Consider the following 47198-nt stretch of genomic DNA (forward strand, 5'->3'; position numbering starts at 1 on the left):
AATGAAAGATAACTGCTTACTCTCCGGGATTATGCTAAATTTGTTAACAAAACCTGGTGAGTTGTGCAACAGGCACAATACATATAAGTCATGTGGGGTTTAGGTGATTAGCGAAGGGTGGTGGTTTCATTTTGTCCGCCCATTGCTTTTAAATCGACACTTTCTTATTAATTTAGCCTATTGAAAAGCAATGAGCTAAGTGAGGTTTTTGAGAGGTCGGACTATTTCAATCCCCACACGCCTCATATGCGGTCCGTTAACAAACGTAAAAACCACAGATGAAACTTGAAGCAATTATATTTATATCCCCCTTATTGATTAATTTTATTTTGCTTTTTGCGAGAAAAAAGAAATGGACAAGAACCAAAGCTAAATGGTTGTTTGTAATCGTTCTGTTTGTAATTGGATTAGTTGCGTTTCAAAATCCTAATTATTTTGATTTTAGAATTCCAAGAATAGTAAGTTGGTCAATCATGACACCATTAATATTTAGCATTCTTGACTTCCTGATAATGCGATTGAGTTATAGCATTCAAAATAGAGATTTATATTTATGGGTACGAGGTTCTGAGGACATTGATAACTCTAGATTTAGTGGTGGAAATCATGTAAGAGGTAGTGATAGAGTTTTATCTTTAATTCTTTTGTTTTCTGTAATATTATTGCCGTTTGTTGGCATGTTGATTTTTAAATAAAATCCTGCTTACACCGACCGCGCTCGCGCCGGGATGCAATCGGTGGGCAATTCGATAGAACTGAAAAAGGCAGCTTTCAGCCGTTGGCTGAGATACGGATTACAGCAGGCAGAAATCTGCACCAGCGACGTTCTGTGAAAAGGAGGAGAATAAGAAACAGAGAATAAGGAATAAGGAATAAAAAAGTATCGGAAGCTGAATAAATTGAGCCAATATTTCCTGATTTCTTATTCCTTATTCCATGTTGCGTATTAAAATCGTTCCGATTCCCTGCTCGCGCCTCCCGATAGCCATCGGGAGGCAATCGGTGGGCAATTCGATAGAATTGAAGAGCCAGCTTTCAGCCGTTGGCTGTGATGCGGATTACAGCAGGCAGGAATCCACACCAGCGACGTTCTGTGAAAAATAGGAGAATAAGAAACAGAGAATAAGGAATAACGAATAAAAAAGTATCGGAAGCTGACTAAATTGAGCCAATATTTCCTGATTTCTTATTCCTTATTCCATGTTGCGTATTAAAATCGTTCCGATTCTCTTCAATCCGGATAAGACCATCATGATTCCGGGGAATCACCAACAGAAATGAAAGTTAAGATGGATACTTCTATCCGAGATTTGTTTTTTATGCAGAATATCCAATGTAGAATTCCCAATATTCAATTTTCCGGATTTTGTTGGATATTTTACATTCAAAATTGAGAATTGGATATTTTTTAAACTTGACTTTCAGAAAAAAAAGAAGCATATAAAAGGTCGTTATTTCCGGGGAAGCACTCTAAACCACACGTTTCGAATTTCAGAAGTTGTCATCCAGGTACTGATTCCCAATGGTCGGGAAAGCGATACTTCGGGGCGGATGCCCAGTTCGTGGCCGGGATAGAAAAAGTCGACAAGCGTTTCACCGTTAATTTGGGCCACAATGGTTGAATCGTTCACCTGCAGGTTGATCTTGTACCAAACGTTGGGTTCAAATTTTTGCAGCACTTTGGTTTCATTGTCCGAAGCATCGGCGCCATCCACCGTACTCAGCCCCACAACCGGTCCTCCCCAGCCGCCAACAATCAGCGAACAAAACTGCTCGTTAACCGGAAATGTCAATCCGCAAAAGAAATCGTTCCCCAAAGTTTTCCGGGCCTCCAGTTCAACTTCGTAATTTACCACCGGGAATTCATTTAACCAGTTGATTCCACTGCAACCGTCCCCCATATTGATCACGATCTTTCCCTCAGAAACTTTTACTGGTCCCTGAGTGCCGAAGTTTGTTACCTCCCACCCTTCGAGTGTTTTACCATCGAACAGGGCAGTGCTTCCTTCCGGAATTTCCTGTGGATAATCTTTGGATGCTTCTTTGGGATCGGCCTTCTTACCCGATGAGCAAGCGACCAGGAACAAGCTGAAAAGTACGGGAATCAGATATATTTTCATGGTACTGTCAGAAATGATTTCCCAACAAAATTAACCAATATATCTATACCCCAACTGCTCAATCGTTTCCTTTACTTTGTCCATTTTGTAGCCGGACCCAAAAATCTTCACGGTGTTGTGGCTGTTATCCGCCATCACCGATTTAATTCCCCGGATGGATTCCAGGTTTCTTTTTACGCTGGCTTCGCAATGCGAGCAGGTCATTCCTTCCACGTTAATGGTTACGCCTTCCATTGCTTTCATGCCTTGCTTTTTTCTGAATTTCTGGTAGAAATAACCGCCGATTATCGAGCCTGTCAAAAGAACAGCCGAAGCCAGCTCGAGCCAGTGTGGTAACATGGAATGCTCGCTGCCATCGCCGTGAATGTGCATTACTTTGCTTAAAATCAGGTCGGCCGGAATCAACCAGTTGGTTAGCAATCCGAATACAATGGCACCCCCGATAATCGTTCCCAGGTAAACCGCCAGCGATCGTTTGCCCATTGTTTTGCCAAGCACCGTCATGGTAGCCACATTGGTAGCAGGTCCGGCCATCAGGAAAACCAGGGCAGCACCCGGCGAAACACCTTTCATCAGCAACACCGCGGCGACCGGGATGGAGCCGGTAGCACAAATATAAATGGGCACCGAAGCAGCCAGAATCACTAATATTTCAACGATTCCCCACCCTTGGAAACGCGTAAAGAAATCGTCGGGCAACAACACCGAAATCAGTGCAGCCAGCATAAAACCGATCACCAGCCATTTGGCAATATCCTGCAGCAATTCAACAAAAGCATAATCGGCAGCCCGCACCAGCGACGGACGATGATCCTCTTCTTTTTCGTCGTGACAACCGCACGAGGCATCGTTACAGCTTTCTGCGCCACTTACCGCCTTCGTATCTATTTTGAAGGAAGCAAAAGGCGACGCTGCCACCTGTGGCTTTGGTTTTTCCTTTACAAAAACATTGGTAAGCACACCGCCCACCACACCGGTTACAAAGGCCACCAAAGGCCTTAAAATTGCAAACGGCCAGCCCAGCATGGAGTAGGTGGCAAAGATGGAATCGACCCCGGTTTGAGGCGTCGAAATCAGGAATGAATTAGTAGCCCCTTTCGAAGCTCCGTCTTTGTAAAACGATATTCCGGTGGGGATTACACCACACGAACACAGCGGCATCGGAATCCCCAGCAGGGAAGCATTCAAAGCCGATTTGAAATTTCGTTTCCCCAGGTATTTATCGATGTGTTTCTGCGGAAAATAAACCTTTAACAAACCGGCAAAGATCAAGCCCAGCAATAACCAGGGAGCCATTTCCAGCACCAGAAACCACAATTCAGTAAAATAGTTTGCAATGTATTCCATCATAACACTTATTAAAACAACGCAGAAGTTACGTTGTTTGGCACAGCACAAAATAACGGAGAATGCCAGTCCTGAATGTTATAGAATTATTGGAATTTTTATCAGTTTTTTGGTTCTGATGCACTTTCGGATTGAGTATACCTTACGAATTGCCTTCCTCCCTCTCCACATAAATTTGGGTGGCCTCCACCCGCGTAACCACTACTTTTTCTCCGCGGTCGATAAAACCGGTTTCGGCAACCGCATCATAAACCTCGGCATCGATCAAAACTTTTCCTCCCGGGCGAAGCACTGTTTGTGCCGTTCCGCTTTTTCCAGTCAATGCCAGCATGGCCGGTTCGATACTGATGTAGCCTTCGTTGGCATGCTGAACCGTGTTTAACGCGAAGTTTTTAAACATCCCTTTCTCGGCTGTAAACATTTTCCTGCCGAGATAAAGCGAAATGATAAATCCGCCAAATACACCCAGAACAACAGTTGTGATGGCTACTCCTACCCTGCGCATTTCCACGCCTTCAAAATCAAAATGAATATTGTCGATCAAACTCAATACAAGTCCGGCAAACATCAGCAAAACTCCCAGAGCCCCGGCCACGCCAAAGCCGGGCAAGGCAAAAATCTCGATCGCGACCAGGATCACTCCCACTATAAACACAGCAATTTCCCAGTGGGCAGCCAGCCCTTCGAGGTAAAGCGGCGCAAAGTACACGATTGCTGCCAGCACCGCAATCCCCAGCGGAAATCCGATACCCGGCGTTTGCATTTCGAAATAAATCCCCCCGATAATCGCCATGATCAGCAATCCAGAAACCATTGGGTGAACCAGGAAACCAATAATCCTCTCGAGCCACGAGGGTTCATATTCCACCAGTGTATAATCTTCCACTCCCTCCTGGTGCAATACTTCATCAACGCTCTCGGCAATGCCTTCGCAATAACCATTTTCCATGGCTTCCATCGGGGTAAAGGTCAGCACATTTCCGGTATCCGATATTCCTTCGATAAAGATCCGTTCATCCACCATGGCTTCTGCAATTTTGGGATCGCGAAACCACTTAATAATCGTATCGTTACCGGCCGTTATCACGGTGTCTTTCCCATGAGCTTCTGCGGTGGAGCGCATGGTAGAGCGCATGTAGCTTTGGTATTTGTCGGGCATGGCAGCCCCGGTTTGATTCACCACCGTTGCAGCGCCAATGCTTCCGCCCGGCCGCATGTAAATCCGGTCGCAGGCAATGGAGATAAGTGCACCTGCCGATGCTGCATTGTTGTCGATAAACACATACACCGGAATTTTGCTCTGCAATATCATCGTACGAATGGAATCAGCATCCACCACTGTTCCTCCGTAAGTATTCATGTGAATTAAAAAAATGTCGGCTTTTAGCGAATCGGCCGCTTCAAATGCCTGTGCCACCTGCCGACGTGTTCCCGGTGAAATATCCTGTTTGATGTTCAGTTTATACACCAGTTTTTTCTGGGTTTCCTGTGCAAACACCACAATCGACAGCAAGAGAAGAAGTAAAAGCCCGTATCGTTTCATCATTGTATTAATATTTTGGTCGTTGGATCATTCACTGACTTTCAAACAGATACACCGCAAAAGTTGAACAGCTTATCATCCTTTTTACGAAGTTAGAAATTATCATCGATTCAGAAGCGATGAACTCTTGAATAAAATAGAAAACAAGCCAATAAACAGTCCCCTGAGTCTTTTCTCCGGAAGCCCAATTCCCGGAGTATTGGATTGATCAGTAAGTGAGAATGTTAAATCCTTCGGGTATCAATATGTGTACTTGACCGAAATTGTTAAATTTGCGACCTAATCATTCAAAAGAAAATGGAATTATCTGCATTAACAGCAATTTCCCCGGTTGACGGGAGGTACAGAGATAAAGTGGAAGGGTTAAACAAATATTTCAGTGAGTTTGCCTTGATAAAATACCGCTTATTAACCGAAATCGAATATTTCATCGCTCTTTGTGAAATACCGCTTCCGCAACTGGCAGATATTCCTGCCGGTAAGCTGGACCAGCTGCGTGAATTACACAAAAACTTTTCGCTGGAAGATGCACAGCGCATTAAATCGATTGAAAGCGTTACCAACCACGATGTTAAGGCAGTTGAATATTTTATTAAAGAAGAATTCGACAAGCTGAACCTGGGTAAATACAAAGAGTTTATCCATTTTGCACTTACCTCGCAGGATGCCAACAACACAGCACTTCCCAAATCCATTCAGGATGCACTGGAAGAAGAATACTACCCGCTTTTACAGGAGTTGATTGAGAAACTGCTGACCATGGCAAACGATTGGAAAGACATTCCCATGCTGGCTAAAACCCACGGGCAACCGGCATCGCCAACTAAAGTCGGAAAAGAATTCAAGGTTTTTATTGAGCGGATCATGGTGCAACTGGTACACCTGAAATCGATTGCCATTGATGCAAAATTTGGAGGTGCCACCGGTAATTTCAATGCACATTATGTGGCTTATCCCGACATTAACTGGGAAGACTTTGCCAACAGCTTTTTGAAAGAAAAACTGGGTTTACACCGTTCGCAATACACCACCCAGATTTCGCATTACGATAACCACAGCGCTATTTTCGACGCACTGAAGCGCATTAACAATATTATCCTCGATCTGGACCGTGACATTTGGTCGTATGTTTCGATGAACTACTTCAAGCAAAAAATCAAAAAAGGAGAAGTGGGTTCGTCAACCATGCCGCACAAGGTAAACCCGATCGATTTTGAAAACTCGGAAGGTAACATTGGCATTGCCAACGCAGGCTTTGAGCAACTGGCGCAAAAACTTCCGGTTTCACGCTTGCAGCGCGACCTTACCGATTCTACCGTTACGCGTTTTATCGGCGTTCCGTTTGGGCACACCATTATTGCCATTAAATCAACCTTAAAAGGCTTGAACAAATTGCTGCTGAACGAAGCGGCTATTCAAAAAGACCTGGAAGACAACTGGGCAGTGGTAGCTGAAGCCATTCAAACCATTCTGCGCCGCGAGTTTTTCCCCAATCCGTATGAAGCGCTGAAAGACCTGACGCGCAAAAACGAAGTGATCAACAAAGAAGCCATTCACAATTTTATTGACACACTGAACGTTAGTGATTCAGTTAAAGAGGAATTAAAAGCGATAACACCGCAGAACTATACGGGTATTTTTTAATCCCGGCAATCAAGATAAGAGAACAGGAGCGGTGAGAACTTTTTCGCTGCTCTGTTTTTTAAAACAATAATTAGAAGATCTCATTTTTGTAGCTGCAACTTCTGGCTTTATCATATGAAAGAATTCTTTAAACTCATGAAACGATTTGTGCCACCGTATAAGTGGAACGTCGTTATGAATATCATCTACAATATTTTAGGCGCTGTTTTCGGAGCCTTCTCTTTTGCCATGCTTATTCCGGCTTTGAAGATTCTTTTCAGAACAGAAGAAATCGTCACCGAAAAAACAGAGCTGACCCTGTCGATGGATTCAATCACCGACAATTTTAATTTCTATATGAGCCGGTTAATTGCAGAGCAAGGCGAACAGCGGGCCTTGGTATTAATCGGCATTATTCTGATTGTTGCTACTTTGCTAAAAGTAGGATTCACCTACCTGGCCGATTTTGTATTAATTGCGCTACGCAACGGCGTTGTTTACGATATACGTTCACTGATCTATAAGAAAATCATTGGCCTTCCGCTGGGTTATTTCTCGGATGAACGGAAAGGCGATATTATGGCGCGCATCACCAGCGATGTACAGGAGGTCGAAAACTCGATTGCCAATTCACTGGGGATGATGATTAAAAACCCAATCCTGATCATCGTTTTTTTAAGCGTTATGATTTACATGAGCTGGTCGCTCACTTTGTTTGTATTTATTATGTTGCCCGTAACCGGGATAATCATCGGGCGAATCGGACGTAGTCTGAAAAAAGTATCCACCAAAGGACAGGACAAACTGGGCGAAATTCTTTCCATTATTGAAGAAGACCTGTCGGGATTACGCATCATCAAATCGTTTAATGCCGAAGATAAGGCCATCGGACGGTTTCAGACTGAAAACGGGAATTACCGCTCAATTATGAATCGCCTGATGTGGCGCCGCAACCTGGCACATCCAGCCAGCGAATTTTTAGGAACCATTGTAATTGTTGTGGTTCTGTGGTATGGTGGTAGTATTATTCTGGGAGAAGGAAAGTCATCGCTTTCTGCCGCTGAATTTATTGGCTACCTCGTATTTTTCTACGGAATTATCAACCCGGCCAAAGCATTTTCAACCGCCCTTTACAGTGTTGAAAAAGGATTGGCCTCAATGCACCGGATCGATCACGTTTTAGCCGCTGAAGTAACCATTAAAGACAAGCCCGGGGCGCAGGATATTAAATCGTTTAATAATAAAATCGCTTATAAGAACGTAAGTTTCTCGTACGACAAGGCAGAGGTACTTTCGAATGTTTCGCTGGAAATTGAAAAAGGAAAAACCGTTGCCCTCGTGGGTTCTTCCGGCAGTGGAAAAACCACCATGGTTGATCTTCTTCCGCGTTTTTGGGATATAACGGAAGGTACCATTGAAATTGACGGAATTGACATCCGCGACCTGAAACTGAAATCGTTGCGCAACCTGATCGGAAACGTAAACCAGGAACCCATTTTATTCAACGATACCATCTTTAATAACATTGCTTTTGGAGTAGAGAACGCCACCAAAGAAGAAGTGGAAAAAGCTGCCAGAATTGCCAATGCCCACGATTTTATCATGGCTTCCGAAAATGGGTACGACACCCGTATCGGTGACCGTGGCGACAAGCTGTCGGGCGGCCAAAAGCAACGTTTATCCATTGCCCGTGCCATTTTGCGTAATCCTCCGATTTTAATCCTGGATGAAGCAACTTCAGCACTCGATACCGAATCGGAAAAACTGGTACAGGAAGCGCTGGAAAACCTGATGAAGAACCGAACTTCACTGGTGATAGCACACCGGCTTTCAACCATTAAAAATGCCAATATGATTTGTGTATTGCACGAAGGGAAAATAGTGGAACAGGGAACACACGAAGAACTACTGAAGCTGGACGGCCGCTACACCCGTTTGCACAAAATGCAGATGTTTTAAAAGCAGCTACGAGCCGTAAGCTGTGAGCTGCGAGCTATTGTCAAACTGAGAAATTGCAATATTGTTAAATTGTAAGACTCCTCGTATTCCTTTGTTTTCACAAAAAACTGAAAACTGTGACTGCTTACTGCGGCTAACACTTCATTTTTCAAGTAAAAAGCCTTAATGCGCTTACAAGTTCATCTGCGGGGAAGAGCGTTTGTTTTTACCAGCCGGTGGCCAGCACGTCAACCAAATGAATGGTTTTGATGGGAAGATTCTGTTTACGAATGTAGGCGTCCATGTTCATTAAACAGGAAGCCTCGGTAGAAACAATGTACTCGGCCCCGGTTTTTAGAGCATTCTCGACCTTTTGCTCGGTCATCGCCGAAGAAATATGATGAAATTTGGCTGCAAACGTTCCCCCAAAACCACAACAGGTTTCCAGGTTTTCCATTTCAACCAAGTCCAAACCCTTTACTTTTTCCAGAAGTTGGCGCGGCTCCGATCTAATACCATATTCCCTTAATCCCGCACACGAATCGTGAAAAGTAACTTTATGATTAAAAACGGCACCAACTTCCGAAATCTGCAAATGATTGATCATAAAATCAGAAAATTCAAAGATTCGTTTTTTTAATGCCTTTGATTTCTCCAAGTTAACTTCGTCTTCGGCAAAAAGTTTATGATAATAATTGCGGACAAATCCGGTACACGAAGCAGAAGGAGCCACCACAATTTCGGCTTCATCAAAATCCTGGATAAATTTTCGCGCCACTGTGCGGGCTTCATTCCAGTAACCACTATTAAAAGCAGGCTGCCCGCAACAGGTTTGTTCCGGACTATATTTTACTTCACATCCTGCTTTTTCAAGCACTTTTACAAAGCTCCACGCAGTATCAGGATAAAACTGATCGATAAAACACGGAATAAAGACATCGACACGCATACTGGCTATTTTGGCATGAAATTACACTAAAGAATGAAGAACAGAAAAGAGTTTCATTGAAATACTTAAAACAAAAAAAGCGAGGCTTTTCAACCTCGCTTTTGCACGGGAGGAGAGACTCGAACTCCCGACACCTGGTTTTGGAGACCAGTGCTCTACCAACTGAGCTACACCCGTATGTTTTATTAAAGAACAACGCTTTTATTTAGCGTCTGCAAATATAATCATTCATTCCAAATTACCTAAGCTGCCCGGAGAAAATATCTGCTGAAATTGATACAATTTCGAACCCTTTTCTCTGTCATGAACCGCCCTCAGGTAAAAAGTTATTAACAGTATGTCAAATAAAAAATCCACCAGTTATTCCGGTGGATTTTTCTGCGGAGAGAGAGGGATTCGAACCCCCGGTACCTCTCGGTACAACGGTTTTCAAGACCGCCGCAATCGACCACTCTGCCATCTCTCCGGATGCGGTGCAAAAGTAGATTAATTTTTTAAACCGCAAAAAGTTTTTCGTCAAATTTTTCAGGAAGTGCTGAAAAAAAAAGGGTTTTAGGGTTTGGTTTTTTAAAACTAATTTCTGAATTTAGCTAAGCTTTAGTTAAAGCACTCTGAAAGTATTGATTTTACTGATGTTTGGACGTACCGATATCAATATCTCAGAAAAAACTAAGATTTAAATTAGAATTAACTACAATAACTAAGTACTTTAATTTCAATCACTTAATTAATTATTTTAAATTTTGCCTTATGAATAAAGCACAATTAATTGACGCAATGGCCGAAAAAGCAGGCCTTAGCAAAGCCGACGCAAAAAAAGCATTAGACGCTTTTATTGATGCAACAACTGACGCTCTTAAAGGCGGTGACAGAGTTGCTCTCGTTGGATTTGGCTCATTATCTATCTCTGAACGTGGTGCCAGAACAGGTAGAAACCCACAAACTGGTAAAGAAATTACAATTCCTGCTAAAAAGGTAGTTAAATTCAAAGCTGGTGCTGAATTAGCTGACGCAGTGTCATAACATACACTACAGGCAAAGAAACTTGAAGGGAGGCATTTTGCTTCCCTTTTTTATTGTTCCTTTGCAGCACAATTAATTTTAAAGCAAATCCAGTTTCACATAAGAAACCATTTGCTGACTGTTCACGAGCTTCGTTTTTCATTCATCAACCTATAATTATGTAATGAAAAAATTTGATGTTCGTTTGTGACACAAGAAAACCAAAGATGGACAAAAAACTACTTGAATACTTATCCGGATATATTACCCCTCAACGACTGGAACTCTACAATAAAGTACTGGCTACCCGAACCAGGTACCTTACCGTTGTGCTGGAAGACATTTTTCAGGCACAGAATGCCAGCGCTGTTTTGCGTACCTGCGACTGTTTTGGCGTACAGGATGTACACATTATTGAGAACCGGAATGAGTTTAAAGTAAACCGCGAGATTGCCATGGGCTCCTCGAAATGGCTGACAATGAAAAAATACAATGGCGCTGAAAACGGAAACCTGGAAGTGATCCGAAAACTAAAAGCTGAAAACTACCGGATTGTTGCCACCACGCCGCATTTAAACGATCAGGAACTACCTGATTTCGATCTATCCAAAGGGAAAACTGCCCTGGTGTTTGGATCAGAGCTACCGGGTATTACCGACAGCATTATCAACGAAGCCGATGAGTTTCTGAAAATCCCCATGTATGGTTTTACCGAAAGTTTCAATATTTCGGTTTCAGCAGCTATTATACTTCATCATCTCACCCTTAAAATGCGTCAGGATAATAATATTGACTGGCGTTTGAGCGAGCAGGAAAGCGATGAGATAAAGCTGGAATGGATCCGGAAAGGCATTAAACGGCCCGACCTGCTCGAAAAAAGATTTCTGAAAGGCAATATTTCGTAGGATAAGGAAAATGGGAAAAGGAAAAAGTTAGAAGGTTGCAAACAAAAGTATTAACGGCAAAAAATATTACAACCGCATTAAACGACCTGATAAATATGCCTGACGCCTATCTGGCGCGTTTTGATTTTTCCCAGTTTACTGACTGCCGTCCTTTGAGGTAACGCATTACACCGCGAATCCCGGCATAGTTGATCATTACAAAATAGTAAGGTGCAAAAAATAGTTTTACCCGCATTCTCTTGTTCTCAAAATACCACCCCAGCAAAGCAATAGTGTAGCATACCAACTGAACCCAAAACACAAGAGCATAGAAATTGGCAGGGCTCCAGTTGTCCTGTTTTATCACCAACAACAGATTTACCCAGGGCAGTACAAACAAAGCAAGAGGCGTAATCGTCCAGCGTAAAACCTTGTGCGAAAAATATTGCCACGAAAGAATGCCATATTTGAACGGATTCATCAGCCCTTTTAAACGAAAAATAGTCTGCACTCCGCCTGCTGCAATCCGTATTTTTCGTTTTAACTCTTCGTGCACATTTAACGAAGCCGTTTCTTCAGCAAAAGCATTGGGTGCGTAGGCAATCTTATATCCCTTCATGGCAATACGCAGCGAAATAATAAAATCGTCGAGCAAGGTATCGGTTTCCACTTCTTCAAAAAGCCTGGTCCGAATGGCAAACAACTCGCCAACTGCCCCCACTGCCGAGTTCAGTTCCGAATCGTTTTGTTTGATCCACGATTCCAATTTCCAGTATAGCCCCTCTCCTGCTCCGGCGGCGGTTTCCGAATCATTTTCGATGATCCTTTTCTCGCCGGCCACACATCCCACATTTTCGTCGCTAAACCGCTTTACTATTTCCCGGATCGAATTCTCGCCAAGCAAGGTATTTGTATCCGAAAAAATAACAAGCGGTGCTTTTACGAATTTCATTCCCCGGTTCATGGCGTGCATTTTCCCGCGTCTTTCAGGCAGATGATAGACTTCCAGCTCGGGATACGCCTTCAGCAAATCAGGTGTTCCGTCGTCCGAACCATCTGTTACCCATACATATTGTATTTTCTCTTTGGGATAATCAAGTGCAAATGAATTCTCTATTTTCTGCCGGATATAATCCTTTTCGTTGTAGGCAGTTACGAACAAACACACCTCGGGTTCAAAAGAATCCTTGTACCGACTTTTTTTATGCGGGGAAATTATATGCTTAATTTTTACCAGCAACCACAACACCAAACCATAACCCAGGTATGTATAAAACAGAATGAATAACAGTCCCCAGAACAAAATGGTCAGCATCATTTAATGTATTGTTTATAAAAATCAATGAGTTTACTGGCAGCAGCTAAGTTATCAAATTTTTCGTGTATAAAGCCGATGGCATTTCGTCCGATGCTATCAAACAGGTCCTTGTCTTCAACCAGTTTCGACACAGCTTCTACAAATTGCTCAGCTGTTTCTGCAATCATAATGTGCTTGTCTTTTTCCACTTCAATACCTTCGGCTCCAATTGGCGTAGAAACAATGCTTTTTCCGAGCGCCATCCCTTCGATGATTTTCACCCGCATACCGGATCCGGAAAAAAGCGGCACTACCATAATCGCCTTTGAATTCATGAATTCATACGCATCGGCAATTTCACCTAAAAACTGAACGTTAGGCTGATCAAATTTCTTTGCCATCCAGGCCGGTGCATTTCTTCCGGCCACATAAAACTTTAGATCCGGGTATTTTTTGTGGATAGCCGGCCAACACTCCTGTACAAACCAAAGCAATCCTTCCTGGTTGGGGCCCCACTCCATCGATCCGATATGAAAAAGCGAGGGATACTCGAGGTTACGCGCATTGGGAAACAACACCGAACTATCAATCCCGGTTTGCGAAACCATCGAAGGTTTGCGGTTGCCCATTCCGTAAAGGATGGATTCGTCGCGTTGTGTAATCGGCACCAACACATCGTAGTTGTTTAACAGGCGGGCCTCAAACTTACGGATTCTGATAGCCAGGTTTCTCAGGTAAAATTTCTTGAGGCCCTGACTTATCTCGGCCGACCTGGCCCAAATCTCGTGTTCGATATTGTGTGCCCGGTAAACGATCAATGCTTTCGAAAATTCGCGGATCAAAGAAATATACGGACACACGTATAAACCTTCCAACTGGATAATGTCGAATTCCTTTTCAGTAAGCAGCCGTATTAATTCGGTTGAGAAATTGTCAGCAATAAAGCGGCTTGCATTGTAAGGTTGCTGCGAAAAAAGGAGGTTCACAACCGCTTTGATGGCACTGATTCTTGCCGGAACATCTACCAGCCTGAATTCAGCCAGGTTTTTAATGCTTTCCGGAATCTCGTCCAGCGTAATGTGGTGTTTTACCGTATTCATCGATAAAACAGTCACATCGTGACCAAGCAGGGAAAAACCCTTTGTCAGATTCATACAGGCGATGGCACCACCGTCCTTGGTAGGATAAGGCACTTTATTGGTTACCTGTAATATTCTCATGGCACTACTCTTTCTTTTCTTTTTTTGAAATTAGCTTCGACAAGCCCAGCTTGCTAAACAACTTCGTATAAGTTTCGCTTGACATAATCGAAGAATCGGTAACCGCTTTGTAGGTCAGCCAAACTCCGAGCGGTAAAAAGATAAACGACGAAAACCACATTCCGCCAAACATCGACCACACATCTTCCCGCGCCGATTTCTCGCCGGTCATGGAGATGATATAATAGAGGATGAACATAAGAATTGAAACGATTACCGGCATTCCCAATCCTCCTTTCCGGATAATCGCCCCCAGTGGTGCACCGATAAAAAAGAAGATCAATACAGCTACTGACAGCGTAAATTTCCGATGCCGTTCCATTTTATACTTGTTCAGCCACTTTTTCCGGCTGTACAGCTGGCTTTCGTACATGTTAATATTTTGCGTTACACTCCGCGCATTTTGCAGCGCAATACCCGCAATTTCGGCCTGCACCCATTTATCTCGGCCGGTGAAGAAAGTATCAAAATCGAAAATGGAGTCTGCCACCGGCACATCGGCTTCTATCTTTAGCGAGTCGTGCCGTTGCACCAGGTTGTGCATTTTCCGGGCAATGGTAGCATTCAGGTTGATTTGTACCATGTATTTGCTCAACTGCGAATAGTATTCGTCAGAAAGCGTGTCTTCCATCGCCTGAAGCTCTGTAATCGACAACATGCTATACTTGTTTCGGAAAAGATCTTCGTCTTTGCGGTTAAAATCAAAACCACGCACTTTAACCCGGATGATCTGCTCATCAAACGAATCGCGCCGGAAGCCGTTATTGTCGCTCCCCTTGGTACTTTGCGATTTGTCTTCGGCATAGTTTACTCCGTGAAACAAGTTCAACACCATATACTGTTTGTCTTCGGTGATCCGTAACATTCCCGAGTCGGCCACAGTAACACTTTCGTTTACTTTTCCTGAGGTATGATCGTAAATCAGCAAATCGTACAACATTTTGGTTTTGCTGTCTTTTCGGCCCACTTTAATGCTGTAGCCATCCATTTCGTTGGTAAATACTCCCGACTGCAACACCAACTCCGGGCGCTGCTGTTTTACACTGTACATGAGGGTTTGAAACCGAAGATTTGTTTTGGGAATGATGTTGTTTGAGAAATAAAAAGCAGAAAATGTTACCAGCACTGCGATAACCATTAAAGGTTTCATGATGCGAAAAAGCGAAATTCCCGCCGACTTCATGGCCACCAGTTCGTAGTTCTCACCCAACGAACCAAAGGTCATTATCGATGCCAGAAGCATGGCCAGCGGAAAGGCCAGTGGCAACAGGGCAAAACCGGCGTAGAACATCATCTCGCCCAAAACGTCGAATTCAAGTCCTTTTCCTACCAGGTCGTCAACGTATTTCCAAAGAAACTGCATCAATAAAACGAACAGCACGATGAAAAAGGTCATAATAAAAGGACCAACGAAAGACTTTATAATGTATAAATGTAAGCGCTTCATTAATTTGATTTCTGCACAAGAAACGTGTACAAAGCTAAGTTATTTTAGCATTTGGGAAAGGGAAAAGAGTTAAGATTCCTTACGATTTCCTAAAAAATAAGAAACGGAAACAGCCGGACAAATCAGGAACCAACCAAATGTTTGAGATCTGAAACCTGGGTCTCCCACAAATTCTTTGTTTCTTCCTCTTCGCCCTCTTCTGCAAAATCAGTAATCAGCAGCGAAACATCTCCGGTCAGTTCATCCTGGGTTATACGAAACTCAAAGTAAGTTCCCTCTTCTTCATCCACCCAGCTAAAACGTACCAACCTGTTTTCTTTTTGCAGGGTCATTTCTGCCGTTTGTTCTGTTTTATCCCAGATGAAAGTAAATTTTTTCCCCTTTATGCGTACATCATCAGCAAACCACTCGGAAAGTCCAGAGGCTGTGCTCAGCCTGTTATACAGAACTTTGGGAGAGCAGTTAATGAGGAATTCAATTTGTATTTTAGTTTTGTCTGGCATTCGTTTGATTTTCGGCAATATATATATTATGAACGGAACTAACAAACTCGAATTTCCGGCCGGATAAAGTTCTTTTTAAAAAAATGAGAAAATCTGGAGGTAAATAAAAATAAATACTATATTTGCACCGCGAAATTCAAAACCGGTTAGCGTACCGGAGCAGTCGAAAAGACAGAAATTAGCAATAAAAATGGCGAGGTAGCTCAGCTGGTTAGAGCGCATGATTCATAATCATGAGGTCGGCGGTTCAAGCCCGCCTCTCGCTACTGAAAATGAAGCAGTTAAGAACAACATCTTAGCTGCTTTTCTTTTTATACATACCAGATACATACAAAATAATGGAAAAAGAGCAATGAACAGAAACTACGATTACCTCTGTATATCCTTCGTTAACTCTCTGTATTTCAACCACCTTTTGTGGTCTTCATATTTCACTTTTTGTCTCATCCATCGTTCATACTCATTTTCATAAGGATGAGCAAATATTACTATCCGCTGTTTCTTCCCAATCACTTCATGAATTATCTCATGAACAGTTCCCCTGTAGTACCCATTTCTATCTGCTAACTCAAATTCAATTTCCTCTCCCATTCTTGGAATTACAGGAAGGACAACATCTAATGAAAACATTCTTTCATTTTCATCACCTATAGTTCTACCCTTATCATCATGATACTCATTCCAATGCCTTGAAATCAAAACACGGCATTCTATTTCATTGACCATTAAGGGATTTCTAAAAAAGGAATATTTGAGTTCTTGTCTTAACTTCTTTAACCATGCATTACACTTAGTAACTGTAATGCCTAAATCAGCAGCTAATTTTTTGTTGGACGGAATTTCCTCCGCACCATCAATGAATTCTATTTTCTTAGTTCTCAACAAACCAATTAATGGTTGTAATCTCGATGCTTTAATCCTGCGTAATTCATCTTTCAACCTGATTAATGAAAGGATTAAATAATAATAGTTTGTCCCCATAACTTTTTTCAGAGGCTACGTTTCGCATTATGGTATTGTTATTAAAATTAAAAGGGATTTTTAGGGTAATTACCAGAACAGCAAGATAATTACACAAAAGTAGATTGCAGAATTAGATTAAAATAGGTCTTCACATATTGGCAAAATAGGACTTCACCTTCTTCGCATAATTCTCATGTAATTCAAGTTTATAGTATGGATGCCTGTAAAGTGGGAATAATGGTCTACCTAAATAATTATCTGTTGCAGATACAGGAATTGGAGCGTTACCTTCATAGAAATCACGAGCTTTTATTTTTAAGCAATCACGCTTTAATAATACCTTATAAATAACTTCTGAGGTAAGAAATACTGGAATATCTGAAGTTCCATCAATTCGGTCAAATTCATTCTTCCTCGCTGGTATTGATTTAGAGGCTAATAAATTCCATTCCTGATTCTTGCTTGTTTCTTTTGACTGATATTCTGTTACTAAATTTTGAACGTAAATTTCATTTATTTGGACACCTACCAGTTGTAGGTTCTTTAATATGCCATTAAAGTATCTTTTATCATTTCCAAGGTCAAACACATATTCAAATTTTCTCAGATTCCCATGTTTGTCAAATGCTGTTGGGTCACACCCTAATACCAAGGCTTTGATAGATTCACGATTAATACAATATGGTTTAGGAATATTCATCTAACTATTTAAGAGTTCCTTTTCAACCCAAGCCTTGAACTGACTATAGAACTTTGAATCTAAATTCACAATTTCCCAAGCATCTCTAAATGCTTTTTTAGAAAAAGTATATTTAATTCCTTCAGACCATTCTTCCCAAATTTCTGATTCAATTCTTTTTGATTGACTTAAATAAAATTCCTCGCTACATAAATCAAAATACGCTCGCATGTATCTTAACGTTTTATCTCTTACCTCAGGTTCAAGCTTTGAATAGTCAAAATCCGATTGATTTATTGTTTCTGGAAAATTCAAGATAATTTCCTGATACCTTTTTGTATAGTCAGCAAAGAAATTTAATCTCATTTGTTTCCTGGTCATGTTTGATTGGACAATGATTGTAATTATCGCAACAACAATACCTATCAATGTGATGGCTAAAGTTACTATTTGAATTACCTCTGGTTTCATTTTATTCTTTTGATTTAAACTGCTTAATTATTTCCCCTCTTCTCCTATTTAGCGATGTCAAGAAACCAGACTTAACCTGTGTTAAGGTATAATGAGAGTCATTTGAAAAGAAAAAAGTATCAAATGCATTACATGCTCCAGACCTTTGCATGGCAAAATAAAATGCTATCATATTGGAAAATAGATTATTTAAAGAATTTCCAACAACCGGTTCAAACATTTGTATCTCACCATAAAGACATTCGCTTGTTTCACAAAAACAATCACATAACGACCAATCTTCAAGATTTTTGGAACGTATATATAAGTCTTCGAGAATTAATGCATGGAATAGAAATTCAGTATTTCTTTCTTCTGAAGTTACTTTAGAAAGACCAATCCTATACACGAATTTTTGTCCAGCATCGGCTATTTTTACAAGTTCATGAGAAAAATATTTTTTTTGAAGTTGTAATAGCTTTTTTTTGCTATCGAGAGGTATGATATTCAAATGCAACTCATCTTTTTCCTCGAATTGGTCATCATCACCAAGTATGCTGAAAGTTCCACCACGTTTGAGAAATATTCTCCTACCTGTTGATGTATCAACTAAATGACCTTTTGAATATTTTACTTGATAATTTTTCATGGGATTGCATTTAATTCCGTTCTCAAGTCTCTAACCGCTTGAATAGCGTCATTTAACTCTGATTTTAAAGGATTTATTTCAGGGTCATAATGGCTGAGAGCGTTGTATATTAAAAACCGATATTGTTCTATATCCGTTTTAGTTGCTGGTGCTACATCAGGATAAACGTAATTCCAGAAATCCTGTGATGAATAATCTTTACTCTTTTTCTTAAAGGGAAGTGGCTTACGTTTTTTCGCACAATAATTCATTATAATTTGTTCAAATGCTGAACGTGCATATACAGCACTTGCCTTATAGTCTGAATTATTAAAATGTTCTTGTGATTTATCTAACAAATCTGTGTTATCATCAATTTTGGGAACTTCATAGCCACCATTAACTTCTTGGGCATAAAATTCGATTGTTTTCCATCTGTTCCCATTCAAAAAGCCTTTAGCGTATTCATACCAAGGCTTGTCGTAGGTAGTTAATATTACTTGGTAATCACTAAAATCATCTTCCAAAATTTTTAGTAACGGTAAACGATTTGAAATATCTAACCCAATAAAAATGTCATCCAAGAAAAGCATTTTAAACCTAATCAATTGAGGATGTCGTCTAATCATTCCAAGATATATTGATATGGCAATTGCTGACAAACGAGCCTCGTTTAGAAATAAATGAGGCTTAGTTACAGGAGTGTCGGCATAAGTGAGCTGAACTCTGACATTTCCTCTTTCAAGTGAATCATATTCTGGATTTGGTCTTGCTGGAATGTAACTCAATTTCAAATCAATATTATGACCAAATTTTGTAAGGATGGGTAGTGCATGAGTTAGAATATATTCTGGATTCGGACTGGTTGCTGTTGGCTCAATAAATAATTGACTAAAGGCGTCATTAAATGAGGTTAGAGCCGCATCTACATCTCTCTTTTTACGAGGGGTATTGTACGAAGAATCTGTTTCTTTAGCTATTAGTATTTTTACATCATTCCAGAGTTCACCCAATTCTTTTCCTCCAGTTAAAGCGTACTTAAAATGTTTTAAAACTCCATTAACTAACAGGTTAAATAAATCAATTTCATCATTCTTTTTTAAATGATGTATATCAAGTAAACTTTTATATGTAAGAAAACTCTTGAGGTGATAAATATCCTTTATAGTAGTGTCTGTTGCCAAATTTGTATTGGTTGTAACCATCCCAAATTTGTATTCTTGCACTGTAGTTGGATTTCCACCTGGTCTTGGTTGTAATTTTACGTTTACAAAACAGTTTCCTTGTTTACTCCCTGGAATAAAAATATTCTCGACCTCATTTAGGTTGATTGTTTCCATCGAAGATTGGACAAAGTCTTTTAAAGCATAATACAAAGAACTCTTACCGCTTCCATTTTCTCCATAAATAAACACATTCCGTTTATTGATTTTAATCTTATGTTTTCCGTAAAATGCTTTGTAGTTATTGATTTCAATTGTTTTAATTTTCATAATAAAGTTTAGGTAGATTATTCACTTATGATTACATTGAAATTATTCCCTGTGTTTTTTAGTAGCATATCGGTTGCCCCTAAAAGCTTTAGTTGTTCTGAAGTAATTCTACTCTTTGAAACACCTGGCTGCACTATTTGAATATTACATATTACATTGCACATGCCAGATTCAACCATTTTCTTAATGATAAATAATTCTACATTCCCTCCTTTGCAGAAACGTGAAGGTTTATTTTTAATAATTCGTTGATTCTCCCTTTCTTGAATATGATGAATTAGATTTTCAACCCGATGTTTCCAATGAAAACTTCTTTGTGCCTGACCACAAACAGTGTATAAATCATCCAATCTTGCACCAGGAGTATCTTTTTTCGAAAATTTGCAATGGTACAAATCAAATACTACTTTAGAATAATCATTTTCAAAATATTTTATCCCTATAATGTCACTTACTTCATCTTTATCATCATCGTCAAAAATGATTTTGTAATCATTATCCTTTTCCAATTCTTGTATCATTTGATATTGGATGGAATCCTCACGTACATACTCTTTTCTTTTATCAAACTGAGATTCTTTGGTTATGTCAACTCCCATTGCTTTCCAATCCATTGTTTCAATCCTTGCTGGATTAAATGCCTGAATGTCATATTTGAACTCAAAGAATATATCGTTGTACATTTTTGAGGAATCGGCAAACCTAATGATTGGGGGGAACTCATTAAAAAACTCTTGAATGCTTATGTTTTCATTTCTACCAAAAGAAAACATTAAATCATTTCCAGAAATTTTTAAATAACTATAACCTCTTGAGTTTTTATTTTCACTTAAAACCAAGCTGTAGACAGAAGATAAAAGTGAACTATCTGATATGGAAAAATATAGTTGCCCCTCTCTTGATTTTTCAATATCTAAACTGATTTTGAAATTATGAAATGAATGCCCATTTATGAAAAAATCCGTTTCACGAAAATATAGCTCATCATTCCACATTATAGAAATAGGCTTACATTCTTTCGGATAAGGAGGAACTCTGACTGGCTTAGCAATAAATTGAAATATATCCTGTACGTTAATATCTGGATTTACAAGTTTACCTCCAATACCGTCACACCATTCGCAAAATTCCGGGATTGTTTTAATCATTCTCGACCACACTCTTCCCTTTGAAGAACAGCCAATAGTCATACGCTCACCATTTGAAAATCCTTTCCCGAATAAATTTGCACTTGCCTTGGTTTCTTTTGTAATATCGTCTAAAGCCTCGCCAACATTTCTACCAAATAACTGTGTATAGCTTATTGATTCTTCTGAAATAGGTTTTACACCTAAATTGAACAATTCCAACTGTTCAACTTCATGTAAAGATTTATATATATCAGATTCATTGATAAGATTTATTTGGTCACCTATTATCTTTTTGGCTAATTCTTCATAAAGGCTGCCATTGTTTGAGCTATTAATAAATAATAATTTTTGGATGGGATTATAATAGACAATGAAGAGTTCATAAACATTGTTAATTAGGTCATCTATAACTCCCCATTTCACTGTAGTCTGACTTCTACTAATTATTACTATTAAGTTCTTTTCTTCGTGTACTGCAAATACTGATTGTGTCTTTCTTTTTTCAAAGAAATCCTTATGCTTTTCTGGTCTCCATAATGGATTTGAGGAATTTACCTTATAAACTACGGTACTTAGGGCAGGCGTAATGTTACGTAAAGGTATTTTATACGGAATTTCATCCTCCACAAACTTTTGAAAAAATGATTCTTCTTTATTTAAATTCTCGGCAATTCCCTCATTTGAAGTTCTTAGTATTCTATTCCAATCAGCATCTTTTGCATATAACTTTTTTAAAAGATTATCCTTCAGCTTGCTATCTCCAATATTTGCAATAATGGTTGCTGTGCCTACTTTTTTTGACGAACTTCTGGTAAAACGCCCAAAGAATTGGATGGAAGTTGTTATGTTTTTGTGAATAACATGTAATGCACAAATTTTTAGTTCTGGCAAATCAAAACCTTCACCGAGCATATTAACACATACTATTATTCGAATATTATATTCAGGGGATTTGATTCTTTCAAGAAGTTCCTTTTTTCTTTCAGTCCTACTATGAATCAATACAGGATTAAACTCTGCATACTTTTTATATATTTCAAATATTTCTTCTGCTTTATTAATGTCATCAACCCTTGCCATTAAGACATGGTCATAACCTTCATCTATATCTTTCTTCAGCTGATTTACCGCACGCTGAGCTATTAATTCGTGAACTTTCTTTTCGTTAAACTCTATAACTGGAACAAAATTGATTTCTTTAAAAGAACCATCACGTTGGGCTAATGACAAAGGATAATTATAGATAATTGTTCCTTTCAAGCGTCTTTTGTCATTCCGGAATGGCGTTGCAGTGAATTTTAATACTGGCTTTTTTTGTTGCACAAATGCCAGGGCTATGTTATCCCATGTCGTAGCTTCACAGTGATGAGCTTCGTCAACTATTAAATAATTTGAGGCATTGATAATATGGTTGAAAATTCGAATATCATTTTTTTTACACTCAGCTAAAATTGAATTGGTTGCAATTAATACATTGCATTTTTCATAAAATTCCTGTACTTGCTCCAGGTTTTTAAAAGAAGAAGTCAATATACCGACAAGAGGATTTATAGCATATTTAGATACAATATTAAACTCACTATTTTTCAATATGCCAAGTTCACAAAACTTACCTGCTATTTGGGTTCGTAAAGAGTCTGAAGGAACAATTATTAAAATTTTATTTAACTGTTCGGCTACAGTTAAGCAAAGCATCGTTTCAGTTTTACCTGTCCCGGTTGGCATTACTACAATAGCTGCATTTTTAGAAATACTCCAGTGTGCCTGTATGGCATGTAAAGCTCCAATTTGTGGTGGTCTTAAGCCTTTTATTTTTTCTTCCTTAGTACTTTGTTCTTCTTTCTTGTAACTAAATGCATCATACCAGGAATTATTTACCACCTCGGTACTTGGAAGATTAATTTTTAACAGCTTTTTTTCACATTCACGCAAAACATCAAGAGATGAACGTGACTGGTCCTGGAAATTCACAAAAAAAACTGCATCATAATTGTCAGGAACTTTACTCTTTTGTGTTGAAATAAAGTACTTCCTATCACAATCTGAGTCAAATTCATAACCTTTAAATCCTCTCCCTTCATATTTTCGAAGAATACCTTCTTCTTCGCCAATATGAAACAAGATTCTATTTTTAGAATGGAATCCTTCCCAAGTTGATTTAAATTTGATTTTGGTTTTTTGTTCTTTAAAAAGGAGGTTCATTGAGAATATGGGTTTTAGATTAGTATTATCATTTTAAAGCATCTTTAATTATTCGTACTTCCTCAACACTATCTAAAGTCTCCACATTATTACGAACTGGATGATTAGGGTCATATAATCGCTGGAATTCAATGTTGATAACTGCAAGTTTTTCGGCATCACTTAGTTTCTCACTAATCGATTCTAAACCTTGAAGATGTATTAAGATTTCCTTTTCAGCGGATTTTATTTCAGAAGGAAAAAATAATTCAAAAACCATTGCATCCGATAAATCCTTAAAAAAAGATTTAACAATTAAATTTGAGACTTCAGTTTTCTCCAGAAAATAGATATAACAACCAATTTTATTGTAAATTTCAATGTTAGATGGTATTCGTAGAGGGAAAACATCTAAATCCTTATTTTTTAATTGTGGTGTACTATCTAAGTTAGTTACTAAGTAGTTCTTATAATACCAGTTGTATAGAGAAGAATTAAATAATAACAAAAGGAATTCATTCGATATTAAATTACTTATGGAATAAAAGAAGTATAGTGATTGTTCGGGATAATACCCTGATTTATCATAAGCGCAAATTATAGGGAAACCTGTTTTCCTTAGTAGCACCTTGTTTTTTATTGATAACTTCGATTCGTCTCTGGTTCTACCACCAATATTCTCCCCTTTAAATTCAAAGTAAAATGGTTCTTTAATTACATATGAACCAATTGAAGAACCTTTTAAAACAGGCATCTGTCTTTCATTTTCCTTCATTTTAGTTACCAAACCTGCTAAAGCACCAAAACCAGATGTGGATTTAGCATGATTAATTAAAGGAATGGAGTTTTTCTTTACTCTATTTATTAGTGATTTCGTTCTTAAACTATCAAAGCTTCTAAAAATCAGCTCTGAATCATCCGTAATTTCACTTAATTTGTATGGAATTGAAACCGAATGCGTATCATTTTTAATTAAAAAACCATAATCATTTGTTGGTTTTGATTTTTGACACACAAATGTCATTGTATCAGTAATAATTTGAGGGAAATTCCACTTATAAACTATTTCCTTTAAAATAGAATTTTTAATAAAAAAATTTCTTAGCTCAACGCTTGATTCATTGAACCCAAATCGGTCCGGGATTATAAAATTAAGAATTCCTCTTTCCTTCGTTATTCTATAAGCCTTTTGCAGAAAGAACTCATAAAGATTAGGCATGTAAGAGTTAAAAATATATTGAGATTTGTAAATTTTCAAATTCTTCGATTCGTCAACTTTTTTATATTTTTTAAGTTGTTTACCAATCAAGGCAAGCCAAGGAGGATTCCCAATTACTATATCAAAACCACCGTTGTAATGCCATACTTCTGAAAAATATAATTTATAATCAAAATCTATTTTATATCCAGCAAAAGCTTCGGCAGTACTAAGTAATTGTCTAATCTTACCATTAATTTTTGTCCGTAAATCCTTCTTATATAATTCATCATTTGCTAAAAAGAATTCTTCTTTTAAGTCTTCTAATTCTTTTTCAACATTTAAATCTCGCATCGCATTTTCAGGCAATCCAACTAAAGAGTTTCCACAAACGATTTTATAATCAAGATTGGGTAATGCCTCGATATTATCAAGGTCCTCTTCATCTACCACCAACGATAACCACATACGTAAACGAGCAATATCTGTAGCAGAAGCATCAATATCAACTCCATAAATGCTCTCCTGAATAGTATGACGTTTTAACCTGTAATTATATTTATCGGATTGTTCATCAATCTCTTCTTTTGTAACGTTCAGAATCTCAAGTTTTTTCTTGAGATATTTATTACTGATGTATTGCTTTAATACTAACTGAGCATTTACTAATTCGTGTAACATTCCTACAGGGAATGCACCTGAACCAATAGCAGGGTCACAAATTTTTATATCGGCAAGTTTTTTATCTATTAAGTCGGCATTTAATCTAATACTTTCGGGTAATTGAAATCTATAAGTCTTCGTTTCCTTGCCTTCTCGTAATACTCTTTGGTCGTTTTCTAATGCAAAAAAACCTTTACGGATAAAAATATCAATATCCTCCTTAGGAACAATAATGTGCTTTTGTTCTGACATCAGACTTTTTTGCCCATATTTAATTTCATTCCCCACCAGATATACTTGTGAACCTCCTAATTCAAGATAGGTCGATGGATTATCGTTAATACTATTATCAAGATAATGTATTAAGCTCTCCTGACACATATAGTGGACTATTTCACGAGGTGTGTAAAAAGCTCCTTTGCTTTTACGTTCAGTAACTTCAAGCATATTCTCGAATACCTTACCCAACATTTCAGGGTCAACAGCTACTTCTTTTTCCAGTGGTTCATCCTCTTTTATTGTGAAGTTATATCTGTCAAAAACATCGAGTACACCAGTCCCAATATCTCCTGACTTTTTAACCTTCTCTTGGTTTCTGAACAAATCATTAGGAATAGTAATACCACTATTTTTCCAATCATAATCAGCTTCAAACAATCCACCATTCAAAAATGGCACTTTGCAATGTAACTTTTTGTAATAACCAGGTATCCCTTTATCTGCATGTTTATGTGCCAGTGCCTTATAAAACAATCTTTGTAAATAATACCCAAAGAAGTTATGTCCATTATCCACTGCCTCATAATATAGATTTTGTAAGTATTTTTTATCGCCTTTTCCCCATTTCTCATTTTTGGGAACACCTAACCATCCCTTCTTTTGAATAAAATACAGAAATACTATTTGCCCGAGTAGTTTTTTGGTAAATCTTGGTATATCAATGTCTGCCTCAGCAAGTTGTTCCTTTAAGCCGTTTGTATCATGTTCAAAATGTTCTGATAGTTTAATAAACAATCCTTTATACTGCTCAAAGAATTCATCTGTGACTTTCTCAATGCTAAATGCTTCTTCCAGTTCCTCAATTGTAGGATTATTATATATGTTCTCAAGAAGCGGAAGAAGTTGCTTTTTGGCAGTATGTGCTTGTTCGTGTTTACCAACAAGAAATGAGTATCGTTTTGCTGGAGTAAGTTCTTTGCTTTGTTTAAGCTTTCCTTCACTTACTTCAGTTTTATATTCCAACTTTACATAAGAGAACCGCCAATCAGCGCCATGGTCTGAATTGGAATAGAAGGCTGCCAAGGCATAATCCTTTTCAAAATTTTCTAAATGATTGATTACGAAATTTCTAAGTGATGTTCTGGCTTTATCAAGCTTGGTTTGGTCTTTAACTTCAATTACTAAAACATCAAGAGACTCACCTTTAGGGTCTGTATATTTCCCGATACGTTTATATTGACGAATGTGGTCTTTGAAAGAATCTTTTATCAGATTACCTCGATATTCATTATATTTTGTTGTATCAATATCATTAAGAAGGTTTTTAATGAAAAGAGTAAATTCACTTTCTGCGAATGAGTTACTAAATGTTCGCTCAATGATATTAATTGCTTCGGTCTTATGCATTGGGTTTATTTAATTAGGTATTCAGACAATATGACTTCTCGTTTTAAATAGCCATTATTATGATGATGGTTTTCAAAAACAGTTGCTCTGATATTATTTTGTAATATGTGAAGTACCTTCATTGGGTCAATTGCTCCCTGTTCAACTGCCGATTTTTCAATTGCTTTTTTTATTACCTGTGCAGTCTTTTTAGCAATTGCTCCATCCATAAGAAGCTGTCTCACATTATCCATGAATTCCTCATCAGAATCAGTAAATTTTTTGTAATGTCTAAACTGTTTATCTTTCAGAATACGCTCAATAAAAGCAGTATTTGAACGACCACCTGTAGATTTGGAAGGCTCTTGCTCTTGTGTTGTATCTAAATGAAACTTGGCCTTATTAATGCTAAGTAATTCAAAATAATTATTTGGAATAGGTTGCCTCTTTGTATTGGGTGTGCAAGCAAGCTTATCGACTGCTTCAAAAAAATTAATTTCTTCAGATTTACCTTGTACGATTTGATAGAATTTTTTGAGTTTGCCCAATCTAAAAAAAGTAATCATCTCATGGTTTTCTAAACCAGGTACTTTCATACCAGAACGTGCTTTCTTTGGAAGCTTCTTAATCTTATCAAACAAGTCAGGATTATTATCTCGCAGATTTCTCATCATTTCAAGATATTTAAGTTCAGAAACTTCTTCCTCATCCTCCCCGGAATAAGCTTTCTTGCTGTTCAGCGTATTAAATAATTCCTGACTGCCAATTTCTTCTCCATCAGTAAGATATTTAGCATCTTCTCCCATGATGTAATGAAACATTTGCAGTTTATTGGTAATATTACTTTCAAGCCCTAAATGTCTATCAGAATGAGAGGTAGGAAAAAAATTGAAAATATAGACATGACCATGTTTTGACCCCAACCTGTTAACACGTCCTGCTCGTTGTAAAACACGAGTAGGATTCCAGGGTAAATCATAATTGATAAGTACATTTGAACGATGAAGGTTTATTCCTTCAGCCAGTATGTCTGTTGTAATTAGATATTGAATTTCATCGAGGTGGTCTTTACTATTTGGGTCAAAATTATCTCTAATAATTTCACGAGCATAACTGTGTTTTATTATAGTGGAGTTATTTGAAAATCTTCCTCCCTGAGAAGAATAAAATAATACCTTCCCCGGAAATTCATTATTCAGATTATCATACAAATAATCACCTGTCTCTTTTGATTCTGTAAAGATTACCAGTTTTTGTTTTTTTAAAGTCTTAGTTGATTTTAAATCTATTATAAACTTTTCAAGCTTAGGGTCTTCATCGATATTTTTCCAGATATTTTGAACGTGCTTTAATAGATTCAAATCATAATTTAAATCATCAATGAATTTAGAACCATTGTATGAACCAAAATTTTTTGAAATGTATTTCTGAGCCTTTTCTTCTTCAACCAGTTGTTCGAGTGAATCAAGGTCATCATTATCTAAAAGGTCATAAACATTTGCTTTCTTGCTAATGTAAACTGTTCCTTTATGATACATCTCAATGAACTTTTCGTAGGATATAATAAAACGATTTACACTTTTTTTGAATGCATAAAAGCTACTTTCTAACCTTTTCACAAGAATACCTTTCATGAAACCACCAACGTTTCTTTGTTGCTGTTTCTCAAACTCTGTCAATCCTTTATTGTAATAAAGAAGAGGTATATATCTCGCATATTTAAAAGTATGAAGCAGTTCTATCGTTTGATTAAAAATAGATTCAAGATTCCCTTTAAAATTATATACTATCCTTCCAGGGTCATCAACTTCAGGAAATATCAAATCTTGTTTGGACATATCATCTTTAAAAAAAGTTTTAACATCGCTTCTGGTTCTTCTGACCATTACAAATTTTAAAACCTTATCTCTGATTGTGTCCGATACTTCTTTAATTGCAATTTTGTATTCTTCCTGAGATTCTGGAGACAAATCATTTTTATCTGGTTTAGCTTCTCTTAGCTTGCGTTTTAGCGCATTAAAGAATCGTTCCAGATTTGGTACACCAGGAATAGTAGAATTTTTAGGAGGCTGAAATAACTTGAGTTGAGCAAAAATATCATCTACGGTGTTGTTGAGCGGGGTTGCTGTAACAAGAATAACTTTCTTTCCCCGGCAAATGTCCATCAAGTTTGCATACGACTGAGTAGCTTCATTTCTAAACCTATGTGCTTCATCTACCACAACATATTTGAATTTTGCAAAATCATTCTTCAAAATATGGTCAAGTTTCCCCAATGATTCAACTTTATGACTTCGTACACCAAAATCACGCAGTGAATCCTCCCAATATTCTTTAAGCACTGGAGGACAAATTACCAAAATATGACCTTGAAGCTGTTGAAGCAGCATCGCTGTAATAAATGTTTTGCCAAGACCAACAACATCAGCAAGGAAGACACCGTTATACGTCTCTAATATTTTTTTAGCACTTGTGGCTGCCTGACGTTGGTATCTCAAATCCATAAACCCTTGTGGCAAATACGGTTCGTACTCATCTTCAAGATTAATATCTTCTTCCAAGTATTCATAAATTGACTTGAGATACAACTCATAAGGTGTAATTGAATCATTCAACCATGTTTTCTTTGTTGCAGCGTCAATAAAATCTTCTGAAATGTCAACAGAATCCTTCCACAATTCTTCAAATTGCTGCAAGGCAAAATCAACATCCGCTTTATTTTTTAATTCAACATTGAACTCACGTTGGGCAACGAGTCCTGATTCTGAAAAATTACTTGAACCAGTAATTACAGAACCATATTGAATTGGGCTAATTTTTTCGTTGTACCTTTTGATATATACCTTAGCATGGATATTTTTTGATGGATAGGCTCTTATTTCCATCTTTTTTCCATTACCTAATTGGTATTTAGGCAAGTCCTGGTCAGGACAATTAGTTTGCAGAAACTCAACAAATTTTCTTACTCCGATTTCTAATTGATTATCATTCTCATTCGACTCTTCAATTTCTGAAATCAAATTCTCTTGAAATAAACTCTTGGTCCGTTGGTGAGATTCAAAATCAATAGTTCCATTCTCCTCATTGATTTGCATTATTTCATAAGCTCTTTTATCGACATTAAGACCAACAAGTATTCTTATTTTCTCTACATCCTCCAACGACCTATATAGTTGGTAAAAACCACTTGAACGAAAGTACCCAACTAATACATCGAAAAACTTAGTTTCGTTTAAAGTTGATTTAAAACGATTTAGTAAAGTTTGTCCAGGTGTGTTAGTGAAAAACGTTAGGTCAGTATTTTCCTTATTGATAGAACTCATTAAAATTCATGTATATGGGATTGAACAATAGCAATCGCACTTTTAGCGATACTTTCATCTTTAATCAAATCATATATTTTTCCAGCAAGCCATAATGTTAGCAATTCTGATTCTTCAACTTCAAATATTTTAGATAACTTCTGAACCTGCTCCCTTTTTGCATTTCTTTCTCCACGTTCAATCTTACTGTACATTGGAGTATCAATTTCAAGTTTGGCAGCCAATTGTCGTTGAAGAAATTCCTTTTGTTCCCTTAATTCTTTCAGTCTTTTCCCAAGAAACATAATTTATTTTTTTTGACTTGTCTGTATTTGGCTAATTTAAGAAAGAAAAAGCAAAAAAAGGAAATTTAAAGGGTACAAGATTTATCGAAATTTGAATTATTGAAAATCTGTAAATGTATTTTCTTGTTCCTCCCAACAATTCACAACTAATGAACCTTTCTTTATCATATACAGCATCAAACTCCTGTGTCTTTCATCAGTTCCCAAAAAATCAAGGAATTCATTAACTACTTTTTCTGGTAGGTTTTGTAACAGAGTATCTTTGTCAATCCTGTATTTTTTGAGCTGTTTGTTCTCAACAATACAGGTTTTCAAAACCTCAAAACAGTCCTCATCAAGTTCTTGGTGGATAAGTTGTACTCTCTTATGCATTCTTATACTTCTATTTAAACTTGTCAATAACATCCTCCACCCATTTATCAACGGGAGCAAAAATTGAAAGTGAGATTGCTAATGCAACACCCAAATATGTCGCCATTTCTGAATATTCCTTAAAAAATATTGATACAATGAGTGCATAAGGAATAAGAACTACACAGGCAGAAATAAATTTGAGAATCCATTTACTAATTTTTTCATCTCCCTGCTTTCTTAATTGAATCTCTTTTTCGAGATTGTTTGTTTCATGAAGGTTTTTATGGAATAACTCAACCTTGGATTCTTTATCCTGACTATCTGGTGATAAAGCCATTTTGAATTTAGAAAGCTCAATAATTTCGTAATCCAACGCATAATCATATTCAAAGCTGAAAACTTTAGTGGAATTCTTTTTTACGTAATTGTAAAAAAGAAATAGTCGATTGTTTTTCATTTCCCACTTACCTCTTGCATAGGCCTTGGGATTAATCCAATCAATAAATAATGCTTCTGTATCTTTAAGAATCATTATCCGATTTTCATTTTCCCAATATCCTAAAGGAGAATAATCTTCAATTGAAAGTGTCATAATTCAAAATTTAGTAATGCCAAAGAATTAATTAGTAGTTCAGCGCATTCAAACCTTTTCACAAAGCAGTGAATGGCTAAAAGCAATTCCACCACGTTATCATATATGATAACCGATTAATAAAGATAAAACAAAATCTTAGTTGTCAGAAATGATAACTAATGGAAATTAACCAGCTTCAAATAAAGATTGGTGAAAGAATCCGTGTTTTAAGGGAGTCCAAAGGGATTACCCAACAGAATCTTGCTGCCATCTGTAATTTTGAAAAAGCTAACCTTTCTCGTTTGGAAGCTGGAAGAACTAACCCAACTATTTCTACTTTATATAAAATTAGTCAGGCTTTAGAGGTCAGCATTTCGGATTTACTTGATGTTGAAAGTTATAATTAGCAACCTCAACTTTACCCGGAGAGGAAAATCTCACTGGACTTGATTTCAATTAGCTTGGAATAAATAATATTTGACCACTTGCTCAGCATTTCATCCAAGTTGATGTAAGTAGTTTCTTTTACTGCATTTTCCAGCAGAGTAAAATATTGGCTGTATAAAGTATCTGGTTTTTCATCAAATCCAAACAAAGATAAAATTACATCACTGATGTTCAATGTGTAACTGTTGCAGTCAAATCCTAAGTTTTCAAATGCAAGGATTAGTACCTGATTGCGAATTTGCTCACCAATAAGGTGAATTATAAGGTGTTTTGTTTTCATGATTACGTTTTGAGATTTAATAAAATGGGGTATTAAATACTGATTGAAAAATCAATATTCATGGTGGTAGGTCTGGGGTTTAAGGAAAATAGAACAGCCTATATCTATGTGATACAGGCTGTTTTGACCTAAACTTATTTGTGATGTTTTATGGTAGTACCCTTGATTTTAACTGATTATTTTCATTTTTGTTACATGATGACAATTCATCATATTTGAAAGCTGGATTTTATCGGTTCTTTTTAATTACCAGATTCTCAATTCCATTTACTTCAAATTCCCTTTGGTATTTCTCAACCTCCTTTTGAATTAAGGAAAACCTTTTCTCTGTTGACATCTGGACAATTAAATCCTCGCCATATTTATTGAAAAAGTCCCTTTCAGCAAGTGTGTGAGCAAGCTCTTCCCAGAACGTGTATTCATCATACTCGTCAACCAACAAATGAATGATTTCTTCCATATCCCTTGTAGGGAAGTATTTTTTCATATCTGTTGCATACTCAATCATCTTTTCTGTACCAGCTTCCTTGGTTTTGGAAAAGATTAGTTGTTCCACTTCCACCACATCTTTTGATTCAGCATCTTGATGTGATTCATGCACCCATTCTCCAAGATATATGAGTTTCAGAAGTGTTTTGTATTGAGCTTTGGTGAAGCTGATATTGATTTTGTCCATGATTAAAGTATTTCTAATGCTGGCCTAAAATAAATAAATCAGGATTAAACCAGCCCACAACCTTATATCTATCCTTGCTTCGTCAACAATTTAAAATATGAGCGTGAGTATGTTATAACTTTTAGCAATAGAAAAATAAATACAGCTTACTGCTTTTGTTGTTTTGAAGATGTGAATTCAGTATATCCCTTCACCATAGCACGAACACATTCACAAGGTGTTGGACCTCCTTCCCAAATTCCAATACAAGGTTCTTCTATTAACTCAGGATGATTCTCGATAATCCATTCTCTTGCCTCATAATATTCCTTAGGGTCATTTGAGGAAGTTTGAACAGATATGATATGACCATCAGTAATTGTTAAATGAAATGAATCTGTAACATTGAAATCAATTTCTAATGCACCTATTAAATCATCTTTTACAGTAATTGGGCATATAATTGTCGTATCATTCTTCTTTATAAAATTGTTCTTTTTAGCGATTTTATAGTTGCCACATTCTGCCCATTTTTGATAATATAATATACTTGGCTGGGAATTTTCAGCATTTGAGAGAATAGATTTCAAACTATCTCTATTAAATGAGTAAAAAGCATCAATAAACTTATTAGCTATTTCAAGATTTGTACTATTCTGAATAGATTTTTTTTGGAGATGAAGGACGTTGTTACATCCTAAAATGAAAGCTAATGATAGAAAGATTAAATACTTTATTTTCATTACATTCAGAATAATCTATTTTGATTCTCTTTTAACAAATTTAAGGATTAATGCACTTGTAATCAATAGTTTTAATTGATATGTAAAGAAATCTACCAATCTATTCCCTTAGGATTTCATATGCATTTGATTTAATAACAAATGAATAAAAAGAACCACCCTTTTCAGAGTGATTCTTAATTCTAATTCAAAAACCAATTGAACTCACTTCCTGACAAAGCCTGATGTAATCCACCAACAAAATGCTGGCATTCTACACCTCTATCCAAGAAGCTATCAATGTAAGATGACTTATTAGCTCCTGTGAATAGATTGTACAGCTTCCAGAGATTGATATTCCCAGCCTCATCTCTGCAAAAACTTTCATCAGAATAAAAGTCTTTCACAATCTGAGTTACCTGATTATCCATCAAAGGAAATGCAGGTAAATCTTTCCTGTTTTTCCAAGGCATATTTTGGTACAACCTTGCCCTACCAACAATTTGTGCAAACTGGCTTTCTGTAATCACAGTATCTGGTAGGCTGCTGTACTTTTCAATTTCCTTGTAAGCATTAAACTCACCAAAGAGATTGTATGCAGATTTTGCCAATTCTGCAATGGTTCTCACTTTGATATTATTCCTAAAACCATCAGTTGATACACACAGGTTACAGCAAACAGAGTTTTTGAAGCCAATGAATAACCTGAAACTTTCTGCCCTTTTAGTTGAATGCAGGTTGTCAAGGTTATATGCCCTGACACCACCCACAGTCAAATTAAGCTCATTCCCTGCCACTTTATCCTTAATGGAAGCAATCTCTATTGCAAATGCCATCCTTTCAAAATACAGCGTTTTTTCGTGTTCCAGTAGCTCTTTGGCAGGTTTCCCTACAGCACAAGGAATTCTCCCTTTAATGGGATGTGAAACACGTACAGCAGGTGATAGGATATGCTCACCGCCAAAGATTTGTTTTGTGACATATTCAACAGTTTCAATAAATTCCTGATGAGATATTGTACTCTCATTGTCTTTGGCAAACACAGGGATTGTATGCTTTTTTCGCATATCATCAATCCCAATGATTTCTGTATTTGCTGCCATAAAATGTACATCAGAGCTTGTCCTTTGATTATCTTTTACAGCAGTTGGTGAAGGCACAAGTTTGAGTTGCGCCTTGTCATTTACTTTTACCAGTTCCATTTGTTCCAATTTTAGTTGCATTAATAATTTCAGCGTTCAAAGCCTCTTTCCTTTTTACAGCAAGAGGTTCAATTTTAGACCTGTACTCAGGGTACTTTTTCAGAAGGTCTCTCAGCTCCACAACATCTTTAGCCTGCTGTACCTGCTTAATGACCTCGTCAAGTGATGTTCCTTGGTTACACCAATTCAGAATTCTTTCTCCTGTCTTTGAAGAAATTACATAAGCTGGTTTGTCCATGAATAAACCTGTTCTGTCTTTGGAAGCAGTGGCATTGTGCTTAATGTCCAAATCAAATACAATGGTAAACTCATAGTCCATGCCATCCCTTGTTATTCCTTTCAAGCCAACCTTCTCTGGAATCATTTTGCCATTCTTTTCAGAAAGGGTGTAATCAGTTTTTGTCCTTATTGTTGAAATCACATGGCAAGGAGATTCAAGGATTTTCTGAACAAAGGCATTATGCCTTGGTGTCATTTTTGCCCAATTGGTAAATGAATTACCGGGCATATTTCCATGTAAGTCCAAAATGCCACCAGAACCTTCCCATTCATGGCTGACAGAATCAATTATTATCACTTCCATACCTGCTTCTTCACAGGTTTCTATGGCGGTAATATACCTCTCAGGAGTGAATGGTTTTGAGAGTTGGAGTACGTTAAAATCACCTAAATGCGCATATAAATCTGCACTGTGATTTTCAGTATCAATCACAGCTATTTTGCTGTAATTTGTCAATCCAGCAGCAAGTAGAAGTGCTGAATAAGTTTTTCCAGAACCAGATGGTCCTTGTAAAGCAAGTTTAATTTTTGCTTGCTTGCGTTGAGCTTTTCTAATTTCCATATCAAAAAAATTAAAGTGATAGATTTTACAAATGATTATTATGTTGGGCTAAAGAAAAATTCTTTGTATTTTTATGATAGATGGGAGTTCTTCCCATCTGTGTGTTTGGGGGTTAACATTAGTAAAAAGAGCCATTGTTGAATGGCTCTTTACTTTTATGCTTATGATTTATGCTATAGTTGATAATGACAAGGTAGAAGCATTCCCAAATGGGAAAGGAATTTGTGAAGAATGTGGAAATCCAGTATTCTCAAAATGTGGAGAATTAAAAGTCTGGCATTGGTCTCACCATAAGAATCCAGAATGTGACAATTGGCATGAACCAGAGACACAGTGGCATTACCACTGGAAAAAATCATTTGGAAAAACAAATTCAGAAATAGTAATAGAAAAGGATGGGATAAAACATCGAGCAGATGTTTTTACTAATTCGGGAGTGGTTATTGAACTTCAAAATTCTCCAATCAAACCAGAGGTAATAAGAAAAAGAGAGGCTTTCTATGGGGAAAGAATGATTTGGGTAATTCATGGGATTGATTTTCGTACTAATTTCAAAATCGTAAAAAGAAGTCCTGTTAAATACATTCGCAACTATAGATGGCAATATGGTGACCCACAAAGCGAAATGGTCAGAACTGTTCCTAATCCAATTCCAACCAACGAAGGCATTTATGAATTTGATTGGAAATATTCGCGAAGTAGTTGGTCAGGAGTAACCAGACCTACTTTCATTGATTTTGGTGGGAAAAATCTTTTTTGGGTAAAAAATGGAATGGGATGGTCATCAGGTAATGGTGATTTTATTTTGAAAGAGTCATTTATTAATAAATACCAAGGTAATTTTATGTATTTCAGCAATAACCATGAATTCCATTTTGATGATAATGATTTGATTAAAGAATACTGAAATTTAAAAGCAAAAAAACTACCTTAACGTTAATAATGAAAATAATTTCCTGTTTATCCATCTTTAACAAACTTGACAAATGCCTTTAAACGAAATCTTGAAAGATTACAGAACCAATCTACCTATAGAAAGAAAGCGAAACTCCAATTTTAGAGAGACCTTATACCAAAGACTAAAAAACTATGAGGCGTTAATTGATTTTACAGATAATATACCGCCAGATGTAGAATGGGGAGAAGGTAAGATGCCATTCGGTAAACGAATTTATGAACTCATTGAAGGCATAATAAAAACAGTTGATGCCTACTATGAAGGCAATCCTCACAAAGCATACACCATCCTCAACAGAACATTGAACTTATGTGAAATGACAAAAATTCTTAATAAGGATTTATCTCTTGCCGAGAATTCAAACTTATTTAGAATAAGAACTGTAAATAGTAACTACCCTTTAAGCAAAAAGGAAATATTTCACATACCTTTTAATATGAGAGAAAGAGTTGCCACTCAGAGGTATAGTATTCCTGGATTACCTTGTCTATATCTTGCCAACTCTATTTACGTCAGTTGGGAAGAACTTGGGAGACCATCAGACAATATAATTCAAGCTTCAAGATTCTGCAATACAAGAGAACTGAGACTTTTAGATTTAACCAATGATATTTACTCGAATAAATATGATGCAGGAAATAACCCAATTGAAAATTGGCAACTATTTTATTATTTAACGATTTGGCCATTAGTTGCTGCATGCTCAGTCAAAGTACCAGATAGGAATGCTACCTTTAAACCAGAATACATAATTCCTCAGTTATTATTGCAATGGATTAACAAAAATGAACTTGATGGAATTAAATACTCCTCAACGCATATAGACCTGAATAACACCAACCATGTAGGACACATGTATAATATAGTTGTTCCTGTAAAGTCATTTGACAAGGATGAAGGTTATTGTGATGAGTTGGTTGAAATGTTCAAGGTAAGCAGTGTAATTCCCATGCAATTAACTCAGATTGCTATGAACAGAATTGTTGAAGGAGATTTACGCAATGAAGATTTAAGAGGTATTGAACTAATTGAAGGGAACAGAATTTTATACTCTGTCTCTTCTTTTGGAAAACTTGAAGCACAACTAATGAAACTTGAACCTACCAAGATTCAATAATTGGCTTTATAAAAGGTCACCACTAACAGTGACCTTTTATCTTCTTTTTTCAGTGGTATTTTTTCTTCACACATCTCAGGAAATACCATCTCAAAAAACTTTTAAAAATACAGCAGAAAACCTGTTTGAAATGATGTGTAATTTGCAAATATTTTACAGTACAGCGGTGTATAGAGTGTCATGTTTTCCTCATCTTTAACCTTATACCAAGCCACAATACACGGATTATTTTTGCATAAATTAACAGTGCAAATATGTACCCCAACCAATAGGACAATACATCCTTTCCTGCATCATAGATACCTATATTCAGTCCAATAGCCTTACCCATTAGTGAGAAGGGTATAATTATCCCATGCCAGAAACCAAGTAGTATATAATTATTCCCGGAATCAAATACACTTGTTGCATTCTCAGTGCTTGATGCACACCCAAAAAACAAAAGGGCTATAACATAAATGAAAATGAGGTGTTTTATAATTTTCATAGTATTCAGTTTTAATATTATTTGTGATTTTACACCCTATTCCACTGCTGGAAAGGGTTAATTTCAAAATGAAGTTTGTTGTCAAAATTGATTTGTACAGCAGTGTGAAGTGGTAGTAGATTAAAGTTTTCTTTAATCGGCTATTTTATAAATGAAAGGAATTAAGTGAAAGGGAGAAAATGGTAAAAATTGGGGGTGAGGGGACACCTTCACATGCAAATATTAAAGTTCAAAACTTTAATTTCAGCCCAATTAAAGTTTCAATATTTAGAATCTTAAAGTTTTTTCTTAAACAGTTGAAGATGTATTACAGATAAATTGAAGATGTAAAATTTAAACAATGCTTAGCCATAAGCCAAGCATTGCTAAATTCAGACTGTTTCAACTTCCAGTTCTTCCAGTTCCTCAACCTCTCTGGCTTGCTGCTCTGTGAGATGGGATTCTGGGACATACTGCCACCTGTGATTCAGATGAACAATTTCACCATCAGAATTCACATGTTCAAATGGAGGAACTTCCACTTTCTGAATGCACCCCGGTAATTCTTTACCAATCATCATTTTGGCCTCATCAAATTCCAGAGTTGAAGGAATACTGGCTTTTCTGGCAGCCACATACACATTCCCGGAATTACTTGTCACAATTTGTAATTCATCTTGCACAATCAGCGCAATAAAGTCATTTCCTTCATGACTTGTTCTTTTAACACAATCCACAATTGTTACCATGATTTCTAACTTTTAAAGATTAATAATTTGAATACTTCACTTTGCTGCACTTGCAGTTCAAAGCCAAGTGGGGGTAGGGTGGATTCAGGGAGGTAGAGGAAAAAAGAATTATTAATCCTGCTGCTGAAGAAAACTGAAATCTATGCTGCCATGGGGGGTGTTTCAGAAATCAAAGATGATGGTAGGGGATTTACAGGGAGGATTGCGTAGTTGCAAACTGGTCCAAAAATTTTTTATAAAAAATTTAATAGCTTACTTTATGTAAACTTTTATCAGAATTACTCACATTATGAATAGTTCATTCCTAACCTTAACGGATATTCTTTCATATCTACTTCCTGGATTATTGGTCTCAATTGCAATAATCTTCAAGAAGTTTCCAGACTATATATGGCAACCAAAAGAAAAGGTTGGAGTTGGCGCAACAGTACTCGTCTTAGCTATATCCTACTTCATTGGAATATTAACATTTAGAGCAAGTGAGTCTGTTGTGATATACCCTTTCAAATGGTACTATGATGAAAACATATTAGAAGGGATTATTAGAAAATTCCCGGATTTAGATTTTATTAAAAATTCCCTGCAAAACCGATTAAACTTAACAGACAAAACAAATATCTCAGTGTACAGATATGTGAAGGTTATTGTTCAGGAAAAAGCCATTAATAGTGCAATTTCTGCTGAACGCTATATTACAATATCTCATTTTTTTAGAAATTTAATTGTCTGCTTTCCAGTTGCCTTATTGGTTTTTCTGTCCTCCTTCAAAAAATTTCATAAAATTAAATACATCATTATATCTGTAGTTTTAATTGGAATTGTTGAATTTGGAATTGCAAAAGCATTTCTTGCTTTTTGGTCAGCAAGCGTATGGGAATATTTTAGAGCTTTTGTCATACTCGAATGCTATGGCTAAAATTAATTCATTATTCATATTTAACCTCAATTCCAGCTCTTTCTGCCATTGTGATTCCAAGACTTTCTCTGACCTCTCTTTTTCTCTTTCTTGAAAGCTTGTAATCCGGTTCATATAACACTCTTTCACCTGCTGGATGAACCAGTGAAATGTCATTGAGGGTCTTGTCTTTTATCTTATCTGAGATTGGAAAAGCATTCATCTGTGCAGCAGGGTAAGAGTTCAGCATATTGAGAGTCTGGCTGAGTTCAGAATTAGACCTTAGCCATCTTCCTTCTTCCTGCTGTGGAAGGATAACAGGCATTCTTTTATATCCGAGTTTCTGCAACAAACTGTTTGCTGGAACTGTGATTATGGCACAAGCATACACACTTTCACCTGCTGTATCATCATTCTGCATGCTGTACAATCCAGCAAATGCAAAAGGTCTCTGTTTATCCCGGAGATATACCAAGTGTGGATTACTTTCAATACCTACAATAAAGGCATCAGCTAAAATCATACACCTTTGCTGCCTGATTAGCTGCTTAAATTCTGGTTGAAGAAAAATGGCTCTTGAACCTGAATAATGTGGGTCATCTTGAAGATTTCTATTTCCTTCTGCTCTTATAAAATGTAGAGTTTGAATATTGTTTCTTTTCTGAACATTAAGGCCAAACCTGAACTTGTGTATTTCTTTCTTTACAGCATCTGTAATGACATATACCTCATCACCTGCTGCAATGTTATAGTTTGGCTCATAGGTCACAGCATCAGCAAAGTGTGCCATGTTAAACCGTGCTTTTACCCTGTCAATATTGCTTGCTAAAATAAACCTGTCAAACATGATAATATTATTATCCAACTGCTGGATGATAAATTAAACCTTTTAGTGAAAACTTGTAATGTTTAAACAGAGAAAAATTTGAATACTATTACACTGCTGGATGACAAAATCTGGAATAATACTCTTTTTACTGCTGTACTATACAGCTAATATTTCCTACTCACTGCTGTACATGATTTGACCTTAAAGGTTTTCCCCACACCCCTTTCCAAAAGATAATTATATATAGGGTATTTCTATAGACGAAGATTTCAACGAATGATTTTGATACCCAAAAATTAACTATCATTCGTTGATTTCACAGAATGATTTTAAGGCGTTTTTTCTTGCGTATATGACAATGACGGATAAAGAAGTCCAATTGATTGCCTCAATCAAATTCATCCCAATATGACGTGTAATAATTAGTTTGTTGACCTGATTGAATATTGATTAATACAGGCATAACTGCATCCAAGAATTTTTTACTGTCTTCCATGTATATTTCAGCTAACTCAGGAACTTTTTGGGGATTAATGGTGAAAGTATTTTTAGGGACTTTCTTATTTCCGACTTGAATGTTAACCTTACCTTTAATCAAGAATTTCAAATTGATAAACTCATTAATTATTTTCTTCCGGGAAAAATATATTCCCAAGTGATGTCTAAACTGCTCCTCTGAAAAATTCAATTCACCTTTAAACTGAATGTAAGTGAGGATGAAGAATTCAAACAAAACTCTTTTATCAAGGGGGACTTCTGGTTTATAATTTCTAAGGTTCTTTAAGAACACGCTAAACACCATTCTTAGACTATCTCTCTCCTTTAACATTTTATATGCCCTGTTGACAATCCCTTTCATTGGCATATTCAGCCCGTAGTCTGAAAGTATAAATTCTAATGTCTTCGTAATTGGAATACCTTCATTTCCACAATTTAAAGCCAGAGTAAAAATAAATTTATCCCAGTCTTGCTGACTAAAACTGTATAATTGACTTGTAAAAACAACCTGCCTATTGAATTCTTCCCTGTATATCCCATCCATAATTGAAAAAGCATTTTGTTTTGATAATCTTAAATCAATTTCAAATACGACACTATTGGGATTAAAATAAATAGCAGGGTCAAATGAAAGTTGACATGTTATCTTTTCATCACTCTGGAAGTCAAGTGTTCCATTGGAAACGATACTTTGATATGCTTCAAATACTTGCCTATATGCAATAATATGATGGCCATCTATACAGTCTGTGTTAACCAAGACAATTAATCCACTTCTTTCTCTATTCCTGAAACAGCAGTATGTCGTTGATAATTCAATAACACTTTGAAAAGTGCTTTCAAGTTCTTCAAGTGAATCTGAACCGAATCTTAACATTATAAGTCTTGAATAAATCAACGTGTTTTTCCTATTCCCTGAAATACTCATAACCCCGGATGGTGAAAAGAAAAACTCCTGATTATTATTCTCTCGGATTGCCTTTACTACTTCATCAAATTCAACCTTGACTGTATCAATTGTTCTTGAATCCTTATATATTGAGACTTTCATAGTTCTTAATTTGTTTTGTGAATTATCAAAAACCTTATGCCCAAACCAAGAGCTGGTAAGGCTCTTGACTGGATTTAGAATTGGGCATTAGGTGATTGGATGTGAAACAAAGAGTATGTACCGGGTGCTTCCTGTATGTCCTTCCACAACTTTGTACTTATTGTAAGCCCCCCAAGTCCTAAGCCAGTGAGTAAAAGTTCTCTGGTTAAGCTGGTACTTATATTCAGGATATTCCTTTATGAAGTTTAGATAAAGGACTTTCTTATCCAGTTGAGTATTAAGCTCAATATGATGGTTTGCAAACTCAATGAATTCCTCACAAGTACTGTTTACCAGTTTTGTGTACCTTAGATTTATTGGTTCTGGCTCAATCAAACCTTCTTTCATGTACAATTGAAGACACCGCAACATGGTATTGTAGAAGAAATTCCATTCAGTTTCATTCCACTCATCAAAAAAATTCTTGCTGTATTTATCCCTTGGGGTAAAATCAGCATTAAAGGTGGACGATACCTCAAATTCCCACATCCTTCTTTTGAATGAGTTGCTCTCACCATTAATCGCATAATTGGTTGTAATGGCAACTTTAGGGGCTTTCTCATGAGGAATAAAGACATGGTTCTCGTACTTCCTTCTTCTATATAAGCCAGTTGTCATCAGGGCAAAGATTTGCTCAAAATCAAAATCCTTTTTAACATCATCAAAGAGGAGAATTCCCGTATCAAGTTCTACTGATGAAAGTTCAAACCATTCACGTTGGTCATATTTTTTACCATCAACAATTGCAAGGTTTCTGATTTTGCCAATGGCACTAATTAGCAGGGTCTTTCCACTGCCCCCATTGGGTAATCCGTTAACAAACATATCCATCAAAATGATAGCCTTATTTGTTGTACCATCCTTGAATTTATGAAGCAGGTAACCAATTGCGGTTGACAGGGATTTCAGTCTCTTCAATGATTGTTCTTCTTCATTTACTACTGTCAAATCCCTTAAAAACTGCATGAAATCTGATGAGTTTATCAAGCTGGCAACATTTACTAAGTTGAAAGGAAAATCAATTATGCTGCTCTCCCAGATATATTCATCGTAATCTTCATAATTATTCAGTGTAATTTTTTCTGCTGTAACTTTCAATATGCCATTTGAGAAGAAAAAGTAACCAGCCTCCTTAGTATCATCCAAAAATTTCAAGTTTAATGGCGGAAGCAATTTTAAGTTCTTATCGCCAAAAAGAGAAGTGTTCCGATGCAAGGAATCCAAAATTGGTCCACTTTCACCGTTTTCAGCAGTTACTTCAATGATATGTTCTTTCGCTAATCCCAGCAAATAACTTATACCGACTTCTGAGACAAGATTGCCATCTACTTTAACAATCATTGGTTCTCCCTTCTTTTTGGTCTTCTCATCTGGATAATAAAGTCCGATGCCCTTGCTGGCAAAGAATTCATAGAGGAGGTGGGGGCTAATTTGCCCCTCACCTGTCCAGAAAATAACTTCTGGGATTCTATTCTGAGAATTATTTTCGTATTCCGATATTACACTATTTCTCGTTTCCATGTTAATTCCTCCCCTGATTAGATGAATATTCGGTAAAACTGATTGCCAATAGGTGCTTCTTCATTATTTGCTTAATAGCAGTAATAGGAAGCAACATTTTTTTATGAATTCTGAAATATTCAGTAATTCTTGAATACATTTTTTTATTCATAAAATACCAGTTCTCGTCCTCTGGTGGATTAAACTCAACCACACCAGCCCTCTTATTAAATCGGAATTCATAGGAGTATTGAAAGACCTCATCTATATCAAGAAATATGTCTAATGTTGGTCCATTAATATCCGCCTTAGTGAATACTTGCTTTAACATGACAATCCCCCTTTCTTATTAATGATAAGGTTGGCAGCCTTGTCAGTTATTTCCTGAATAGTACTTTGCCTGTTTCTTAGCATCCACTCATCAAGTTCACTTCTTTTGAAGTAGATTATCTTACCTTCTGGTTTATAATGGGGAATTCTTTGTGCAGAAGTCTTCTTATAAAGATTTGACTTACTGATTCCAAGATATTGACTTGCCTCATCTACTGTCAAAATCTCCTTTTTCATCAGATTCTGTTCTTCCAGAAGCTGATTCAGTTTTTCAAGTTGTTCTAAATTTGACATCGCATTTAATTTTTAAGATTAAAAACTATGCCATCGATGGCTTGTTATTAGAAATTTCTAAGACAAACATCAGCAATAAAAAACAACTGATATTTAAAAAGTTAAGATGGGATTAATCGAAAGATTAAGGTAAAGATTAAGGTTTTGGATTCTCAGGCAAGGAAGAAACCTTCTCTTCAAATTCATGAATGAATTTTTGGACGTCATTATCTCCAATTATTTTTTCTTCTCTAATTTTATTGTTTGCCACATTTATATCATTGGCATTTAAAGTTTTCCCTCGCTTATTGACAAAGCATTTGCTCTCATCAATATTTTTGGGAGTTAAGTTTTTTAAAAACTCGACCATCTTATTAATAACCAAGACTGCATTAATATTATTCTTTAAAAATTTAACTGAATATTCCAGTTCTTTAGGATTACTTGAAGCATAGATTTCAACAAATTGTCTTTCTCCTTCTTCACTATCATCCAACTCAACAATGATATAGTGTTCTATTAATTTCCCGTGCAGCCATTTTAAAAAACTTGCTATAACATCTCTTCCAGCAAAAAGAGAATATCTTATCAACTCATCATCTTCATAAACTTTTTTGACGATTCTGTTTGTGACCCTCTTTTTTGTTGGAGTTAAACCTTCGATGTATTTGTCCAGATTATCAACTAATGATTTACATTCAGGGAAATTCTCAAAGATTTCATTATTCGCATCTTTAATATCTTGTAGTATCACTCTTTGTACGTGCATAAATGATTCAATATCCTGACGATTTACAAATTGTACATCTCTCAAAAAATTTATGCTTTTATCTATTTGTTGTTTTAAGTCACGAATCAGATTTTTTGAAAATGAAGTTGTAACAAGAGTGACTTCTTTTGTTTCTATTCTTTCAGGTTCAGAAATAATAATCTCGAATTCAGTCATTTCAACTTGAACAAGTTCAGGATTTGATTTCTTCTTTTCTGCACAGTACTGAATGAAGTTCCGTCTATATTCTAAATATCCATCTTCAAGGAAGAAATACTTTAAATATTTTATTGGATAATCAATGGTTGAAACAGGATTTGACATACTTATAATATTAGAAATCAAGTAACTTTTTCTGATATGTCTCTTTTACATCGTCTTCAAAGCTATCTAAGTAATTCTCAGTAGTTTTCAAATCTTTGTGGCCAAGGCTTTCAGAAATGAATTCTGTTGGCGCACCTGACCTTTTTAAAACTGTAGCAAAAGAGTGTCTGGCAGTATAGGTGGTCACTTTGACTGGCAATTCAAGTGCGTCACTAATACGCTTCATATACTTATTAATGGTTTTAGTAGCTTGTCTCACTTTCATTAGAACCTGCTGTGGTGTGTCATTCTCTGATATAATTTCAAAGATATAAGCCTCCGCTTCTACAGGTTTTCTCCCCCATTTCTTAATTATTTTCGATATTTCAGGAACTAAGACAACAGAAATATTTTGTCTTTGCTGCTTAGTTGAACGTTCAGTTTTGGCTCTTACAAAATAAATTCGCTTGTCATTTATGTCTTGATATTTCAGCTTGGCTATGTCTTTCACATTAGCACCGTTACACAAGTATGAGAACAACCATAAATCCCTTGCTCTTTCCTCATTTGGAGAAACTGGAACATACTTTACTATTTTTCCAACATCAGAAATTTGTAAAGCCTTCTTAATATTTTTACCAGATGGAATTTGATATTTATGCTTGCCAAAGGGGTAATCATTACTTTCCATTAGTTCTTCCTTGATAGCCAGATTTATAATGGTTCTTAAACTTCTGAGGTAAATACCAATGGTAGTATAGGATTTCTTTTGTTCAATCATCCACTTTTCATAATCTTCTAACCATTCCTGAGTAATATCCCAAAAACGTAGTTTTCTTCGATTCTTTGTTTCAATGTAAGTTTGAAATGATTTGGATGCACTATCATAACTTTCAGCAGTTCCTACTCTTCCTTCATTATTCAACTTCTCAATGTATTCCTGCATAAATTTCTGTACATCTAAATTCTTCTTTGCATTATGATTAAATTTCCGTTCAAACGCATTAAATGAAAAAGGATGTAGATGTCTGATAATTTCTAATGCACGATTTTCAACTTCATTAAAATAAAGCAGCTTTTTTTTACTCGATTTATTTTGTGGGTCAGCAAATATATTCTTCCATTCATCTTCTGATAAATGCACATTAATCGGATAATATTTTTGAATTCGATTATATGTAATTCTCAATTTCACGGCATAAGTACCGTCTTTTCTTTTGATTCTTTTATCTTGAAGTATAGAAGTTGTTACCCCAATCATCAGTATTTACAGTGTTTTTGATGTGTATGTATCATGAAAAATATACATACAATATACATACATTTCTTCAAAAATGAGTAAAAATGAGGTAAAAAGAGAAAACAGAATATCATCCAAGTTACTTATTTTCAGATAGATGAAAAAATGGGAAAAATGCGGAAAAGTGCCTGAAAAGATTCATAATCATGAGGTCGGCGGTTCAAGCCCGCCTCTCGCTACTGAAAAAAGAGGTTACAAATTTTGTAACCTCTTTTTGTTTGATTGATATCTAGGATCAAATGAACTTTCAGGATCAAATGAACTTTCTGAGGGGAAACAAACTTTACGCATAAATTTTGGCAAGTCTAAACAGGAAAAAGCTGACATCCCGAACTCCTCTGAACTGATTTCTGAAAGCTTTAATCTTTGCATTGAAAGATTCTGCCGAGGCGTTGGGACTCCGGTGGTCAAAATAGTTTAACGTGAATTCGGGTTAATTTAAAATACTTAATCGCTATCATTATAAACGGCAATCGGTAATGGCGCGAAAACTGGTTTGCATTTGCAACTTGATAGACGAAAGTGAGATTAAATCTG

General features: G+C 36.6%; 42 protein-coding genes, 3 tRNA genes and 1 pseudogene. 10 read left to right on the forward strand and 36 right to left on the reverse strand.

Features of this window, described 5'->3' with window-relative positions; translation table 11 throughout:
- Nucleotides 1-278: 278 nt before the first annotated feature.
- Nucleotides 279-695 (forward strand): hypothetical protein, encoded by a 417-nt coding sequence (locus D1614_RS22660; protein ID WP_119440288.1) that lies wholly within the window; start codon nucleotides 279-281, stop codon nucleotides 693-695.
- Between the two features lie 756 nt (nucleotides 696-1451).
- Here the strand turns inward: D1614_RS22660 and D1614_RS22665 are convergent.
- The 3 genes from D1614_RS22665 to D1614_RS22675 all read right to left on the reverse strand — a co-directional run bounded on the left by D1614_RS22665 (nucleotide 1452) and on the right by D1614_RS22675 (nucleotide 5013).
- The gene (locus D1614_RS22665; protein WP_119440289.1) at nucleotides 1452-2120 is read right to left on the reverse strand and encodes a 3-keto-disaccharide hydrolase; all 669 of its coding nucleotides are present in this window, start codon (nucleotides 2118-2120) and stop codon (nucleotides 1452-1454) included.
- A gap of 30 nt (nucleotides 2121-2150) precedes the next feature.
- Nucleotides 2151-3467 carry an SO_0444 family Cu/Zn efflux transporter gene (locus D1614_RS22670; protein WP_194086721.1) on the reverse strand — a complete coding sequence of 439 codons (1317 nt, stop codon included), beginning with the start codon at nucleotides 3465-3467 and terminating at the stop codon, nucleotides 2151-2153.
- 142 nt (nucleotides 3468-3609) lie between these two features.
- Entirely contained in the window at nucleotides 3610-5013 is a 1404-nt protein-coding gene (locus D1614_RS22675; RefSeq protein ID WP_119440291.1) for an NfeD family protein, read from the reverse strand.
- A 294-nt stretch (nucleotides 5014-5307) separates the two neighbouring features.
- Here D1614_RS22675 and purB point away from each other — a divergent pair, with 294 nt between their 5' ends.
- Together purB and D1614_RS22685 are read left to right on the forward strand one after the other, a co-directional pair.
- Nucleotides 5308-6654 (forward strand): adenylosuccinate lyase, encoded by a 1347-nt coding sequence (gene purB / locus D1614_RS22680; RefSeq protein ID WP_119440292.1) that lies wholly within the window; start codon nucleotides 5308-5310, stop codon nucleotides 6652-6654.
- A gap of 135 nt (nucleotides 6655-6789) precedes the next feature.
- Nucleotides 6790-8592 (forward strand): ABC transporter ATP-binding protein, encoded by a 1803-nt coding sequence (locus D1614_RS22685; RefSeq protein ID WP_241558153.1) that lies wholly within the window; start codon nucleotides 6790-6792, stop codon nucleotides 8590-8592.
- A gap of 205 nt (nucleotides 8593-8797) precedes the next feature.
- On the opposite strand, the gene D1614_RS22690 is transcribed toward D1614_RS22685, so the two are convergent.
- The 3 genes from D1614_RS22690 to D1614_RS22700 all read right to left on the reverse strand — a co-directional run bounded on the left by D1614_RS22690 (nucleotide 8798) and on the right by D1614_RS22700 (nucleotide 9986).
- Nucleotides 8798-9520, reverse strand: a complete 723-nt coding sequence (locus D1614_RS22690; RefSeq protein ID WP_119440294.1) for a (Fe-S)-binding protein — start codon at nucleotides 9518-9520, stop codon at nucleotides 8798-8800.
- Between the two features lie 104 nt (nucleotides 9521-9624).
- Nucleotides 9625-9697: transfer RNA gene (locus D1614_RS22695), tRNA-Trp, on the reverse strand.
- Nucleotides 9698-9901: 204 nt separating this feature from the next.
- Nucleotides 9902-9986, reverse strand: a tRNA-Ser gene (locus tag D1614_RS22700).
- 284 nt (nucleotides 9987-10270) lie between these two features.
- Here D1614_RS22700 and D1614_RS22705 point away from each other — a divergent pair.
- On the forward strand, nucleotides 10271-10543 hold the full coding sequence (locus D1614_RS22705) for an HU family DNA-binding protein (protein WP_119440295.1): 273 nt from the start codon (nucleotides 10271-10273) through the stop codon (nucleotides 10541-10543).
- Between the two features lie 206 nt (nucleotides 10544-10749).
- On the forward strand, nucleotides 10750-11427 hold the full coding sequence (locus D1614_RS22710; protein ID WP_119440296.1) for a TrmH family RNA methyltransferase: 678 nt from the start codon (nucleotides 10750-10752) through the stop codon (nucleotides 11425-11427).
- Nucleotides 11428-11533: 106 nt separating this feature from the next.
- Here D1614_RS22710 and D1614_RS22715 read toward each other — a convergent pair whose 3' ends face one another.
- From D1614_RS22715 to D1614_RS22730, 4 genes are all read right to left on the reverse strand, one after another.
- Nucleotides 11534-12724, reverse strand: coding sequence for a glycosyltransferase family 2 protein (locus tag D1614_RS22715; protein ID WP_206610127.1), 1191 nt, complete (start codon nucleotides 12722-12724; stop codon nucleotides 11534-11536).
- Nucleotides 12721-13923: a glycosyltransferase family 4 protein gene (locus D1614_RS25985; protein ID WP_175579299.1), complete on the reverse strand. Its 1203-nt coding sequence runs from the start codon at nucleotides 13921-13923 to the stop codon at nucleotides 12721-12723. Before D1614_RS25985 ends, D1614_RS22715 begins: the two co-directional genes overlap by 4 nt.
- Before the next feature lie 4 nt (nucleotides 13924-13927).
- Nucleotides 13928-15409, reverse strand: a complete 1482-nt coding sequence (locus D1614_RS22725) for an LptF/LptG family permease (RefSeq protein WP_119440297.1) — start codon at nucleotides 15407-15409, stop codon at nucleotides 13928-13930.
- Nucleotides 15410-15531: 122 nt separating this feature from the next.
- Entirely contained in the window at nucleotides 15532-15912 is a 381-nt protein-coding gene (locus D1614_RS22730; protein ID WP_119440324.1) for an START-like domain-containing protein, read from the reverse strand.
- 192 nt (nucleotides 15913-16104) lie between these two features.
- On the opposite strand from D1614_RS22730, the gene D1614_RS22735 reads away from it, so the two are divergent.
- Nucleotides 16105-16178: transfer RNA gene (locus D1614_RS22735), tRNA-Met, on the forward strand.
- 103 nt (nucleotides 16179-16281) lie between these two features.
- Here D1614_RS22735 and D1614_RS22740 read toward each other — a convergent pair.
- The 11 genes from D1614_RS22740 to D1614_RS22790 all read right to left on the reverse strand — a co-directional run bounded on the left by D1614_RS22740 (nucleotide 16282) and on the right by D1614_RS22790 (nucleotide 31455).
- Entirely contained in the window at nucleotides 16282-16893 is a 612-nt protein-coding gene (locus D1614_RS22740) for a hypothetical protein (RefSeq protein ID WP_147384349.1), read from the reverse strand.
- Between the two features lie 130 nt (nucleotides 16894-17023).
- On the reverse strand, nucleotides 17024-17575 hold the full coding sequence (locus tag D1614_RS22745) for a hypothetical protein (RefSeq protein ID WP_119440299.1): 552 nt from the start codon (nucleotides 17573-17575) through the stop codon (nucleotides 17024-17026).
- Complete coding sequence (locus D1614_RS22750; protein ID WP_119440300.1) at nucleotides 17576-18025, reverse strand: hypothetical protein; 450 nt, start codon at nucleotides 18023-18025, stop codon at nucleotides 17576-17578.
- Nucleotide 18026: 1 nt separating this feature from the next.
- Nucleotides 18027-18653 carry a hypothetical protein gene (locus D1614_RS22755; RefSeq protein WP_119440301.1) on the reverse strand — a complete coding sequence of 209 codons (627 nt, stop codon included), beginning with the start codon at nucleotides 18651-18653 and terminating at the stop codon, nucleotides 18027-18029.
- Nucleotides 18650-20125, reverse strand: a complete 1476-nt coding sequence (locus D1614_RS22760; protein ID WP_119440302.1) for an ATP-binding protein — start codon at nucleotides 20123-20125, stop codon at nucleotides 18650-18652. Before D1614_RS22760 ends, D1614_RS22755 begins: the two co-directional genes overlap by 4 nt.
- A gap of 17 nt (nucleotides 20126-20142) precedes the next feature.
- Nucleotides 20143-23457: a DEAD/DEAH box helicase gene (locus D1614_RS22765; RefSeq protein ID WP_119440303.1), complete on the reverse strand. Its 3315-nt coding sequence runs from the start codon at nucleotides 23455-23457 to the stop codon at nucleotides 20143-20145.
- 28 nt (nucleotides 23458-23485) lie between these two features.
- Nucleotides 23486-26923 carry an Eco57I restriction-modification methylase domain-containing protein gene (locus tag D1614_RS22770; protein WP_119440304.1) on the reverse strand — a complete coding sequence of 1146 codons (3438 nt, stop codon included), beginning with the start codon at nucleotides 26921-26923 and terminating at the stop codon, nucleotides 23486-23488.
- A gap of 5 nt (nucleotides 26924-26928) precedes the next feature.
- A complete protein-coding gene (locus D1614_RS22775; protein WP_241558154.1) occupies nucleotides 26929-30225 on the reverse strand; it encodes an SNF2-related protein in 3297 nt (1098 codons plus the stop codon).
- Nucleotides 30225-30509: a helix-turn-helix domain-containing protein gene (locus D1614_RS22780; protein ID WP_119440305.1), complete on the reverse strand. Its 285-nt coding sequence runs from the start codon at nucleotides 30507-30509 to the stop codon at nucleotides 30225-30227. The genes D1614_RS22775 and D1614_RS22780 overlap by 1 nt, the downstream gene beginning before the upstream one ends.
- 96 nt (nucleotides 30510-30605) lie before the next feature.
- A complete protein-coding gene (locus D1614_RS22785; RefSeq protein WP_147384350.1) occupies nucleotides 30606-30881 on the reverse strand; it encodes a hypothetical protein in 276 nt (91 codons plus the stop codon).
- Nucleotides 30882-30891: 10 nt separating this feature from the next.
- The gene (locus D1614_RS22790) at nucleotides 30892-31455 is read right to left on the reverse strand and encodes a hypothetical protein (RefSeq protein WP_119440307.1); all 564 of its coding nucleotides are present in this window, start codon (nucleotides 31453-31455) and stop codon (nucleotides 30892-30894) included.
- Nucleotides 31456-31616: 161 nt separating this feature from the next.
- On the opposite strand from D1614_RS22790, the gene D1614_RS22795 reads away from it, so the two are divergent.
- Nucleotides 31617-31844 (forward strand): helix-turn-helix domain-containing protein, encoded by a 228-nt coding sequence (locus tag D1614_RS22795; protein WP_119440308.1) that lies wholly within the window; start codon nucleotides 31617-31619, stop codon nucleotides 31842-31844.
- Between the two features lie 11 nt (nucleotides 31845-31855).
- Here D1614_RS22795 and D1614_RS22800 read toward each other — a convergent pair whose 3' ends face one another.
- The 5 genes from D1614_RS22800 to D1614_RS22820 form a co-directional block, all read right to left on the reverse strand.
- Nucleotides 31856-32164, reverse strand: coding sequence for a hypothetical protein (locus D1614_RS22800; protein ID WP_119440309.1), 309 nt, complete (start codon nucleotides 32162-32164; stop codon nucleotides 31856-31858).
- Between the two features lie 229 nt (nucleotides 32165-32393).
- A complete protein-coding gene (locus D1614_RS22805; protein ID WP_119440310.1) occupies nucleotides 32394-32840 on the reverse strand; it encodes a hypothetical protein in 447 nt (148 codons plus the stop codon).
- Between the two features lie 146 nt (nucleotides 32841-32986).
- Nucleotides 32987-33562: a hypothetical protein gene (locus D1614_RS22810; RefSeq protein WP_206610128.1), complete on the reverse strand. Its 576-nt coding sequence runs from the start codon at nucleotides 33560-33562 to the stop codon at nucleotides 32987-32989.
- A 182-nt stretch (nucleotides 33563-33744) separates the two neighbouring features.
- Nucleotides 33745-34743, reverse strand: coding sequence for a DUF3871 family protein (locus D1614_RS22815; protein ID WP_119440327.1), 999 nt, complete (start codon nucleotides 34741-34743; stop codon nucleotides 33745-33747).
- Nucleotides 34721-35584: an AAA family ATPase gene (locus D1614_RS22820; protein WP_119440311.1), complete on the reverse strand. Its 864-nt coding sequence runs from the start codon at nucleotides 35582-35584 to the stop codon at nucleotides 34721-34723. The genes D1614_RS22815 and D1614_RS22820 overlap by 23 nt, the downstream gene beginning before the upstream one ends.
- A gap of 73 nt (nucleotides 35585-35657) precedes the next feature.
- Here D1614_RS22820 and D1614_RS22825 point away from each other — a divergent pair, with 73 nt between their 5' ends.
- The gene (locus D1614_RS22825) at nucleotides 35658-36491 is read left to right on the forward strand and encodes a competence protein CoiA (RefSeq protein ID WP_119440312.1); all 834 of its coding nucleotides are present in this window, start codon (nucleotides 35658-35660) and stop codon (nucleotides 36489-36491) included.
- 79 nt (nucleotides 36492-36570) lie between these two features.
- Entirely contained in the window at nucleotides 36571-37659 is a 1089-nt protein-coding gene (locus D1614_RS22830; RefSeq protein WP_119440313.1) for an RES domain-containing protein, read from the forward strand.
- Nucleotides 37660-37837: 178 nt separating this feature from the next.
- Here the strand turns inward: D1614_RS22830 and D1614_RS22835 are convergent, their stop codons facing one another.
- Nucleotides 37838-38146, reverse strand: coding sequence for a hypothetical protein (locus tag D1614_RS22835; protein WP_119440314.1), 309 nt, complete (start codon nucleotides 38144-38146; stop codon nucleotides 37838-37840).
- Nucleotides 38147-38517: 371 nt separating this feature from the next.
- Complete coding sequence (locus D1614_RS22840) at nucleotides 38518-38874, reverse strand: hypothetical protein (protein ID WP_119440315.1); 357 nt, start codon at nucleotides 38872-38874, stop codon at nucleotides 38518-38520.
- A gap of 289 nt (nucleotides 38875-39163) precedes the next feature.
- On the opposite strand from D1614_RS22840, the gene D1614_RS22845 reads away from it, so the two are divergent.
- Complete coding sequence (locus D1614_RS22845) at nucleotides 39164-39790, forward strand: hypothetical protein (RefSeq protein ID WP_119440316.1); 627 nt, start codon at nucleotides 39164-39166, stop codon at nucleotides 39788-39790.
- Between the two features lie 10 nt (nucleotides 39791-39800).
- Here the strand turns inward: D1614_RS22845 and D1614_RS22850 are convergent, their stop codons facing one another.
- From D1614_RS22850 to D1614_RS26400, 8 genes and pseudogenes are all read right to left on the reverse strand, one after another.
- Nucleotides 39801-40634 (reverse strand): SOS response-associated peptidase, encoded by an 834-nt coding sequence (locus D1614_RS22850; protein ID WP_147384351.1) that lies wholly within the window; start codon nucleotides 40632-40634, stop codon nucleotides 39801-39803.
- Nucleotides 40635-40986: 352 nt separating this feature from the next.
- Nucleotides 40987-42147 carry a BT4734/BF3469 family protein gene (locus tag D1614_RS22855; RefSeq protein ID WP_119440318.1) on the reverse strand — a complete coding sequence of 387 codons (1161 nt, stop codon included), beginning with the start codon at nucleotides 42145-42147 and terminating at the stop codon, nucleotides 40987-40989.
- Nucleotides 42148-42234: 87 nt separating this feature from the next.
- Nucleotides 42235-43707, reverse strand: coding sequence for a hypothetical protein (locus D1614_RS22860; protein WP_119440319.1), 1473 nt, complete (start codon nucleotides 43705-43707; stop codon nucleotides 42235-42237).
- 1 nt (nucleotide 43708) lies between these two features.
- Nucleotides 43709-44017, reverse strand: a complete 309-nt coding sequence (locus D1614_RS26015) for a hypothetical protein (RefSeq protein WP_119440320.1) — start codon at nucleotides 44015-44017, stop codon at nucleotides 43709-43711.
- Nucleotides 44011-44310 carry a helix-turn-helix domain-containing protein gene (locus tag D1614_RS22870; protein WP_119440321.1) on the reverse strand — a complete coding sequence of 100 codons (300 nt, stop codon included), beginning with the start codon at nucleotides 44308-44310 and terminating at the stop codon, nucleotides 44011-44013. The genes D1614_RS26015 and D1614_RS22870 overlap by 7 nt, the downstream gene beginning before the upstream one ends.
- A 136-nt stretch (nucleotides 44311-44446) precedes the next feature.
- Nucleotides 44447-45382 carry a hypothetical protein gene (locus D1614_RS22875; RefSeq protein WP_119440322.1) on the reverse strand — a complete coding sequence of 312 codons (936 nt, stop codon included), beginning with the start codon at nucleotides 45380-45382 and terminating at the stop codon, nucleotides 44447-44449.
- 10 nt (nucleotides 45383-45392) lie between these two features.
- Nucleotides 45393-46622, reverse strand: coding sequence for a tyrosine-type recombinase/integrase (locus tag D1614_RS22880; RefSeq protein WP_119440323.1), 1230 nt, complete (start codon nucleotides 46620-46622; stop codon nucleotides 45393-45395).
- Nucleotides 46623-46944: 322 nt separating this feature from the next.
- Nucleotides 46945-47070, reverse strand: a pseudogene (locus D1614_RS26400) (transposase); the annotation flags it as partial.
- Between the last annotated feature and the right edge of the window lie 128 nt (nucleotides 47071-47198).

Source organism: Maribellus luteus, assembly GCF_003576475.1.
Taxonomy (GTDB): domain Bacteria; phylum Bacteroidota; class Bacteroidia; order Bacteroidales; family Prolixibacteraceae; genus Draconibacterium; species Draconibacterium luteum.

Bases quoted from the DNA above. Each gene is read 5' to 3' on its own strand.
- D1614_RS22660 (WP_119440288.1), top strand. From the start codon at position 279: ATGAAACTTGAAGCAATTATATTTATATCCCCCTTATTGATTAATTTT.
- D1614_RS22665 (WP_119440289.1), bottom strand. From the start codon at position 2,120: ATGAAAATATATCTGATTCCCGTACTTTTCAGCTTGTTCCTGGTCGCT.
- D1614_RS22670 (WP_194086721.1), bottom strand. From the start codon at position 3,467: ATGGAATACATTGCAAACTATTTTACTGAATTGTGGTTTCTGGTGCTG.
- D1614_RS22675 (WP_119440291.1), bottom strand. From the start codon at position 5,013: ATGATGAAACGATACGGGCTTTTACTTCTTCTCTTGCTGTCGATTGTG.
- purB (WP_119440292.1), top strand. From the start codon at position 5,308: ATGGAATTATCTGCATTAACAGCAATTTCCCCGGTTGACGGGAGGTAC.
- D1614_RS22685 (WP_241558153.1), top strand. From the start codon at position 6,790: ATGAAACGATTTGTGCCACCGTATAAGTGGAACGTCGTTATGAATATC.
- D1614_RS22690 (WP_119440294.1), bottom strand. From the start codon at position 9,520: ATGCGTGTCGATGTCTTTATTCCGTGTTTTATCGATCAGTTTTATCCT.
- D1614_RS22705 (WP_119440295.1), top strand. From the start codon at position 10,271: ATGAATAAAGCACAATTAATTGACGCAATGGCCGAAAAAGCAGGCCTT.
- D1614_RS22710 (WP_119440296.1), top strand. From the start codon at position 10,750: ATGGACAAAAAACTACTTGAATACTTATCCGGATATATTACCCCTCAA.
- D1614_RS22715 (WP_206610127.1), bottom strand. From the start codon at position 12,724: ATGATGCTGACCATTTTGTTCTGGGGACTGTTATTCATTCTGTTTTAT.
- D1614_RS25985 (WP_175579299.1), bottom strand. From the start codon at position 13,923: ATGAGAATATTACAGGTAACCAATAAAGTGCCTTATCCTACCAAGGAC.
- D1614_RS22725 (WP_119440297.1), bottom strand. From the start codon at position 15,409: ATGAAGCGCTTACATTTATACATTATAAAGTCTTTCGTTGGTCCTTTT.
- D1614_RS22730 (WP_119440324.1), bottom strand. From the start codon at position 15,912: ATGCCAGACAAAACTAAAATACAAATTGAATTCCTCATTAACTGCTCT.
- D1614_RS22740 (WP_147384349.1), bottom strand. From the start codon at position 16,893: ATGGGGACAAACTATTATTATTTAATCCTTTCATTAATCAGGTTGAAA.
- D1614_RS22745 (WP_119440299.1), bottom strand. From the start codon at position 17,575: ATGAATATTCCTAAACCATATTGTATTAATCGTGAATCTATCAAAGCC.
- D1614_RS22750 (WP_119440300.1), bottom strand. From the start codon at position 18,025: ATGAAACCAGAGGTAATTCAAATAGTAACTTTAGCCATCACATTGATA.
- D1614_RS22755 (WP_119440301.1), bottom strand. From the start codon at position 18,653: ATGAAAAATTATCAAGTAAAATATTCAAAAGGTCATTTAGTTGATACA.
- D1614_RS22760 (WP_119440302.1), bottom strand. From the start codon at position 20,125: ATGAAAATTAAAACAATTGAAATCAATAACTACAAAGCATTTTACGGA.
- D1614_RS22765 (WP_119440303.1), bottom strand. From the start codon at position 23,457: ATGAACCTCCTTTTTAAAGAACAAAAAACCAAAATCAAATTTAAATCA.
- D1614_RS22770 (WP_119440304.1), bottom strand. From the start codon at position 26,923: ATGCATAAGACCGAAGCAATTAATATCATTGAGCGAACATTTAGTAAC.
- D1614_RS22775 (WP_241558154.1), bottom strand. From the start codon at position 30,225: ATGAGTTCTATCAATAAGGAAAATACTGACCTAACGTTTTTCACTAAC.
- D1614_RS22780 (WP_119440305.1), bottom strand. From the start codon at position 30,509: ATGTTTCTTGGGAAAAGACTGAAAGAATTAAGGGAACAAAAGGAATTT.
- D1614_RS22785 (WP_147384350.1), bottom strand. From the start codon at position 30,881: ATGCATAAGAGAGTACAACTTATCCACCAAGAACTTGATGAGGACTGT.
- D1614_RS22790 (WP_119440307.1), bottom strand. From the start codon at position 31,455: ATGACACTTTCAATTGAAGATTATTCTCCTTTAGGATATTGGGAAAAT.
- D1614_RS22795 (WP_119440308.1), top strand. From the start codon at position 31,617: ATGGAAATTAACCAGCTTCAAATAAAGATTGGTGAAAGAATCCGTGTT.
- D1614_RS22800 (WP_119440309.1), bottom strand. From the start codon at position 32,164: ATGAAAACAAAACACCTTATAATTCACCTTATTGGTGAGCAAATTCGC.
- D1614_RS22805 (WP_119440310.1), bottom strand. From the start codon at position 32,840: ATGGACAAAATCAATATCAGCTTCACCAAAGCTCAATACAAAACACTT.
- D1614_RS22810 (WP_206610128.1), bottom strand. From the start codon at position 33,562: ATGAAAATAAAGTATTTAATCTTTCTATCATTAGCTTTCATTTTAGGA.
- D1614_RS22815 (WP_119440327.1), bottom strand. From the start codon at position 34,743: ATGGAACTGGTAAAAGTAAATGACAAGGCGCAACTCAAACTTGTGCCT.
- D1614_RS22820 (WP_119440311.1), bottom strand. From the start codon at position 35,584: ATGGAAATTAGAAAAGCTCAACGCAAGCAAGCAAAAATTAAACTTGCT.
- D1614_RS22825 (WP_119440312.1), top strand. From the start codon at position 35,658: ATGATAGATGGGAGTTCTTCCCATCTGTGTGTTTGGGGGTTAACATTA.
- D1614_RS22830 (WP_119440313.1), top strand. From the start codon at position 36,571: ATGCCTTTAAACGAAATCTTGAAAGATTACAGAACCAATCTACCTATA.
- D1614_RS22835 (WP_119440314.1), bottom strand. From the start codon at position 38,146: ATGAAAATTATAAAACACCTCATTTTCATTTATGTTATAGCCCTTTTG.
- D1614_RS22840 (WP_119440315.1), bottom strand. From the start codon at position 38,874: ATGGTAACAATTGTGGATTGTGTTAAAAGAACAAGTCATGAAGGAAAT.
- D1614_RS22845 (WP_119440316.1), top strand. From the start codon at position 39,164: ATGAATAGTTCATTCCTAACCTTAACGGATATTCTTTCATATCTACTT.
- D1614_RS22855 (WP_119440318.1), bottom strand. From the start codon at position 42,147: ATGAAAGTCTCAATATATAAGGATTCAAGAACAATTGATACAGTCAAG.
- D1614_RS22860 (WP_119440319.1), bottom strand. From the start codon at position 43,707: ATGGAAACGAGAAATAGTGTAATATCGGAATACGAAAATAATTCTCAG.
- D1614_RS26015 (WP_119440320.1), bottom strand. From the start codon at position 44,017: ATGTTAAAGCAAGTATTCACTAAGGCGGATATTAATGGACCAACATTA.
- D1614_RS22870 (WP_119440321.1), bottom strand. From the start codon at position 44,310: ATGTCAAATTTAGAACAACTTGAAAAACTGAATCAGCTTCTGGAAGAA.
- D1614_RS22875 (WP_119440322.1), bottom strand. From the start codon at position 45,382: ATGTCAAATCCTGTTTCAACCATTGATTATCCAATAAAATATTTAAAG.
- D1614_RS22880 (WP_119440323.1), bottom strand. From the start codon at position 46,622: ATGATTGGGGTAACAACTTCTATACTTCAAGATAAAAGAATCAAAAGA.